General features: G+C 41.1%; 37 protein-coding genes and 2 pseudogenes. 18 read left to right on the forward strand and 21 right to left on the reverse strand.

Annotation, left to right across the window (positions count from 1 at the left end):
• From ACFE93_RS19995 to ACFE93_RS20015, 5 genes and pseudogenes are all read left to right on the forward strand, one after another.
• The coding region (locus ACFE93_RS19995; RefSeq protein WP_375475487.1) for a tetratricopeptide repeat protein at positions 1-418 on the forward strand (418 nt) is incomplete at its 5' end.
• Positions 419-454: 36 nt separating this feature from the next.
• A pseudogene (locus tag ACFE93_RS20000) lies at positions 455-997 on the forward strand (tetratricopeptide repeat protein); the annotation flags it as partial.
• Positions 998-1,054: 57 nt separating this feature from the next.
• Entirely contained in the window at positions 1,055-2,350 is a 1,296-nt protein-coding gene (locus ACFE93_RS20005) for a CHAT domain-containing protein (RefSeq protein WP_375475550.1), read from the forward strand.
• Between the two features lie 158 nt (positions 2,351-2,508).
• A complete protein-coding gene (locus ACFE93_RS20010; protein ID WP_375475489.1) occupies positions 2,509-4,488 on the forward strand; it encodes a protein kinase in 1,980 nt (659 codons plus the stop codon).
• A gap of 52 nt (positions 4,489-4,540) precedes the next feature.
• Complete coding sequence (locus ACFE93_RS20015; RefSeq protein ID WP_375475491.1) at positions 4,541-5,128, forward strand: COP23 domain-containing protein; 588 nt, start codon at positions 4,541-4,543, stop codon at positions 5,126-5,128.
• A gap of 28 nt (positions 5,129-5,156) precedes the next feature.
• On the opposite strand, the gene ACFE93_RS20020 is transcribed toward ACFE93_RS20015, so the two are convergent.
• Positions 5,157-5,300 (reverse strand): hypothetical protein, encoded by a 144-nt coding sequence (locus ACFE93_RS20020; protein WP_375475493.1) that lies wholly within the window; start codon positions 5,298-5,300, stop codon positions 5,157-5,159.
• Positions 5,301-5,324: 24 nt separating this feature from the next.
• Between ACFE93_RS20020 and ACFE93_RS20025 the strand changes: the two genes are divergently transcribed.
• On the forward strand, positions 5,325-6,077 hold the full coding sequence (locus ACFE93_RS20025) for a serine protease (RefSeq protein WP_375475495.1): 753 nt from the start codon (positions 5,325-5,327) through the stop codon (positions 6,075-6,077).
• A gap of 6 nt (positions 6,078-6,083) precedes the next feature.
• Positions 6,084-6,221, forward strand: a complete 138-nt coding sequence (locus tag ACFE93_RS20030) for a hypothetical protein (RefSeq protein ID WP_375475498.1) — start codon at positions 6,084-6,086, stop codon at positions 6,219-6,221.
• Positions 6,222-6,407: 186 nt separating this feature from the next.
• On the opposite strand, the pseudogene ACFE93_RS20035 reads toward ACFE93_RS20030, so the two are convergent.
• The 6 genes and pseudogenes from ACFE93_RS20035 to carA all read right to left on the reverse strand — a co-directional run bounded on the left by ACFE93_RS20035 (position 6,408) and on the right by carA (position 12,005).
• Positions 6,408-7,276 (reverse strand): annotated as a pseudogene (locus tag ACFE93_RS20035) (IS5 family transposase).
• A gap of 342 nt (positions 7,277-7,618) precedes the next feature.
• Positions 7,619-7,921 (reverse strand): DUF1816 domain-containing protein, encoded by a 303-nt coding sequence (locus tag ACFE93_RS20040; RefSeq protein ID WP_375475500.1) that lies wholly within the window; start codon positions 7,919-7,921, stop codon positions 7,619-7,621.
• Positions 7,922-8,001: 80 nt separating this feature from the next.
• Positions 8,002-9,141 carry a 23S rRNA (guanosine(2251)-2'-O)-methyltransferase RlmB gene (rlmB, locus tag ACFE93_RS20045; protein ID WP_375475502.1) on the reverse strand — a complete coding sequence of 380 codons (1,140 nt, stop codon included), beginning with the start codon at positions 9,139-9,141 and terminating at the stop codon, positions 8,002-8,004.
• Positions 9,142-9,233: 92 nt separating this feature from the next.
• Positions 9,234-9,713 (reverse strand): Mini-ribonuclease 3, encoded by a 480-nt coding sequence (locus ACFE93_RS20050; protein WP_104907787.1) that lies wholly within the window; start codon positions 9,711-9,713, stop codon positions 9,234-9,236.
• 579 nt (positions 9,714-10,292) lie between these two features.
• On the reverse strand, positions 10,293-10,658 hold the full coding sequence (locus ACFE93_RS20055; RefSeq protein ID WP_375475553.1) for an STAS domain-containing protein: 366 nt from the start codon (positions 10,656-10,658) through the stop codon (positions 10,293-10,295).
• Positions 10,659-10,841: 183 nt separating this feature from the next.
• A complete protein-coding gene (gene carA / locus ACFE93_RS20060) occupies positions 10,842-12,005 on the reverse strand; it encodes a glutamine-hydrolyzing carbamoyl-phosphate synthase small subunit (RefSeq protein WP_375475504.1) in 1,164 nt (387 codons plus the stop codon).
• A gap of 286 nt (positions 12,006-12,291) precedes the next feature.
• Between carA and ACFE93_RS20065 the strand changes: the two genes are divergently transcribed.
• Positions 12,292-13,332, forward strand: a complete 1,041-nt coding sequence (locus ACFE93_RS20065) for a TIGR02281 family clan AA aspartic protease (protein ID WP_375475506.1) — start codon at positions 12,292-12,294, stop codon at positions 13,330-13,332.
• Here the strand turns inward: ACFE93_RS20065 and trpD are convergent.
• Positions 13,262-14,329 (reverse strand): anthranilate phosphoribosyltransferase, encoded by a 1,068-nt coding sequence (gene trpD, locus ACFE93_RS20070; RefSeq protein ID WP_375475508.1) that lies wholly within the window; start codon positions 14,327-14,329, stop codon positions 13,262-13,264. The genes ACFE93_RS20065 and trpD overlap by 71 nt on opposite strands.
• A gap of 173 nt (positions 14,330-14,502) precedes the next feature.
• On the opposite strand from trpD, the gene ACFE93_RS20075 reads away from it, so the two are divergent.
• From ACFE93_RS20075 to ACFE93_RS20095, 5 genes are all read left to right on the forward strand, one after another.
• Entirely contained in the window at positions 14,503-14,823 is a 321-nt protein-coding gene (locus ACFE93_RS20075; RefSeq protein WP_229492935.1) for a helix-turn-helix transcriptional regulator, read from the forward strand.
• Positions 14,823-15,392 carry an SRPBCC domain-containing protein gene (locus tag ACFE93_RS20080; protein ID WP_375475510.1) on the forward strand — a complete coding sequence of 190 codons (570 nt, stop codon included), beginning with the start codon at positions 14,823-14,825 and terminating at the stop codon, positions 15,390-15,392. Before ACFE93_RS20075 ends, ACFE93_RS20080 begins: the two co-directional genes overlap by 1 nt.
• Before the next feature lie 123 nt (positions 15,393-15,515).
• On the forward strand, positions 15,516-15,854 hold the full coding sequence (locus ACFE93_RS20085; protein ID WP_375475512.1) for a cupin domain-containing protein: 339 nt from the start codon (positions 15,516-15,518) through the stop codon (positions 15,852-15,854).
• An 89-nt stretch (positions 15,855-15,943) separates the two neighbouring features.
• Entirely contained in the window at positions 15,944-16,552 is a 609-nt protein-coding gene (clpP, locus tag ACFE93_RS20090) for an ATP-dependent Clp endopeptidase proteolytic subunit ClpP (RefSeq protein ID WP_375475514.1), read from the forward strand.
• 48 nt (positions 16,553-16,600) lie between these two features.
• On the forward strand, positions 16,601-17,626 hold the full coding sequence (locus ACFE93_RS20095) for an NAD-dependent epimerase/dehydratase family protein (RefSeq protein WP_375475516.1): 1,026 nt from the start codon (positions 16,601-16,603) through the stop codon (positions 17,624-17,626).
• Here the strand turns inward: ACFE93_RS20095 and ACFE93_RS20100 are convergent.
• The 5 genes from ACFE93_RS20100 to ACFE93_RS20120 all read right to left on the reverse strand — a co-directional run bounded on the left by ACFE93_RS20100 (position 17,587) and on the right by ACFE93_RS20120 (position 21,530).
• On the reverse strand, positions 17,587-18,432 hold the full coding sequence (locus ACFE93_RS20100) for a DNA adenine methylase (RefSeq protein ID WP_375475518.1): 846 nt from the start codon (positions 18,430-18,432) through the stop codon (positions 17,587-17,589). The two genes, ACFE93_RS20095 and ACFE93_RS20100, sit on opposite strands and share 40 nt — an antisense overlap.
• Before the next feature lie 12 nt (positions 18,433-18,444).
• The gene (locus tag ACFE93_RS20105) at positions 18,445-18,849 is read right to left on the reverse strand and encodes a type II toxin-antitoxin system VapC family toxin (protein ID WP_375475520.1); all 405 of its coding nucleotides are present in this window, start codon (positions 18,847-18,849) and stop codon (positions 18,445-18,447) included.
• Positions 18,850-19,143 (reverse strand): hypothetical protein, encoded by a 294-nt coding sequence (locus ACFE93_RS20110; RefSeq protein ID WP_375475522.1) that lies wholly within the window; start codon positions 19,141-19,143, stop codon positions 18,850-18,852.
• A gap of 151 nt (positions 19,144-19,294) precedes the next feature.
• A complete protein-coding gene (locus ACFE93_RS20115) occupies positions 19,295-20,308 on the reverse strand; it encodes a hypothetical protein (RefSeq protein ID WP_375475524.1) in 1,014 nt (337 codons plus the stop codon).
• Complete coding sequence (locus ACFE93_RS20120; protein WP_375475526.1) at positions 20,220-21,530, reverse strand: dynamin family protein; 1,311 nt, start codon at positions 21,528-21,530, stop codon at positions 20,220-20,222. Before ACFE93_RS20120 ends, ACFE93_RS20115 begins: the two co-directional genes overlap by 89 nt.
• A 199-nt stretch (positions 21,531-21,729) precedes the next feature.
• Between ACFE93_RS20120 and ACFE93_RS20125 the strand changes: the two genes are divergently transcribed.
• The gene (locus tag ACFE93_RS20125) at positions 21,730-21,909 is read left to right on the forward strand and encodes a high light inducible protein (protein WP_104907792.1); all 180 of its coding nucleotides are present in this window, start codon (positions 21,730-21,732) and stop codon (positions 21,907-21,909) included.
• Between the two features lie 102 nt (positions 21,910-22,011).
• Here the strand turns inward: ACFE93_RS20125 and ACFE93_RS20130 are convergent, their stop codons facing one another.
• The 6 genes from ACFE93_RS20130 to ACFE93_RS20155 all read right to left on the reverse strand — a co-directional run bounded on the left by ACFE93_RS20130 (position 22,012) and on the right by ACFE93_RS20155 (position 30,865).
• The gene (locus tag ACFE93_RS20130) at positions 22,012-23,103 is read right to left on the reverse strand and encodes a hypothetical protein (RefSeq protein ID WP_375475528.1); all 1,092 of its coding nucleotides are present in this window, start codon (positions 23,101-23,103) and stop codon (positions 22,012-22,014) included.
• Positions 23,104-23,232: 129 nt separating this feature from the next.
• Positions 23,233-26,208, reverse strand: coding sequence for a molecular chaperone (locus tag ACFE93_RS20135; protein WP_375475530.1), 2,976 nt, complete (start codon positions 26,206-26,208; stop codon positions 23,233-23,235).
• Between the two features lie 449 nt (positions 26,209-26,657).
• On the reverse strand, positions 26,658-26,834 hold the full coding sequence (locus ACFE93_RS20140; protein WP_375475532.1) for a hypothetical protein: 177 nt from the start codon (positions 26,832-26,834) through the stop codon (positions 26,658-26,660).
• Between the two features lie 55 nt (positions 26,835-26,889).
• Positions 26,890-27,738: an Rpn family recombination-promoting nuclease/putative transposase gene (locus ACFE93_RS20145; protein ID WP_375475534.1), complete on the reverse strand. Its 849-nt coding sequence runs from the start codon at positions 27,736-27,738 to the stop codon at positions 26,890-26,892.
• 31 nt (positions 27,739-27,769) lie between these two features.
• Positions 27,770-30,319: a proteasome protein gene (locus ACFE93_RS20150; protein ID WP_375475536.1), complete on the reverse strand. Its 2,550-nt coding sequence runs from the start codon at positions 30,317-30,319 to the stop codon at positions 27,770-27,772.
• Between the two features lie 414 nt (positions 30,320-30,733).
• On the reverse strand, positions 30,734-30,865 hold the full coding sequence (locus ACFE93_RS20155) for a hypothetical protein (RefSeq protein WP_375475538.1): 132 nt from the start codon (positions 30,863-30,865) through the stop codon (positions 30,734-30,736).
• 64 nt (positions 30,866-30,929) lie between these two features.
• On the opposite strand from ACFE93_RS20155, the gene ACFE93_RS20160 reads away from it, so the two are divergent.
• From ACFE93_RS20160 to ACFE93_RS20175, 4 genes are all read left to right on the forward strand, one after another.
• The gene (locus ACFE93_RS20160) at positions 30,930-31,226 is read left to right on the forward strand and encodes a M10 family metallopeptidase C-terminal domain-containing protein (protein WP_375475555.1); all 297 of its coding nucleotides are present in this window, start codon (positions 30,930-30,932) and stop codon (positions 31,224-31,226) included.
• Between the two features lie 720 nt (positions 31,227-31,946).
• Positions 31,947-35,318: a PAS domain S-box protein gene (locus tag ACFE93_RS20165; protein WP_375475540.1), complete on the forward strand. Its 3,372-nt coding sequence runs from the start codon at positions 31,947-31,949 to the stop codon at positions 35,316-35,318.
• Positions 35,319-35,701: 383 nt separating this feature from the next.
• Complete coding sequence (locus tag ACFE93_RS20170; RefSeq protein ID WP_375475542.1) at positions 35,702-36,424, forward strand: cyclase family protein; 723 nt, start codon at positions 35,702-35,704, stop codon at positions 36,422-36,424.
• Between the two features lie 113 nt (positions 36,425-36,537).
• Entirely contained in the window at positions 36,538-38,034 is a 1,497-nt protein-coding gene (locus tag ACFE93_RS20175) for an aldehyde dehydrogenase family protein (protein WP_375475544.1), read from the forward strand.
• A gap of 150 nt (positions 38,035-38,184) precedes the next feature.
• Here the strand turns inward: ACFE93_RS20175 and ACFE93_RS20180 are convergent, their stop codons facing one another.
• Together ACFE93_RS20180 and ACFE93_RS20185 are read right to left on the reverse strand one after the other, a co-directional pair.
• On the reverse strand, positions 38,185-39,735 hold the full coding sequence (locus ACFE93_RS20180; protein ID WP_375475546.1) for a mercuric reductase: 1,551 nt from the start codon (positions 39,733-39,735) through the stop codon (positions 38,185-38,187).
• 223 nt (positions 39,736-39,958) lie between these two features.
• Complete coding sequence (locus ACFE93_RS20185) at positions 39,959-40,723, reverse strand: TVP38/TMEM64 family protein (protein WP_375475548.1); 765 nt, start codon at positions 40,721-40,723, stop codon at positions 39,959-39,961.
• Between the last annotated feature and the right edge of the window lie 180 nt (positions 40,724-40,903).

Here is a 40,903-nt window from a genome sequence, read left to right on the forward strand (position 1 = left end):
TCAAGAATCTCAGCAAATCACAGCATTTTTCTCTCACCAGAGACATAAAAGAGCGATAAATAGCATGGTAAAAATAAACTATCAGTTGATCCTTAAACTCATTCCTATCTTCTCTAGCGTCTTAATGCCTGTTTTAGCTACAGTACCATTTGTGACTTCACAAGCGATCGCACAATCTCAAGTAACTGCTAAAACCAAAGCGGATGAATTGCTGCAACAAGGACTTAAACAGTATCAACTGAGTCAATTTGTACCCGCCATCCAATCTTGGCAACAAGCACTGATAGTTTATCGAGAGTTCAAAGACCGTCGAGGAGAGGGACAAACGTTAGGAAATCTGGGGCTTGCTTATAGAAATACAGGCGAATATAGCAAAGCTATTAGTTACCAACAGCAAGCTTTGACCATTTTTCAATAACTTAAAGACCGCCAATCTGAGGGGCAGCTTTTAAGCAATTTAGGTAATGCTTATTTAGCAATAGGTGAGTATGATTTAGCGATTAAGTCTCAGCAGCAGAGCTTAACTATTGCGCGAGAAACCAAAGATCGACTTGGAGAAGGTGTTGCTTTAGGCAATTTAGGAATGGTCTATGCTGAATTGGGCAACTTTCCCCAAGCTGTTGAGTTATATCTGCAAAGTTTAGCGATCGCACGAGAAACCAAAGACCGAGAAGGTGAAGCAAGTACGCTGAACAATCTCGGAGCTGCTTACCAATCTCAAAACAACAATAGTAAAGCACTTGAAGCCTACCAACAAAGTTTAACCTTGGCGCGGGAAATCAAAAACCGCAGCATCGAACAGACAGCTTTGAGCAGCCTGGGACTGGCATACGAAAGCTTAAGCGACTATCCCAAAGCAATTGAATACCAACAGCAGAGCTTAAAGATTGCCCAAGAAATAAGCGATCGCCGAGCAGAGGGGTTAGCTTTAAATAATTTCGGACATACTTTATTTGTATCTGGCAATTTGGTTGAGGCGGAAAACAAACTCCGCCTTGCAGTCAAGGTTTTAGACTCACTAAGACAAGAATTAGACGATCGGGGCAAAGTATCAATTTTTGATACACAACTTGCAACATACAACTTACTCCAACAAATTTTAGTAGCGCAGAACAAACCCGAAGCTTCATTAGTAGCTTCTGAGCAAGGACGCGCCCGGGCTTTTGTAGAGTTAATGGAGACTAAACTTAAACCTAATTCAACCTCCCAAATCGCGCCCCTAACAATTGCTCAAATCAAACAAATCGCCAAACAGCAAAAAGCCACACTAGTTGAATATTCGATTGTTCCCGATGATTTCTTACACCAAGGTAAGCTAAAAGCCCCAGAATTAGAACTTTTAATCTGGGTGGTTAAACCTACGGGTGATGTAGCCTTGCGACGAGTTAATCTCAAGTCATTACAACAGCAAAAGACCTCGCTCCAAGAAATAGCAACTAACACTCGTAATGCCATTGATCCAGCAACAAGTAATTCTGCAAATCCGGCAGCAGTTTCTAAAGGCTTAAAGCAACTGCATAAACTCCTGATCCAACCAATTGCTGACGAGCTACCTAAAGACCCTAATGCTCGTATTGTCTTCATTCCTCAAGATTTTCTCTTATTAGTTCCTTTCACAGCATTGCAAGATACCGATGGTAAGTACTTAATTGAACAACACACAATCGTTTCTGTCCCTGCCATCCAAGTGTTGGATCTGACTAATCAGCAAAGACAACGCAGCCAAGGATTAGCAAAAGATATCTTAGTCGTAGGCAATCCTACAATGCCCAAAATAAAAGTAGGAGATCCGCCGCATGAGTTATCACAGCTACCTGGTTCAGAAGAAGAAGCTAACACAATTGCTAGTCTTTTGCAGACCAAAGCGATTACTGGCGATCGCGCCACCAAGCTAGATATTATGAAGCAGATGCCCACAGCCAGGGTGATTCATTTAGCAACCCACGGTCTACTCGATGAAGTGAAGCAATTGGGTGTTCCTGGTGCGATCGCCTTAGCTCCATCTGGTGATGATAACGGCTTTCTTACCCCTGGCGAAATCCTGAATTTGAAACTTAATGCCGAACTAGTAGTATTAAGTGCTTGTCAAACAGGTAGAGGTGAAATTACAGGAGATGGCGTCATCGGGTTATCTCGGTCTTTGCTTTCTGCTGGAGCTGCTAGTGCGATCGTCTCCTTGTGGGAAGTACCAGATGATACTACAAAAACGCTGATGTTAGAGTTTTACCGTAATTTTCCGGGTCAGACTGATAAAGCCCAAGCACTACGCCAAGCAATGCTTAAGACAATGCAACAATCCCCAGATCCTACAGATTGGGCTGGCTTCACTTTGATTGGTGAAGCTGATTAATAATTTATAAGGGTTCTCTAACGAATAAAATACACCTAATAAAATGAAATTAACAGTTAGAATCTTTTTTTTCCTGTCTCTTGAAACTAGAGAATATTGTACCTAAATGATAACCACTATAGATAATGTTAATACTATTTTCTATATAAGTTAAACCTATGTTAAATCAGCTACTAGCCGGGCATTATCAAGTACTAAAAGTCCTGGGTGCGGGGGGATTTGGACAAACTTATGTAGCTCAAGATTTTCACAGACCAGGTAATCCTAGTTGCGTTGTTAAGCATCTGAAGCCAGCTAATACCGACCCTGCCTTTTTAGAAGCAGCTAGACATTTATTTGCAAAAGAAGCAGAAGCGCTAGAACAACTTGGCCATCATCCCCAGATTCCCCGGCTTCTAGCTTATTTTGAGGAAAACCAGGAATTCTATTTAGTCCAAGAACTGATTGATGGCAACTTACTCAGTGCAGAATTGTTACCTGGTTGTCATTGGAGTGAAAGCCAAGTAGTCCAACTACTGCAAGAAATCTTAAACATTCTAGACTTTGTTCACAGCAATGGTGTTATCCATCGCGATGTCAAACCTAACAACATCATTCGCCGCCACCAGGATAATAAACTAGTTCTGGTTGATTTTGGTGTAGTTAAGCAAATAAATATGCAACTGGCTACAGCACAAAGCCAGATGAGTACCTCTGTTGTTGTAGGCACTTTTGGCTATATGCCACCTGAGCAGGTAAGAGGTAAACCTCGTTTCAGCAGTGATATTTATGCTTTAGGAATTATAGCTATCCAAGCATTAACAGGACTAAACCATCAACAATTGCAAGAGGATGCTAGAGGTGAAGTTGACTGGTACAGCTACGCTCAGGTCAGCCCTGAGTTAGCTGGTATTATCAGTAAGATGGTACGCTACCACTTTCAAGAGCGTTATGAGTCTGCTAAAGAGGTACTGGCTGCACTTGAAACCTTAATGATTCAATTTGGATATGCAACAACACAGCCAGGCTTTTACCCTCAATACTCCCATACAGAGTCAGGCAGTTGCCCTCCCACTGTACCATTATCTCAGTTTAGGCAACAATCATTAAACATAGCAGAAAATAATCCCCAGTTATCAACAGCGTCAACTTTAAATCTACCTGTTTCTCCCAACAGTTCTCAATCGGCAGGTTTTGCTAAAGCGTTCGCCCTTAGCGTTGGCGCAGCCATCGCTGTGATTAAATCTCCAATAGGAGTTACATTAGGCATTGCTACTTTTGTCAGTATATTTGGTATTTTTGCTTTTGATTGGCATAAAAATCAAAATTTATTAGCAAACGTGCAAGAGATTAAATCTTTAAAGCAAGCAAAAGAATATGAAAAATGTATAGAAAAAGGCGCTAATCTTAGTCTTGTTAGTAATAATTCATCACCGTATTTACGAGCGAAAACTGAGCTTATAAATAACTTAAATGAATGCCAAATTTTTCAAGCTAAGGCTCTAGCAGCGCAGTCTAACTTTTCTCAAGCAATTAAACAAGCTGATAAAATTCCGGTAAATCAACCTTTTTATGAATATGCTCAAAATCTCATTAATGAATGGTCTCAGAAACTTCTCACGCAAGCGACCCAAAAGTATGAGCAGTTAGGAGATGTGAATAATGCAATTCTTATGGCTAGAGAGATTCCACAAAAAAGCTCTAATTTTAAAATAACTCAAGAGTTGATTGCTAAATGGCAACAGGAATTTAATCTTAATAAAGAACTTTTGAATCTCGCACAAAGTGCATTAACTCAAAATAGATTTAATGACGCCATCACTTCAGCAAGCAAGATTGCTGTTACTCAATATTGGCGAGAAAAAAAAGAAGCAATTATTCAAGAAGCAAAATCTAAGCTCGAAGCAAATAATGCCAAAACATATTATTCTCCTAATACTACAGTTGTAAGAAGTAAACGAATAGCACCTAGAGTTACCACCGCAATCCGCAAACTAAATAACTCAAATTCAAAAACCTCATCTAGTAATTATCAACCAGTAATTAGAAAGAGAAAGTTAAAATCTCAAATTTTACATACTCCAAAACCTGCAACAATTGATAATTGTCAATCTTCCAACTCTGTTTTTGGTCAAGGTTCTAACTGTCAGAACAATTAAATGCAACAAATATAAATAAAATCTATTTCTTTACTTGATTTTTTTTGATGCTATGAAAACTAATTTTTTTATCCCATTTTTGATAACATTTGCTACTACAATCGCTCTACCTATTGGTAGCCTAGCCAAACCCAAACCTTCAAGCAAGGTGCAATACATCTGTGAGATAAAACAAGGTATTCCTATTACTTATGCACGCACTCCAACAGAAACTGTTGAGTTGATCGGCTGGCAATCTCAAGTTTTTAGTAATTCAGGTTATACGCCTGAACGACGCTGCCAAGAAGTAACAGCAAGATTCCAAAAACATTCAGATGCAGGTAATCTCAGGTTCATTACAACTGGCAAAATGAATCATCAAAACGTGATGTGCGTTGCCCAAAGCCAAGGTGGTAATTGTATATCAGATGGTTTGTTACTCACCTTTGAGCCTAAAGACGAGCCTCAGAAAGTTCTTGTAGAACTCTTTAATGTTTCAACTAGAGTCCGCAAGATCAGGCTTACTAGAGGTAAGCCAGTTTACATTGATGTAGATGAATATTTGAGCAACGCCTCCAAAACTAGACAGAGCCAACCCATAGAGGTAGAAAAACCAGTATCTCAGGATAACTGTAATGGATCGTTTTTTTGCTCTAATTGATCCTTTTTATCGAAACAGAATAAAGGCGTCAGTCGTCAGAATTCAGCATGAGTTCTGACCGAAAAAGCGGATAGCGCAGCGTTAGCGAGTCTTCTCCCAAGGGCGACCGAGCGTCTTGATTCTGACTTCTAAATTCTTCTTCAAGAAAAGTATTTAATTCAAAATCAGGCAAGCCAATTAGGAATTATAGCCAGGCATGAATTTACGTTTACTAATTCTCTTTACTTCTATGGCTGGCTTGCTAGCCATAGAAGCAGTTAATTCAAGTGTTTTCGCTCAAATAACTTCCACCAGAAAAGCACATGAAGAGTTAATTGTAAAGCAGCTACAACAGTACGCTAAGTCTATTACAGTCAAAGTGATTTCAAATGACTCTTGGGGTTCAGGAGTTATTATCCAACGGAAAGGAAAAGTTTATCTAGTACTGACTAATGAACATGTCCTATCTCGAGGAAAACAGCATCGTATTCAGGTTGCTGATCGTAGTATTTATTCAACTAGTTTACTGCCTTCAATTAGCTCTAACGATGATTTAGGGTTGATGCAATTCTATAGCCCTTCTATTGTTTATCCAGTGGCAGTTCTAAAGCAAACATCAAGATTAGAAGTAGGTAATAGGATTTTTGCCGCAGGGTTTCCCTTTGACATTAATTTGTCTAATTCGGGTAAATTCGAGTTTACTACTGGTAAAATTTCCGACTTACTCAAACAATCTTTGATTGGGGGTTATCAAATTGGCTATACCAACAATGTTAAACGCGGTATGAGTGGCGGACCATTACTTGATATTCAGGGTGAAGTCGTAGGTATCAACGGTATGCCTAAGTATCCATTATTGGGCAACCCTTATGTTTTTAAGGATGGCTTCACTGTTTCTGAAGTAAGATGGCAAGAAATGAGCCACTTGAGCTGGGCGGTACCAATACCAATGTTTCTCCATCTTTTATAAAATTTTATGTTACCAAAATTGGAAAAACTGAACCAGCGTGTTCAAGAAATTCAAAAACTGGTTGCACCTAAAGTTGATCAAAATGAGATGATGCAAACAGTTTTTCAAGAACTGGAAAATATTGCCAATCGCCTCAAAATATAGAAACCAACCTGACAAATTATTGGTAATAACTTAATTTTTGTTTAGTTATAGATGCTAGTTATCCACTTTCAACTAAGGAAAAGACGTTGATTATGAAAGCTAGTGAGGCTGTGATCGCACTCTTACATAACTAGCAACTTGGGTTAATAGACATCTGGTGTTAAATAGACCTCTTGCAAAAGTCGGTCAGGAAGATTCAGTTTGAGAGAGATGAAGCTCATAATTGTAGAGAGCAGCAATCAGATTAAACCTTAAACTAAATCTTTTTCGACGATTTCTATAGGTAAGGGACAAAATTTTAAACACCTTCAACTTTCGATTTACGTGTTCACCCAAAACTCTGATTCTGGCTAACTCTTGATTACTCTTTTTATCTTCATAACTTAACTTAGCTCCTAGTTAGCTTTTTCTTTGGAATCCGACTCTTGTTATGTAACTTTTGAATACCTTGATAACCTTTATCTCCCAAGCACTCTATGTTTCCTCTTAACCTAACTTTACTATTTTTAAATATACGAAAATCATGCTCTCTACCCTTACCATGAGCGGTACAAATGATTTTTCCATTTGCTTGGTCTACTATTACTTGTGACTTCAATGTATGCTGTTTCTTTTTGCCACTGTCAAACTTTTTTTGTTTTTTTTAGGACGTTCTATTGGACTTTCTGTCAGATCAATTACTACGACCTCTAACTGATAATTAGAAGTAGTAAGTTTTTTCTTCCCTGGCAGCGTGAACGCCCTAGATTTAGCGAGTGTATCTTCTATTTTTCGGATAATTCGGTATGCCGTAGACTCGTTTACTCCCCAAGACTGCCCAATATGAAAGTAAGTTCGGTATTCTCCGGAGGCGGAGCGTCTCCGGCTTTGCTCCAATATTCCAATGTCATCAACAATTGGTCTTCCAAGCAAAGCTTACCTGGTCGTCCTGTTTTTTGTTTTGCTAGGCTGTGCGATCCCACAGCCTCTAACATCTGCTTGAAAGTCTCCGGACGTACACCACACAAGCGTTTAAAGTCTTCTGGCTTCAGGCTCTTTACTTGTTCGTAGGTCATAGATGCTACCTAACTCTAACTTACTTGTCTCACGCATCTAGGACTTTTGCAAGAGGTCTAATATGCGTTATTCAGAATCCTTGCAAAGACCCGTTAGTGCAGCGGGACAAAGTTCAATTTCGCGTCTCTACATCTTTTACACTAGATGTGTAATTACTAATTACAGATTGTCAATAGTCCAAATGGTTAAAAAATTTTGACTATTGACGAAGAAGAAACGGAGAGGGAAGATGTGGTGAGCGAAAAAGATTCAGTAACGCTGTAAAAGAATTATCTGTGTCTCCATGTTTTTACGTCCCCACATCCCCGCATCAGAGTATCTTTTTCATTCTCTGGCCTAACTTAAATTTGACCGCCAAAGGCAGGCTTTACTTTGCGGTCAAATCTTTCCCCCAAGTCGTCAGCAATTGTTAAGGTATTAGGTTTGCAGCGCTTGACATTCACAATAATTCCCTGCGCTCCTTCGAGTTCCAAATCTTCTATGTATCCTTTGCTTGCTAATGTTGCATCAGAAGAACTTAGAAATGGCCCAAAGTAATACGTGCAACGAGGATTCTGTGTCACAATCTCTACCCACCAAGCCAAGCCGATGTAGTCGAATGTGTTAATTAACACTTCCTTGAGGTTATGCCAAATGGTTTTCATGGTTTTCGCTAATTTATAAACGTCTACAGGGTGTTAAACGATATGCTGCCTTATTATCTGTTACATTTCTTTATACTCTGTTACTGATATTTTTTCAAAGAGATTTTTTGTAATTTATCTAAGTGCAGCGTATTTAGCGAGCGCTGGCGATAAATCTCATAAAGCGCCATACCCGCTGCTACAGAAGCATTCAGGCTGGGAGTCTTACCTTGTAGAGGAATCGATACTAAAAAATCACAGGAGCGTTGAGTTAGCATACTCAGACCTTCACCTTCTGAGCCGATTACCAAAACGATTGGGCCGGTAAAATTGACTATATGCAAAGGTTCGCTGCCACTTGCAGCAGTACCGTAAATCCAAAAGCCAGCTTCTTTCAATTCTTCTAAGGAACGGCTGAGGTTGACAACTCTAGCTACAGCAAAATTTTCTAAAGCCCCTGCTGCCACTTTCATAACAGTGGAAGTGATTCCAGATGCCCTTCTTTGAGGAATTACCAATCCTTGAGCGCCTATTGCTTCGGCAGTGCGGATAATTGCTCCTAAGTTGTGGGGATCGGTAATTCCGTCAGCCACAACAATTACAGCATCGGTTACAGATTTACACTGCTCAATTAGATCGGGCAATTCGATGTAAGCGTAGGGAGCAATTTGTGCTGCCACACCTTGGTGATTAGCCCCATTCGTGAGATGGTCTAAACGCTTGGGTTCAACCTCATCAATAACTGTGCCATTTTCCTTTGCTTGCAAGAGAAAATGGTGAAAGCTGGGATCGTATCGCAGACGGGTAGTAATCCAGAGACGATTAAGATTGCGTTGATTTTGCAATGCACTCAATACTGGATGACGACCGTAGATGAGATCGCTATCTTCTTCTTCTATCGCTTGTGTAGATACAGATGCCTCAGAGAAGTTGCTATTTCGTTGTCGGTAATTCCCAGAAATGGGGTTACTATCTATTTTTCTGGGATTGCGATTCTGATTAACAACAGAGATAATGTTGCCATCTACTTTTCTGGGATTGCGAGTCGGATTAGCAGCAGAGATGGGGTTGCTATCTATTTTTCTCGGTTTACTAGTTGGATTAGTAACAGAGAGGGGGTTGCTATCTATTTTTCTCGGTTTACTAGTTGGATTAGTAACAACATGCTTACCTTTAATTTTTACGGGTTGTCCCCGATTTGGTTCGCTAGAAGTCTTGAATTTTTTGGGTTTATCCTGCATTTGAGTTATGGATATAGCGTATGGTTGAGCGTTCCGATTACCTCAATTTTTTGAATTTAATCTAGTGTTGTAGCTACTGCGAAATTGAGTTTTCACTCTTTTTCTAGATGAAGTATTTGCAACAGTTCGGTTAGACGTTGGTAATCGGTGATATATAAGTAACCTATTAAAGTTTCTAGACTAGTTGCCTGCTGATAAATTTCGGGATTAAGTCGCTTAGGGCGTCCTGTTGCGGCGTTTCTACCCCGTCGGACAATTTCTAATTCGGTATCCCTGAGATGAGGAATTAGCGATCGCAAATGTAGCGCTTGTGTTTCTGCTCTTACCTGCTCCACTACCAGACGATGGTAAATTCCTGACCGCTGCAATGGCAGCAGATAGAACATTCTAACATACAACTCATAAATTGCATCCCCCAAATATGCTAAAGCACTAGGAGAAATTTGTTGCACTTGTGAGAGGGAAATCTGTTGGAATGGCCCTGTGGTTGCCAAGAGTGCTTGAGTCCAAGATAAACTCTGTTTGGGAGTTTCATCTTGTCCATCTAATAGCTCTTCCTCCTGTGACTTCACAAATAAATCATTCCTTGACGGGCTACATTTGGCAAGCATTCTTCGCAAAGACTGATTTTTCTGAAGTATGCCATGATAGTCTACTTAGCATAATCAATACTATCAAAATTACTTTCTAATTTCATCTTTCTGATTGAGAGTTGGCATTTTAAATCACCCTGATGTCAACACCTATAAACCAAATTTCGCCTATTTATTGTGGTCTGTGCCTAAGAACGGGTGTAATTTTAGCATCAAATTCACCCTTTTACTTGCTAGCATTGCCATGCTTACTGACTGAACGACAACTTTTAACTATACAGTATCGAGTCAAGTCTATTTATAAACAAATCTGCTGGCTTTGTATTTCTTACAAATATCTCAGACTTGATTATTTATCCAATATTCTAGCCAACGATTACATACCCAAAAATTGGGTGTCTATATCTTTAGTTATTACTCAACTTTAAACATAATAGCTTAACTGGCTTTATGCCTCTCCCACAAGGAGAGAGGTTTTCTACCAGAAGTTTTAAAAATTAAGCTATCCGATATTGAATCTGGATAGCTAAATTTAACTCTCAGATCGAGCAATCAAGACTACTTGACGTTTTCTAGAGCGTCTTCAACTGATTTTTGCAGGGAGAGAAACTTCTCTAGGCGAACAAGCTTGACCGTTTGAGTTACGCGGGCATTTGTAACAATTTGCAAAGTGCCATCGGCTGTTTGAGCCTGCTTGGCTAGCTGCACCAGAGCACCCAAGCCAGAGCTATCAACAAAGTCAATTTGTGAGAGATCCAAAATAATATGCTTAGGACCCTCGTCTATCTTGCTGCCAAGTATCTTGCGAAATGTCGGCTCAGAAAAAGCATCTAACAAACCTGTGAGGCGGAATAGCTGACAGTTATCCCGGACTTCACGAGTGCCCCTCAGGCTAACGGTTAGATTCAGTGATTCAGCAATAATTCCCTCCTCATAAGTTAAAGTGAACGCTCAAGTATAGATGGTTTTTGAGCAAATTGTCTACAATCTGTTGGAATAGGGGATTGGGGATTGGGGATTGGAAAACTTTTTCCTAGTCCCTAACTAGTCCCCATTTCTCATACCCCATGTCTCATGCTCCATGCTCCATGCCCTATTACCCTATTTTTACTTCACCTCTGCCACGAGTTGACGTGCTGTTCGCATGGCTTGAACAAATTGCTCAAACAAGTAATCAGCATCGTGAGGGCCAGGACTAGCTTCTGGGTGATACTGTACGGAGAACACAGGTAGAGATTTGTGACGTACCCCGGCAATGGTGCGATCATTTAAGTTTAGGTGGCTGATTTCTACAACTGCTGTATGTAAAGAATCTGGGTCAATAGCAAAACTATGATTTTGGCTGGTAATTTCTACCCGTTGTTGTAAGCCGGCAGGCTGATTCAAACCACGATGACCAAATTTGAGTTTATAGGTTTCTGCCCCTAGTGCATGACCTAAAATCTGGTGTCCCATACAAATACCAAAGATGGGTTTTTCACTTAACAGGAGTGCTTTGGCAGTTGCAATCCCTTCAGTGACGGCAGCAGGGTCGCCAGGCCCATTAGAAAGAAACACACCATCTGGATTGTATTTGAGAATTTCCTCTGGTGGTGTATCAGCGGGTACAACAATTACCCGGCAACCATAACTTACTAAGCGACGTAAGATATTACGTTTAACGCCAAAGTCAAGGGCAACAACGGTAAAGGCTTTCTCAAGATTTTCTCTAGCCTCAGAGTTAAATTCCCAAGCTGGAATTGTGGGATCAGACCATTCATAAGCCGTTGAAGTGGTGACTTCACGAACCAGATTCAATCCTGCCATGTTCGGGGCTGCCTGTACCTGTTCTAACAATTCCGCTTCATCGAGAATGGTTGTAGAAATACCACCGTTCATCGCTCCAAACATCCGAATTTTGCGGGTGAGGGCGCGGGTATCAATGCCGTAGATCCCTGGTATTTGGTTTTGTTTGAAGTAGTCAGGTAAAGATTGTGTCGATCGCCAGTTACTTGGATGGTGACAAATATTGCGGGCGATCGCACCCCGCACTTGGGGCCCATCTGATTCTTCATCTTCTAGATTGACGCCAGTATTCCCCAATTCAGGATAGGTAAAAATCACAATCTGACCGCGGTAACTAGGGTCAGTCAAAACTTCTTGATAGCCGGTCATGCCAGTGTTGAACACCACTTCTCCGATCGCGGTTCCCGTCGCACCAAAAGACCAACCGCGATAAGTGGTTCCATCTGCTAGGACAAGTAAAGCTGGTATTGAGTCAGTCAAGGGCATAGGTGATAGAATTGGGGATTGGGCATGGGGCATTGGGGAGCCAGTGCATTGGGCGGGCAATGCCCGACTTGTTCGCTTTTAGCGTTCCCGAAGGGTAGCAAGTGGCGTCATTGGGAAAACTCTTATCGCCTATTCCCTATTCCCCACTCCCCATTGCTTAATACTGCGATTGTTAATTATCTCATGAGTTGAGCAATTGGGAGTTTTTAAGATAGTTAATTAAAATTAAAAGGGAATTAAAGTAGCGGGAGTGGATTTGACAAAGCTTGGGCAGTTAAAATTAATTATGCTTCAGTCTTTTTTATCCCGTGCAACCCTAATTTTTGTATCAAGCACTCTAGCGGTTTTGTGTGTTGCCTGTAGTGAAGACAAACTGAACACCGCTACTGGTGGCGATGAGCAACCTACGCCAATTGGGGATCTAGCACCAGTCAAGCCTAGCGTTGAACCAGTAAGACCAGCAGCTACCCCAGAAGCGCAGCCGCTAGATCCGTTTGAAAGTGAACCAAGTCTTTTTGAGATGGGACGAGACAAAGCTGTTGGCGCTTGGAGTATCAGCCAATCGGCTCAATCTCCAGATGATTGGAAATTGGTGGCGAGTCAGTACCAAGATGCGATCGCGCTGATGCAAAAAGTACGGCGACAAAGCCCAGAATTTGCGATCGCTCAAACCAAAATCACGGAATATCGCCGCCAAGTTAAATATGCCCAACAGCAAGCTAATCCTCGCCCTGTTGCAGTTAAAGTACCTCATAAAGTAGTAGTTGTTGTTCCCCACGGAGAAACTATACCAAAGTTCACCTTACCTCCACGAGAAACAAAACCGTTATCACCAGAGCCAAGTTTGCCCTCATCAGCAGTGGTGATTCCCGATGAAGCAGTATTTGCAGCCCCGATAAAAAGGCGAATTGGTGGTACGCCGATTGTGGAAGTCACCTTCAATGGCCAGCAACAATTTGAGATGATTGTGGATACGGGAGCGAGTGGTACTGTCATCACCCAAGAGATGGCCGATGCTTTGGGAATCGTCACAGTCGGAAAAGCTAAGGCAAACACCGCAAGTTCCAGAGCTGTAGAATTTCCTGTGGGCTATGTTAATTCGATGGCAGTTGGTGGGGTAATAGTGAAAAAAATACCAGTAGCGATCGCAGGTGCGGAATTAGAAACTGGACTTCTAGGACATGACTTTTTTGGCAACTACGATGTCACCATTAAGCGTAATGTCATAGAATTTCGCCCGCAATTGCGATCGCAAATCAATTCCCCAGAAACTCAACTAGCTGCTCCAACTTCGTCCAAGCTGCCCCGCTTTGTAGGATATCCTTAGCGATTTTAATTCCCTCGGCGTGATCCAGGAAAGCGATCGTACCCGCTACTTGCAGTGCCAACGACGCATTTAAGGCAACTGCATCTTGTTGTGCCTGAGTTCCTTTACCTTGGAGTACAGCCTTGAGAATTTGTGCATTCTCTTGGACATCTCCACCCCGAAGCATACCTATGGAAGCAGGCGTTAAATCCAAATCTAGGGGATTAATCGTAGTTAACTGCACTTCTCCCTCCGATAATACTGCCAAGTCGGTTAAATCTCCCAACCCCGCCTCATCAAGTTTTTCTCGCCCGTGCAGCACAATCGCCTTTTCCTTACCCAAATTTTGTAAAGCTTCGGCAACAGTTGCTAAAAGTTTAGGAGTAAATAAGCCCACTACCTGCCCAGTTGGACGCAAGGGATTTACTAACGGCCCGAGCAAATTAAAAATTGTTCGCACTTTCAAAGCCCGCCGTAATGACGCAACCGCCTTGAGTGCTGGATGCCAACCAGGGGCAAACAAGAAGGTGATCCCGACTTCTTGTAGTGCAGCTTGCACCTTTTCACTAGAGGCACTTAAGTTTACACCCAAGGCTTCCAATACGTCTGCACTTCCGGTGAGACTTGACGCGGAACGATTGCCGTGTTTGGCAACGGGTACACCAGATGCAGCAGCAACAAATGCAACTGCTGTAGAAATATTAAAGGTTGATGACCCATCTCCACCAGTGCCACAGGTATCTATTACAGTGCTAAGTGCTGAGGGCTGAGTGCTGAGTGGCGAACATTGAGATTGTAATACTTCAGCCATGCCGGTCAACTCGTCGGCAGAAATGCCTCTAAAGTTCAGCGCTGTTAATATAGCCCCTGATAATTCTGGGGGAACCGCTTCACTGAGCCAACCTTGCATCAATTCAGCAGCTTGAGTACGGGATAAAGATTGGCCATCTATTAATTGTTGCAACAGAATATACCAATTAACAGAAGATTCTTGAGCAGGGATTGGGGAAGTTGCCATAGCTAAGGTTTTTGTAGGTATGGGAGCCATCCTACCGAAAAATGAGAAAGTAGCAGCCAAGCTTGGGAAACTAAAAGCCCAACTTTTTGCTGTTCTTAGGAGTTGACATTTAAGCAATTACTTATGTATTCTATAAATAGTTAAGCGTTTGCTTAAATATATGGTTAATAGGAATGAGTAGACCTGCTGCCAGTGCAGATGTTTTTGTGGCGATCGCAGATCCCACACGCAGGGCGCTACTGGATCTGTTACGTAGTGGTGAGCAACCAGTCAAAGAACTAGCCCAACCATTTGCCATGAGTTTGCCAGCGATTTCTCAGCACTTACAGATTCTTTGCGAAGCAGGCTTAGTGCAAATGCGAAAAGCAGGGCGACAGCGTTTCTATCGGCTAAACCCGGAGCCATTGAAACAGATATCTGAATGGATTGCTCATTACGAGCAGTTTTGGCAAGAAAAACTCGATGCCCTTGGCAATTATTTGGAGGAAAATTGATGCTCCGATTGAATATGGAAGTGTTCTATCCTTATCCTCCCCAACGGGTTTGGCAGGTACTCACTAACCGCAAGGCATTAGCAGCATGGTTAATGGAAAACGACTTTGAGCCGCGTTTGGGACACAAATTCCGATTTGTGCATTCGACACTGCCAGGGCTGAAGGGAGAAATAGACTGTCAGGTAATTGAACTTGATGAGCCAAGACGGCTGGCGTTCACTTGGCAAGACAGTATGATGTGCCAGCCTTCAGTTGTTACCTGGACAATCCAACCCGTAGTTGGGGGTACGAAACTTCTACTCGAACATAAAGATTTGATTCAAAAAGCCATCAAGCTGAATGAACCAATGGAACTTTCCCAACCGTGGCAAGGCAAATTTATGCATGAGTCCAAGGCAGGGATGCAGACAGTAATACCAAATAATCGCAGCACCGTATTCTCATTAATACCAGTTGGTAGATATGAGGCATTAGATAGTATCGTTCTTAGTTATTTTCTTAATGGTGCATGGAACTACAGTTTACATGAAAAACTACCGCAAATATTAGCCACACTCTGCACAAATTAAAATGGAAATCCACATATTGCACGTCAATATCTACATTGGAATTCAAAGCTTGGCAACATGATCATTTATGGTTTGACAAATATTAGCCAAGCCAAATTAAATTGAGCTTTTGGAAAATTAAATATGAATAAACAGACTTTTGTTGACACAGAAACTGAAACATGGTTTGAGTTTCAGCCTGTTCCAGGTACAAAATTATTGCCATTAGCTGAACCAGTACCAAAAGGTTCAATTCATAAACTACAAATGATTGCTGGCACAGTGATTCCAGTTCATTACCATCCTTGCGATGAATATGTTTATGTCCTGAAGGGAACGATTGAAACTACTGGATGTGAATGCAAAGCAGGAACATTTTGGTTTACGCCTGCTCATACCCAGAATGGCCCTCACAAAGCAATTACGTCCGTTGAGCTTATTACAATTCGTCTTGGTGAGATGGGAATCTTTGAGGAGTTATAAAAATCCTAATTTCTTCCAAAAATAGTCTAAGCATTTTATTAAAAAAATAGTTTTTAATGAAAATTTTATCTTACTTGGAGATATCAAATATGAATTCTCAAATTCAACTCAGCATCCCAATGATTATTCAACAATCAGAAAGAGGGGAACGAGCATTAGACATTTATTCCCGCTTACTTGCAGAGCGAATTATATTTTTGCGAAATGAAGTTACAGACGAGACAGCAAACCTCATAGTTGCACAAATGCTATTTCTTGATGCTGAAGATCCAGAGCAAGATATCACATTGTATATTAACAGTCCTGGAGGTTCGGTGACAGCAGGAATGGCTATTTACGATGCTATGAATCAAATTCGTTCAGAAGTATGTACTGTATGCATCGGTATTGCTGCTTCAATGGGATCATTCTTGCTTGCTGCTGGAAGTAAGGATAAAAGATATGCTCTACCAAATGCTCGAATTATGATTCATCAACCATTAGGAGGCGCTCAGGGAAAAGCATCTGATATTGAAATTGCAGCCAAAGAAATTTTGTATTTCCGTCAATTAATGAACAAAATACTCGCTGCCAATACTGGGAAATCGCTAGAGCAAATTCAACTAGATTCTGAACGGGACTTTTTCATGAGTACCGAAGAAGCAAAAGCTTACGGTTTAATTGACAGTATCATTTTGAAAACATCTGCATCTATTTAATCTGCAAAAAACCTGATATCAATAAACAGTAATGGATGGAAACCAAAAATGAAAATACTCATCATTGGTGGCACAAATTTTATTGGCCCTCCTGTAGTCTGTCAACTGATTGCAATGGGTCATGAAGTGAGCATATTTCATCGGGGAAAAACTACAACTAACTTACCACCAGGTGTACAGGAAATTTTGGGCGATCGCTTCCATCTTTTGGAGATGAAAAGCAAGTTTAAGCAGCTTTCGCCTCAAGTCGTGGTAGATATGATTGCTTATAACGAACAAGATGCACTAACTCTAACGAACACATTTGAGGGTATTGCCCAGCGTGTTGTTGTAATCAGCAGTATGGATGTGTATCGTGCATACGATGTGCTTTGGGGTAAGGAATTTGATGTTGTGCCTGTACCACTTACGGAAGATTCGCCCCTCCGCCAGCAACTCTATCCATACCGGAAAATGCCCTCTAGACCGATCGCTGTGCCAATTGATTATGAAAAGATTCTAGTAGAGCGAGTAGTGATGGCATCCACCTTACCCGCAACGATTATACGCCTGCCAATGGTATATGGTTCCAGAGATGTCCTGCATCGCCTGTATTCCTATCTTCAACGGATGGATGATAAGCGTCCTGCAATTGTTTTGGAAGATAATATCGCTCGATGGCGTGGCTCTTACGGCTATGTAGAAAATGTAGCGTATGCGATCGCACTAGCAGCAATAAACGAACGCGCAACTGGTCGCATTTATCATGTCGCTGATGTCGAAGCACTTACCGAAGCTCAACGCATCACCAGAGTCGGGAAAATAGCAGGATGGCAGGGTAAAGTGGTTATCGTACCCAAAAGCCAGTTATCGACAGAGTGGAAATTGCCTGGTAATACTGAGCAAGATTGGTTTGTAGACTCAACTCGTATCCGTCAAGAGTTGGGATATAAGGAAATTGTGCCGTTAGATGAAGCATTGCAACGAACTATTGATTGGCAGTGGACTCATTCACCTCAAGAACCGCAGCAGTTTGCAGTACCGTGGTTGCTGGACTATGCAATAGAAGATGCGATTTTGTCTAAATTCCGTTGAACTTCATAGTTAGTAATGAATAGCTCTTTTCCTTTAGCTGCACCACTTTGTTTGTAGTTATTCATACCGTACTGTAATTCCCACTCTGAAATATTAGCCCATTTAAAATTTTCTATAATTTGCGTTGAGTTGTCATAGGTAATTAGCCAGCGATGATGACATTGTTGTAAAATTTCAGCAAATCTCTGATGTTCAAAAGAAGTGTGTAAGTGACCATCTTTACCATATAGTTTTGATTTTGTAGCACTAAAATATGGTGGATCTAAAAATAAAAATACATCTTTACCCTCTGATTTCAATAGATGGCTATAATCTAAATTCGTAATCTTGACGTTTTTTGATAAGATATTTTCTAACTTTTCAAGTCGTTCTATTGAAGAATCAGTAAAGCGCTTATGAAAAGCTTCTTGCGAAAAACCACCTGATTCTACAGTTCCAGAAAAAGTAATTCTGTTAAGGACGAAAAAGCGAACGGCTCTTTGTAAATCAGATAAATTATTGATATTTACCTTCGTCAATTCTGCAAAGAGTAATTTGCCATCTGTATATTTCACTTTAATATAGCGAATTTCTTTAACTAACTGAGCTAGATTGGATTGAGCAACTTTCCAAAATAAGAATAGTTCGCGGTTTAAATCGTTAATCCAAATTTTGAGATCGGGAAACTTTTGTCTTAAATAAATGAATACAGAACCACCACCCACAAAAGGTTCTCGAAATTCTGAAAAGCCCTCTGGTAAATATTCAACTATTTGATTTATTGCTTTCGACTTACCACCAGGATATCGGAGAGGACTTTTGAGCATAATTAGAAATCGTCACACTTGGGGTAATAACAAACGTCGAAAGCCCTCCTGCTCAAAATGGCGATCGGTGGTTAATGCCTCGGTGACACCACGCTGACGCATCAACACAAAGCTAACAGCATTGCATAAAGAGTAGGTCTTATCTTGCCGAGCCATTAGAAGTTTAACAGCTTCTCGATGTAAAAACTCATTGATCCATACCGTCTCGATATCTGGATTTTCTAACAAATCAATAATAAAATTTAGTGCTGTTATACGTGGAAAGCGACGAACTTGAGCTAGAGCAATAAACTCTGCTAAAACATAGCTATGAGTTAAACTTTCACTAACATTATCCAGAAACTCAACTGCTTTTTGATGTTCTGGTTCACCACTGTGGACATAGCAAAGTAGCCCAGATGTATCAAGTAGAAGCACTCAATTTGTTTCCTCAGAAGTATCACTGTATGCTCTGGCTAAATCAGCATCAATGCTTTCATTGTCTGCTCCTGTAGCGTAACCGAGGTTAATGCTTCCAGCATGACTTCGGAAACGTTGACGAGCGACTTCTTTCTCTGTTTCAGCTTGCAACTTTTCACGTCTTGGAGAACCATACTGCTGTTCTATGGAAGTAGCTACCAATTCTGCAAGAGATACGCCTGCAACCTCGGCTTGCTGCTGCAATGCTGCGTAGACTTCATCACTTAATTCTAAGCTTAAAACCCAACTCACCGCACTACACCTCAGCTACTATATGTAACCATGAATGTCATTAATAATAAAAGTCCTCTTGAGAGGACTTTACAGTGTATATGACTATAGGGTATATCTTACCAAAAAACAATAGTGTCTCGGAGTTAGAACATACTATTATTTAACATTGCTAATTAATATTTTTCCAAGGAATTTCGGCAAAAAAATTCTGACCAGCCTCCAATATTTTGATAATCTCTTCAATGCGATATTTTGATGCTATCGTAGGTGAAGTTATCTCACGTAAGTGTTCAATATATTTCTTCCAGTCTGCCTCTACTGCATTAGCACCTTTTTCAAAGCTCTTAGTTGTATCTTGCCAAAACTGATCAATTCCATCTGTAAACTTATTACTCACACGCTGTTCTTCAAAATATTTAACAGTTTCCTTGGCTAAACGCTTCTGCCAAGATTCTCCAAATAAGTTCCACACACTGAAAGCTAATGCAGCAGCTAGACCTAAACCAAGTACTATAGGGCCACCAATAGCCGCTACAAAGGAAATTACCGCAGCAGTTCCACCACCAATACTAATGCCAAGTGCAGACAAAAGACTAACTAACTTAGCTACTAAAATATAACCGCCAAGATTTCCGAGTGCTGCCGCCCAAGCAGATAAAGCACCAATGCTAGTTAGTCCTGTAAGTCCGCCTATAAAAGCTCCTTTAGCATCGAAGGGTATCTCCATAGATATATCTAAATTTGGCAGTTTAAGTAAAGCCTCTTGATATGAACCAAGAAAAGTTTCTACCTCAGATGTTAATTTCTCAGACTTTATTTTGATAATCTGTTTCATCTCGTATTGAAGTTTTTCCACCAGATAACCAAAAATAGATTCTTTTGCCTCTTTTTTATCGTCGTATTGATTGCGAATAATATCTTCTACAGCATCGACAGTTAGTAGTTGCTCTCTATACCTTTGAAAGGAAGTTATACTGTCTTTTTGAAATTCACGGATACATTGATATACTTTATTGCGTTTCTGCTGAGTTTCTTTTTTACGAGTTTCTTCATTCTCTTCTAGTACTTGTAGTTGTTTGCGCCGTAAATCTATATCAGCAAGAGTTCTTTGATAAAGCTTCAATTTGTTTAGCGTACTTTTCTGTGTTATCATTCCTAATTGAATTGATTTCCCGCTCAACACGGCAGAGATGCGCTTGAGGAAGATATTCACTTAGTAATTTAGTAAAATCATCAAATAGCTGTTGACATCTATCAGGTCTTTCTGACCAAAACGTGAAAAATCTTGTTTGCAAATCTTCTTGAGTAATAGCGCGATTTGTCAGATTTCTACGTTCTTCAAATATTCCTTCATTGAGTTGCTTATAGAGCCTTTGTGCAGCTTTGTATAGGATTTCTTTAAGTTGATGATCAGATATACTCGGATCAGCATGAGTAGCTATAATAAATAGATTACCCAGTGTTGGAAAATTACTGCATTCATTCTCTCGTGCAGGAAGTGAATCGAGTAAATTGCTAATGCGTCTCATATCTTGAGCATTAATATGTCCTTTGGCTGGCGAAGCATACAGCACTACATCGGCTATCTTTGCTGCACTATTAGCCTTCTCTACATCCTTGGATGCTTCATCTGGCTGATCTGAGAAGCCGGGAAGGTCTATCAAGTTGCAGGCTTGTAGCAGAGGTGAGTTAATATAGACCACAGCTGCATGAGCCGCTATATCCTCATATTCTCCATGTACTCCATATTTTTGCAAGGTATCGAAGCTGCCTGCGTGTACACAATATTTCTCACAACGTTCTTGATCATCTAAAAGTAGTAAATCAATGATTTGCTTACCTTTATCATCTTTTAGCCAAAAATCCTCATTAACAATCAATACATCTTCTTTGCACCATTTGGGACGGTCTTCTATATGACGAACAAATGTAATTACTCTTGTTGCTGGCTGATAACCAACTGGCAAATTTTTACTTCCCAACAAAGCGTTTGCCATGTGTGATTTACCAGCATCAAAGCCTCCAGTCAAAACAACATTAGGCTTTTGTTTATAAAGCTTAAGCTGCTGCTGGAAATCATGTGGTGTAGCTGGTGATGTTGGTATATCTAGTTTGTCTACAGGAAGAGTAGCATCAATGTACTGATTTAGTAAATTTAGTTTGCGATAAAGTTCAGTGTATGGAGTTCCTGGATCAATTCCTTTGAGTGATGGTGTTGGTGGTGACATGGCTGTAGCAAAGTCAACCCCCAATATTTGCAGCCATTTTATTAAAAGTCCCATTGGAACTGTTTCAGGCTTCTGCTCATAAAGACAAACTTCTTCATGGGAAATGCCCAGTGTATTAGCGACCTGTACTTGACCCATGCCTACTTTCTGACGATATCCCAGTAAGTCAATATTCATTGCTGTATCTCAACTGCACTATTAATATTACTTATTTGGTTATGGTATAGATATTAATCTGCCAGCCAGTAGGGATTACCCACCCTTATTTATGGGAAAGAATTTTGCTTTGAGTTTATGTTGCAATTTCGTAAAAGTCTGTTACATTACTTTACAGGCAGTTATAACTGTTACAACATAAAAGCTCGGAGTATTTTTTATGGCAAACGTTAAGAAGACTACGCCTTCGGTTTCAGAAGATCCTAATGCTTTGCGCTGGGGCTTCACTCCTCAGAGCGAAAACTGGAACGGTCGTTTTGCAATGATCGGTTTTTTATCTGCTGTTGCGCTTGAAGTGTTTTCTGGTCAAGGGATTTTACACTTCTGGGGCATCCTTTAGGTTTAAACGTTTTTACCTTCATTAGATTATGAGGCAAGGCGAGGATTAGTAAAATTGTCTGCCTTGCCTCGTAATCTCAAGAATTAAAAAACTCGCCAGCAACTACCGTGATGAGCGAAATATTACACGACCTGGAGATTCTTCTTGATTAATTCGCGCATAAACTCGAAGACAAGTTAAGACTTCGCCAGGAATACCACCACAGTCTAGTTGTAAGTCATCCTTGGATAAAGCACAGATATCTGCATAAAGTCCCGATAATTGCCGAATTCGCACTTCATTACCTGCATTAATCGCTTCATCAGCAACTTTCTTCAAAATGCGCCGTGATTCATGTTGTAGCTTTCCCCACCAAGAATAGCGTTCAGCCGGTGGTACGAATACTAGTGAATGTATTGCCTCGTCCATGTCAATCCAGGCACGCAGAATTGACAGAGCATCAGTGTTTTTCTCAGCTTTTTGGGTGCGTTGGAAGCGATCGCTTAAAGCATCAATATATTGATCGCGTTGTTCTGGTTTGGAGTGTAAGGAAATGACATCGAAGCTAAAAACGCTCTTTAAAGCATGATGTAAATCTGGGTCTATTTCGATAAAATTCATATATAAAAATAGGAATGCTGCTGGTAAATCAGATGCATTACCCTGAGTAACTAGATGATTTGAAAGTGGTTGTTGATACAAGCTTAATCCCTGAGTTTGAACAGTACCACTAAGACCAGGGTAGATAATTTCATCACGGATAAAGGGAAGTTGATAAAGGTTAGAATTATCTGCGATCGCACCAACTTCTTGAGCTAAATCTAAAGTGCGCTGTTGCCAAGTTGCAGCTAAATCCTCTGGTAGTCGTAGCAGTTTACGTTGAATTTCATTCCACAAATCAGAATCTGTTTGGCTTTGCAGTTGGGAATTACCCAGATAATAACTAAGTTCTGAGTCAGAATCGAAAGCTTCTCGGAGGTGACTTAGTTTTAACTCATCTGGCGCATCTTCCCAACCAGTATTTTGCTGTGGGGGTGAAGGTTCCAATAGGCTATGAAGTTCTTGCAGCACCTCATCACATATTTTAGATCCTGGATCTAGTGGTAACTCTGTGCGAGCCTGATTCAGATTAGCCTCTAGTCCATACAGACTAAACCGCAGTAACCGAGCTAACTCCGAGTTTTCTATTTCTAATAATTGACGCAAGTGCTGCATGAATATCACCTCCAAATATTACCTGTATGTGATTCGTAGCAAATTAAGCTTGGCAAACCTCTGCGCCCCTTTTTGTTTAAAAATATTAATTTTTTCAACACAGAGGAACGCAAAGGTTTAATGCAAGAGTTAATGTATGCCGCAAAAGGGATCGCGTTCTTTATCAACTTCATTAGGTTGCAACTCTAATTCAGCACGATAAACGCATCCTTCTTCCATCAAGCATTCTTGATTTTGTGATGTCCAGTAAGGCACTTCGCCAGCGTGCATCCTTAGAATACCTCGATCGTCGAGAGTTACACGATATTGGCAAGGGTAATCTGTGGTTACATCTGGTTTACTGAGTGCGCCAATTCGTATCCATTTTTTGCTGTTGGTTTCAGCATCTGTTTGATAAACATAGAAAGTGTGCTGTCCAGTTTGCGGAAAGGGAGGTAAAGGATTACTAATTAACCCAATTCCTGGTTGCGTCACCCCATCGCGCAAATAGTGAAATTTATGAAACGTTTTACTACCATCATTTCCGACTTCAAATACAAGATGATAGGCATCTGGTTGATCGACAGTTGCTGACTCAATAACATTGACGGCAATATCACCATCATTTAAGTCTTTATTGAAGCGTTCTACAGCAATATTCCAGTTTAATTTACCATCAGCAAATAAGGCTGAAGTTTCTGAAACTACCGATTCTAAATCAATACCAGAAATGTCAATTAAATAATGGGGATTTCCTTGACAAAGCAATACGTTAAATTCTAGGGTTTGGTCAATCTCAAACTGGACTTTGATTTTTTTCAGAAATTCTACTTCTGGCATTTCCAGTTGATTCATCAGGTTTTTGCCATCAAAGCTTCCCCAAAGTCGTAAATCTCCTTCTTCGTAATCCTGACGGTAGATAATATTAGTTAATTGTATGCCTTGCCAATGAGTACGAACTTTAGCAACAGTTTCCCAAGGTGCGAGTTGATAGAGTTCTTGTCCAGCTTTGAATATAGTTAGTAAATCGTTGCTTTGGGTTTTGCGTTTGAAGTTGCAGGGTAAATAATAAAACAGGTTTTTGACATCAATTTCTAGCTGGTTGGCTCCCTTACGTAGCAAGCTTTTAGACTCTTCTGGATCGAATCTCAATCTTCGTAGTTTTTCGGCATAGCAAGCACCGGCGGAGGTGGCTAACTTGGTAAATTCCAACACAAAGGTAATCCGTTCAGGATTCCAGACAAAATATGGAGACTTACTAAATTCTTGATAAATTTGGCGCTGCACTACGTCTAAATTACAAGTTTTACCAGACAAAATTAACCAATCAACTTTTTGGGAATTCCAAGAATCTTTGGTGAGATCATCGCGACGCAAACGACTTTCCATTAATCCTTGGGCAATCCCGATCGCTTCTTTAATTCCCGAAGCGGCGGCTCGTTCAAATTGATGGTTGTCTAGGGTGACGCAGATGTTATTTGGATCTTTGACTTGCAATTTAATGGCGCTTTGGGTGAGCAATTCGGAAATTTGCTGCTCAGAAAGTGTGAAGGTTAATAGAGAATTATCTGCTGTTGGCTTTTGCCCAAGTTTAAGTTTAGCTGTTTCTGCATATTCCCAGAGAATATAAAAAGATTGCAGACGTTGAGGTGCTTGTTGCCAACGAGTCGGCAATACTTTCTCGGCAGTATCTAGGGCATCTTTGTAAGCAATATCGCCTTCTGGATTCTCTCTATCCAGACATTTTAAAAGACTGCCAGTTTTAAATTTGCCTTGTTCTAAAAAGCGCTCGTTTAACTCTGAATTAATTAAATCTTCTAGTTTTTCGTTTTCTAGTTCGCCTATTGTTACTGCTGTCAACAAAAAGTCTGCGATCGCAACTTTTAATAATCTCAAGATTCGCAATGTAATTAACTCACCGCCTAGCTGTAAATGACCAGATGAACCTAATAGTTTGGGGGTAAGTTTATAATAACGTCCTCCTAAACCACGTTCTTCGTAATCAGCAAAAGCTGGGGTTTTGTCTTCCAAAGTCAGTTCAATTAGAGCTAAGTCTGTGGTTCCGCCGCCAATATCCAAGACGAGGACATTTTGTGACCATTTGTTTCCTACTTGGCGACAACGGGTTTTGAATGATTCAATCCCAATGTTGAGATTACCGCCAAATTCTCGCCATAAAAAGAATATTGCCACAGAAACGGCTTCATCATAAGCAGTTTGCACATCATCGATTCCTAACTGCTCAACCAGTTCTCTAACTTCCTTACGAACAACTGGTGGGGCGACTGTTGGGTAGGTGACAACTGCTGTTAAAAAATCTCCTTCAGAAAATCTGCGTTGTGCGTGTTGGCGGTAGTCTTCAGTTAACTCGATTAAATGCGCCCAAGCAGATTGGATTAGTTGGTTGGCGGTAATTGTTTCTTCTTCGCCATCTAAAATAACTGAAAACGATCGCTGCTGACCAAAATAGCGTTTGGGTGAATGGTGAAACCTGCTGATAATTTCCTTTAAAGAACCGCTTGTACCTTGAGCGATCGCTTTTTTTCTGTTATCTCTAGCTTCCCTTCCCATCCGCAGTTTTAAATCCCCTAAGTGGGAAATTTCCGACTCGCTAGGAATTTCCGTATCGCGGCGATCAATATCCAACACAACTGGGATCAGATTTTGCGACTCTAGGGTAGGGACGCGGAACACCTCATGATAAATTTGGTAAAGTTTTTTGCTGACAGCCCGGCGGAATCTCTCACTGTTTCCTAAAGAAAGTTCAATTTGGCGAATTGCTTCCAAAAATCGCTCTTTATTATCACTTTCAAATACTTCACTTAATCTTCTTGGTTCTATCTCCAGGTTTTTGCTAATTTCTACGATAAACTTTTCCCAATCATCAGCGCTGACATCTGGTAAAGCGACTGAGGCGGGAGAACTTAGCCATTGTGATAAGCGATCGCGCAACCGCATTTCTTGTTCTTTAGGTAAAATTTCTGCGATCGGTACTTCAATTGGATCGAAAAGTGTCACTGTCGAATTCGACGTACCAAAATCTAAAGCAAACCATCCCGGAAATCTTTTTTGTTGTTTCTCGCTTGGTTCGCGATTGCTATATTTATTGAGTTGAAAAGGGTTCATTATAGTATCACTTTCTATTGTTTGTCTTATAGCTGGCTAAAAACTGTAATGTTGTATCATAAAATTACAAATTTAGAGAATCCTTGTGGTAAAGACTTTTCATCTTTGGTTTTGTACCACTGATTCTCTTTAGCACTAGCTTTTTTATTTGGTGCGATATCTACGGCTAGCTATGCCTACGCTTTTATAGCGGTTCTCGCTTGGGTGCAGTACACAGTTTTGACCTCTCTCCTAAAAGGAGAGAGGCTTTGAATCTTACTCCCCAACGTTAGAAGGAAAGGGCCTGTTCTTGTTAGGTCTGTATTCCATGCAATTGGGAATCGCTATATATAGAAAGGACGTAGGTATAGCTTAAACTAGGCATCGCTATGAAAATTACGGCAGTTACTGAGTTGATGTTAAAGATTCTTGCTCAGTTGCAAGTCTTACTTGTTCGACTTGTTTGATAGTTAAATCAAGTAACTGGGCAACCTGTTATATAGAAATACATAAGCTAAGAACCGAGGTATAAGTTTAAGTTTTGCTTGTTCTCGTCCTTTTTCTCGTATTTCTTCTAGTGCTTGTTTTAGTCCTTCTTCTTTAGCTTCTTGATAAGCCCTAGTTTCTTGTAACTTAATTTCAAACATCGCTCTACCTCTTCACTATTTAAGTTTGCAAATTTATAATCAGTAATTGTTGTGATTACTCAGCTGCAAGCCTTACTTGTTCGATGGTTAAATTAAGTAATTGGGCAACATCTCCCATCGACATACCAGTAGCTAATAATTGAGGTACAAGTTCAAGTTTTGCTAGTTCTCGTCCTTGTTGTAGTCCTTGTTGTAGCCCTTGTTGTAGCCCTTGTTGTAGCCCTTGTTGTAGTCCTAGTTCTAATCCCTCTTGTTTAGCTTCTTTATAAACCCTAGTTTCTTCTAACTTAACTCCTAACATTTCTTCTACCTCTTCACGACTTAAGTTTGCAAATTTATAAACTGCGATTGTTGTGATTACATCTATTATCTCCTTCTTAGCCAAGACAGTTATCTGTTCTTGTTGCACCCGCTCAATTAAACGTTTCGCTTCTTGAACCATTTGAGTCTCTGAGGCAATAGTCAACTGCATCAAACTGATACCTACTTTTTGCTCATCAGGACTACCTAACTCATCTAAATAAATCCGTTGTACTTGGGAACTGTTCAGTAACGATCTATGAATAGTGGTGTTTTCTGGTTCCAAGCTGCGAGATTGTAAAATAATTACCCCGTACCAGTCATCGTAAAGCGACGGATTACGATACATATACAGCATGGATTCGGAGAAAAAGCGATGGTACAGTAACTCATCTCTTTGGAATTGTACCTCAGCAAAAAAGATCGTCTGAGATGTTGCATCCGGTGGAGGTAAAAATACCCCATCAATCCGAAATGTTGGTTCTTTAACCTCAACTGATTCAAAGCGATAGCTAGCAGCTTCTGTTGGTGGCTGTTCTACTAACTCAAAAAACAATCCTGGGACACGCTTGAAAATTGTATAAAAAATCGCATCACGTCTCACAAATACATCCTCATATCTCTACGCGATCGCGTCATCTCAAATCCAAATCATCTGAGTGAGAAACTGCGGCGATTTCTGAAATAATTTGCAACCAAGTAGGAATTTGGATCTCAGATGGCAATTCTCCAGCTGCCAAATATCTTAGCAAAGTTTCTTTTTTTGAAAGGTTTTGCAGACTCGGAATAATTTGATCCAAAATGCCTTCTAGTTCAGAATTAATTTGCTGATTAACTTCGCTAACATACTGCACAAGATGCAGGCTGGCACTAGCAGTAATTTCATCTCGCAGTCGCAGTACTAAAAGTTGGTGATTGCTCGATCTGGGTAAGCCTTGGCTTTTCTCTGGTGCCCAATCAAAGATTTGACCAACGTTGTGTTTATCGTCTTGGCGTGCTAAAGGAAAAATAATCTCAGGTGCAACGGTTTTGTCTTTACTACTGATTTCAGCGATAATTGCTTCTTTCCATTCGTTAGGTTCGCATCCTAGTAATAATTTGTAAAAGAGATCCGCATCTTCAAAACCAAATTTTTCTTCGATTTCTCGCTCCATTTCTGGGTGGAAAAATGCCTGCAATTGTTCGCGTTCTGGGGCGATATAATTCGATAATTGATTTAATAAATCTACCACGGCTTGATGAATGCGATCGCGGGCAAAATCTTCTACTTCTTTAACGGTTTTTTCAAATACTGGATAAAAATCATCACTTTTAGTCGGAATTGAAGTATTTACGCGGTTTCCCCGATCGAATAATTTACCGGCTGCACCTTTAGATTCTGCCAGAGCGATCGCTCCATTATTGGCTTTGTTGAAAAGTAAAGTCCACTGGTTCCAATTGAGGATTCTAAAGGTAAGTTCGTCTTTTACTACATCGCTGACAACAACACCGCGCCGATCTTTGAGTAGTTCTTTGCCGATATCTTTTTGGAAATTTCTGTAGATTTTATCTAAGCTTTCGACCAAAAAACGCAATTCGATAAAAGCGGGACTATCGCCTGTGGGGATGCCTTGCTCGTGAATTTCATCTATGATGTCTTTCAAGTAATCTTGTTGCTGACTCACCACATCAGCAGCTCTTTTAGTATCTTCATGCAGTTGCTTCAAACCATGAGTAGCTACATGAGTTTGAATCAATTCCCGCAGCTTACTAAGTCCGCCATCTTGAACAAAGTAACCCAACTGTCTGCCCAAATAGCTACGGGTATCAGATTCTAGCAAATGTTTACTTAATAGCTCCCATTTCTCTTGTAGCCGTTTAGACCGATCTAGGTAATCAGGATAGTCTAAGTTAGCCAAAAACTCTGGTGAGCCGGCTTTCACGCTACTAGAACGTTTTGCTAATTCAGCCAATCCCAATAGTGGCGATAGTAAAACGATGCGGTCTTTTTGGGTTGTAAACGCTTGTGCGCCATCAATGGTAGTTTGCAGAACTTTGAGTTTTTGGAAAACCGTTTCTTCCTGCAAATATGAGCTATCTTCAATCAATTGGTCAAGTTCTCTTTCACCACCCTCGCTATCTAGAGGTAGTTGATCGAAACGACCCACACCGACGAGAATTAAATCTTTCAGGTCTTGTCCCGGTCGCTGCTGCTGCATCATGGTGAAGATTTTATTGGCGCGATCGCTTCCAGGAGATTTACCATTTAGCAATACTAAAATTGTCTGTACTTCTGCCAATTCTCGCAGTGACAAAAAGGTATCTCTAGCTCCCGAATTAGCAGCCCCCAATCCCGGAAAGTCGATGAGAATAAATTTAGCTGCATCTGCAAAATCCCAAATTTCCCGTGAGATTTTCACATCGATATCTACGCGGCGGATCAGTGGGAAACTGTTTTGCAATAACTTTGTTGGTAGCCTCTGGGGTGGACTCGGTAATCGGATATGCGCTGGAGGTAGATCCTCAAATTTCAGAGTTTGGATTGCCATTGGCTGCTCGACCAGCTGTAGCCCCTGACGAGCAGTGATAGCATCAATTTGATAGTGCCCACCACACATAACTTCCCCATAAGCTTGATAAGCCCGTAGGAATAGTACCAACTCCCGGAGTAAATAACGTAGCTCTAAATTGTTACTGCTATTCCATGCTTCTTCACACCAGCTAATAATATCGTTGCCAGAGTTGAGTTTCGATACTGGTATCGGAGGAAGCCCTGCTGCTGTTGTTCGTTTATTGGCTTCCCCTAGCATGAAGCGTAAACACTCATGTACTCCTTCATGAGAAAGATACTCTACTGTAAAGTTACTTAATTGTGTTGTTGCAAAATCGTCTTGCGGGATAATGTGTATGGCGGTAACATTACCGGTAGTGGGGTTTTCACTGACTGGCAAAGCATCTGCATATCCAATTAGACTGCCTAAAAGTAAGGTTTTTCCACTACTAAATTCCCCCATTACCCCAATTTTGACAGGCGAAGTTGCCAGGTCTACAGTTTTCTGGGCAGCTGATCGCAAACGAAGAAGACAGTCATCAAGACTAGCTGGAATCCAATCTTCTTGTTTAGAAGGGTACTGGGGCACAGAATCTATCTTTCGGACGATGAATTCGCCGTACTCCTTAAAACGGCCCAGTTGATCTGGTTCCATAAAATAGTTTCCGCCTAACATTAATTTCTGTGAGCTTTATAACATATAAAACGCGATCGCCAGGAATTCGGGTAACATAAAGGGACTGGGCATTGAGCATTGAGCATTAGTCCTTGTGTCTCCTTAATATCCCCAGTCCTTTTTAACCCACCAAGACAATTTTGAAAAATCTGGCTTTGCTAAAAAAAATAAAAAATAAATAGGACTCACGCACTCTACAAATTAATCATGGTATGGATTTACCAAAATAGCTCGTTTCAGGCTTTTATTAATTATTGATGGTAAATAGACCTGCACCCTATGGGCACAGCATTGCTTATGCCCCTACGACAGATGTGGTTTTCAAATGCTCCATATTTGGTCTTTCCTGTCAATGCGTAAGTCCTAATAAATATTGATTTGGGATGAAAATCTTTAAGATTGTGAATTTTCTATGAAGACATCACCGCCATACTCTAGGGAACTCAGCAGTTGCAGGTGGTGTACCAGCGAACCGACCTGACTACCCCTACCCTTGAGGCGTTGCTTTTGAAGTTGAATTGGCAACTCGAAAAGCCTCTTGGGGAACTGCTAGCGACAAGCTCCGCTCAAAAGGTCGAAACCTGGCGAACTGCGCTCAAAGTCTGGCAATGATACTCTCAGAGGAGGTCTGGGTAACGATCAACTAATCGGTGGGAGTGGTGCTGATGTCTTTGTTCTTGCTAGTGGCGAAGGTAGCGACACGATTACCGATTTTCAAGATGGGACTGATTTAGTGGGTTTGTCGAGTTTAAGCTTTGGACAACTCACAGTGGTTGCTTCTGGTAGTAATACGCTAATTTATTTGACGAGTAACAATGAGTTGTTGGCAACCCTCAATGGCGTTAATTATAGTCTGCTGACTTCAGCCGATTTTATCTTGATTTAATCTATTTTGGGGGAAATTTACTGTCACATTAGGAATGCCACTCATATCAGCTAGGCTATATCTACCCCTGCTACTGGAATACCCTGATTAAGTTCGGTACTGAAACTCTGGCATCCTTAACGGGTGCCAATTCAAGTTTGATTACTGCAATAGATTTTATTACCATTTAAGTTATATTTGTAGCGATTTTCATTTGAGTAAGGTACACAGGTAGGATATAGCATAGCTGTGCTAACCTACCTGTGTTCATCTGTGGTTAATTAATTTCTCTCTGTAGCTTACCTATGCGGGAACCGTTATATAGCAGTCGTAAATCATTCGTGAAAAGTTAGATCCCCGATTTCTTAAAGAAGTCGGGGATCTAGACACCTCAAATCTTCACAAATCAAGTAGTTTCCGTAAAGCTAAATTAGGTTTTTGAGCAATGCAATCACATAGTTAAGATGAATTTATAGGTGATTTTAAGAAGAAGCAAAGTTAAACAACTTCCCTAATACTTGGAAAGCTTAATTTTCCCCAAAAATGCTGAAGTTAATCTTAATGATAACTTCAGCATTTTTTCAATTTATTTACAAGAAAAGAGGAATTTCTGCATATATAAAAATAAATAAAGTATTAAGATCGTTAGCAGGTTTGCATAAACAAGATTATATCCATGTATTAAGAAATTGTATTTTCAGCATATTACCTTAATAATTTAGGCAGAGCAGGCAGGCAAAAATGTTTTCTAAAAAGGTGCAGAGCTACGTTAAACAAATCATAGTTGAAGAGGAAAAAATACAACAGGATGAAAAAGTATTTTGCCAGCAGGCGGATATTGCTCCTCTGATGATTTGGATGTCTGGATACAATGCGCTTTACTGTTACTTCAATTCTAATTGGCTGAAATTTACTGGAACACACTTAACAACAGCCGCATCTGCATCTGCACAAGAAGAGGAAATAGGCAATATTTGGACTAGCAGCGTCCATCCAGAAGATAGACAGCGAGGCGAAGATATATACCTAAGAGCATTTGCGACGCATGATTCCTTCCAGAGGCAATATCGCCTGCGTCGAGCTGATGGTGAATATCGCTGGATTTTAGATACAGCCGCGCCACGATTTGCAGCAGATGGTAGCTTTGTCGGTTACATCAGTTATTGTATTGATCTAACAGAAGTGCCGATAGGGATAAGTCAACCTTCCCTAACAGATATCTGCTCACTATCTACAAATTTTTCTCGTGACTTACGTAAAATTACAGATAGAGAACGGGCAACAGAATTAGCAAAAGCATTAGAGCAACTGCAAGCTGAAATTACCAAACACCAAGCAGTTGAAGCACAGTTACGCCAAAAAACATCAGAATTTGCAGCGATTTTGCAAGTACTTCCTGATTCATACTTCCGCCTTAATGCTGATGGAAGTATTCTGGATTACATGCCAGGGAAGATGGAGAGTTTATATATTTCATTACCAGAAGATTATCAGGGCAAGAGTTTGCGAGAATGCTTCCCGACTGCTGTAGGCGATCGCTTCCATCAAGCAATAAATCAAGTACTTGAAACTCAATATGAAGTCAGTTGTGAATATACCTTACCTTTACCAGAAGAAAATAAGAATTTTGCAGCTAGGTTATTACCATTAACAGACCAGCAAATCATAGTTCTGATCCGTGACACCAGCGACAACATCCAAGCAGCCTTAATGGAAAGCGATGCCAAGTTCCGCAGCATTGTGGAAAACGCCAACAACGTTATTTTTGCGCTGACACTTGAAGGGATATTTTCCTACGTTTCTCCTAACTGGACTGAGATTTTTGGGCATGAGATTGCAGAGGTTGAAGGCAAATCTTTTATTCCGTTTATACATCCTGACGATGTGCATATCTGTGCCAATTATTTCCAAAGAATTTTGACAACAGGCAAGAAACAAGAGGCAATTGAATATCGAGTCAAACACAAAAATGGTAGTTGGCGATGGCATACAAGCAACTCATCTGCGATTAAAGACGCTAATGGCAATGTTTTGTACTTCGTTGGTATTTGCTATGACACTACCGATCGTAAAGAAGCAGAGGTAGCTCTAGCAGAACGAGCGCGTTTAGCAAATTTTCGTGCCGATGTAGATGCGGCTTTGACTCAGAGTGACAGCTTACAGAATATGATGCATCGCTGCACTGACGCCTTAGTTGAACATCTTGATGCAGCCTTTGCTCGCATCTGGACGCTGAACAAACAAGACAACGTATTGGAGTTGCAAGTCAGTTCTGGGATGTACACCCATATTAATGGGCCCCATAAATGTGTGCCAGTCGGTCAATTCAAAATTGGTTTGATTGCCGAAGAGAGCAAACCCCACTTAACTAATTCTGTGCAGACAGATCCCCGCGTTGGTAACAAAGAGTGGGCACAGCGAGAGGGTATGGTCGCCTTCGCTGGCTATCCCTTAATTGTTGAAGATGAAATTGTAGGGGTGATAGCCATGTTTGCCCGCCAAACAGTGACAGAATCAACTTTCACAGCATTGGAATTTGCTGCCCAAGAGATTGCCATTGGCATCAAGCGCAAACAGGCAGAAATTTCACTTAGAGAAAGCGTCCAGCGAGAAGCACTACTCAATCGTCTTTCTAATCAGATTCGAGCTTCTTTGGATCTCAATCACATTATGGAAACGGCAGTCCAGGAGATTCATAACTTATTCCAAATCGATCGCTGCGCCTTCTTTTGGTATCGGCAAGATACTGATGTACCATACTGGGAAAGAGTATATGAGGCGAAAAGTTCTTTTTTACCCTGTCTGCTTAACGACCAAGCAACTAATGCCGAAATCGAATTAATCGCAGACAAAACTTTGAATGGAGAAATCATCCGCATTAATGATGTCGAGACTGTGGGCGATTCCATAGCACGACAGTTTTTGCAGAATTTTGGTTTCACTGCCTTTATGTCGCTGCCTGTACACACTCAATCTGGAGAAATTGGTGCATTTAGCTGTGGTTATTGTAGTGGCTTGCGGCCTTGGCTGGACAACGAAGTAGAATTATTACAAGCAGTTACAGTTCAATTAGCAATCGCCATTGACCAAGCCAAACTTTACACCCAAAGTCGTATCACTGCCCAAACTGCTCAAGACAAAGCCCAACAACTAGAAGCAGCCCTTCTAGAACTTCAACAAACTCAAGCGCAACTGATTCAAACTGAAAAAATGTCCAGTTTAGGACAATTGGTTGCAGGTATTGCTCACGAAATCAATAATCCCGTCAATTTTATCTACGGCAATATTAGCCACGCCCGTGAATATACTAAGGATTTGCTGCACTTAGTAGAACTTTATCAACAGAGCTACTGCCCACCAACACCAGAGATTAACCAACAAATCGATACCATTGATTTAGACTTTCTCAAGCAAGATTTACCGAAAATCCTGGAGTCTATGAAGATGGGAGCCGAGCGCATTCGGCAGATTGTCCTATCTTTACGCAATTTTTCTCGCCTTGATGAAGACGGTACAAAGGCAGTGAATATTCATGAAGGTATGGATAGCACTTTGCTGCTGTTGCAAAATCGCCTGAAAGCCAAACCAGGACATCCCGAAATCCAAGTAATTCGAGACTACGGCAATCTACCACCAGTAGTCTGTCACGCCGGACAGATGAATCAGGTGTTTATAAATCTGTTGACAAATGCGATCGATGTTTTAGAAAAGGAGGCGGGGACTGGGGAAAAGTTTTCCAAATACCTAATATCCAATACCCAATGCCCAATGCCCAATACTTCGACTCCCTTCGACTACCAAGAGGGCAAGTCGCTCAGTACAAGTGCCCAATGCTTCATACCCACAATTCGCATTCGCAGCCTCATTCAAGAAGACCATGTAATCATTAGAATTGCTGACAATGGCCCAGGCATGACTAAGGAAGTACGCAAACGCATATTTGACCCCTTTTTCACGACAAAACCTGTGGGTAAGGGCACGGGTATGGGATTATCAATTAGCTACCAAATTATAGTCCAAAAACACGGTGGAAAGATCCAGTGTATTTCAGCACCAGGAGAAGGCGCCGAGTTTGTTGTAATGATTCCCCTAAAGCAAGAACCCTCAACGTAGATATCACACAATAGAGATATAGATATGAGTAAAAAAATGTAGAAACGTAGTACTGCTACATTTCTACAAGAATTCTGGATAACGCATATTTAATTTCTGGAGATATTTAATTTTAATCTAAACTTAACCAAAAATTAACCTAATAGTTGTTAACTAAGATCAACTCATTTTTTGCTGCAACATTTGAACCCCCTTGATAACCTAAAACTTACAGGAATTGGGGGGATTATTTCTTCTAGTATAGGGTATTAGGTTTAGAAAACGTTGTAATGGTGGTACTAGCTTTGCGTAGGCGTAGCCCAACCCAGAGGATGTACACAACGAGCTACGCCTACGCACCTTATAAAAAAATCCTTGAGTATAAATAAATATAGAAGGCTGGGATGATACAACCGCAAAGTCAAAATAGTATCACCTACACACGCGTTATCCACCTAAGTCATGTAATTGACATAAATATTCCCCAATGGTCTGGCGATCCCACAGTAGAATTTGAAACTGTGGCTGAACTAAATAATGATGGCTATTACCTGCGGCGTTTCTCCTTGGGGGAACATAGCGCTACCCATATCAACGCTCCTAACAGTTTTCATAGTTCTGGTGTGGGAATTGACCAATACCCAGCCCAGTCTTTGGTTGTACCTGCGGTGGTTATAAATGTTTGTCAAGTTACAGCAGTTAATTCTGATTATGCCCTGACTATTGCTGATGTTTTGGCTTGGGAAGCAGAATACGGTGAAATTTCTGGTGGCTGCGTAGTTATACTGAATACTGGTTGGCAAAAAAAGTGGTTGGATAAAAGTGCATTCCTCAATCATGATGCTCAAGGGATTCCCCACTTTCCCGGATTTGGCAGCGATGCAACTCAATTTTTACTCGATGAACGGCAAATCGCTGGGGTAGGAATTGATACTCATGGTGTAGACCCCGGACAGGATAACAGTTTTGCGATTAATCGTCTAGTTTTAGAACAACCGCGCATTGTGTTAGAAAATCTGACAAATTTGGATCAACTGCCACCTAAAGGTACTACTCTAGCGATCGCAGTTCTGAGGTTACGTGGTGGTTCTGGTTCTCCTGTGGGGGTATTGGCGTTTGTGCCTTAATTTTTATATCGATATTTGGTTATCGCGTCAATTTCCTAAACTTGAGGATAACCTAGAAAGCAAGCAAACTTAATACACAAGTTTCAGTGGATCATCAGCCGGAGATTTTCAAAATGACAACTCCGCTATCTTGCCGCAATTATATAGATGGCCAATGGTTGAGTGCTGTTGGGGAAACAACCCTAGAGCGTCGCAACCCTGCCGATAAAACCGAAGTGGTGGCCACATTTCCCCGTTCTCAAGTTAAAGATGTAGATACAGCGGTAGCTGCCGCCCGTAAAGCCTACCACAGTTGGCGCAAAGTCCCGGCCCCAGCGAGGGCAGAATACATCTTTCGCGTTGGGGAAATATTACTTCAGCATAAAGAAGAACTTGCCCAGTTAATCAGTCGAGAAATGGGTAAATCCTTGACGGAAGCTAGAGGAGATGTCCAAGAAGGTATTGACTGCGCCTTTTACAGTGCTGGCGAAGGAAGGCGATTATTTGGGCAAACCACACCCTCGGAAATGTCCAATAAATTCGCCATGACTGTGCGGATGCCCATCGGAGTCTGTGCCTTAATCACTCCCTGGAATTTTCCGGTGGCAATTCCTTGCTGGAAAGCTATGCCAGCCTTGGTGTGTGGCAATACAGTCATCCTCAAACCTGCCGAAGATACTTCCGCCTGTGCAACTAAATTGATTGAAATTTTTCAACAAGCAGGTTTACCACCAGGAGTAATTAACTTGGTGCATGGTGTGGGAGAAGAGGCGGGGAAAGCTTTAGTTGAGCATCCCAATGTTGATTTAGTATCGTTTACCGGTTCTTCAGAAACGGGTGCTTTTGTCGGCGCTACTTGCGGCCGCACTCACAAACGTGTCTGTTTGGAAATGGGTGGTAAAAATGCTCAAGTGGTGATGGAAGATGCCGATTTAGAACTTGCCCTCGATGGTGCAGTGTGGGGAGCGTTTGGCACAACTGGGCAACGTTGTACGGCTACTAGTCGGCTGATTTTGCATCGTGATATCAAGGAAAAATTTACCGCTATGCTCTATGAGCGTACCAGTAAGTTGCGCTTGGGTGCTGGCACTGACCCAAATACAGATATTGGCCCGATTGTCAATGAAAAGCAACTCCAGCAGGTGAAGAAGTATTTGGATATCGCCCATGAGGAAGGAGCAAAGGTTTTAATTGGTGGAGAAATTGCTAGTGAAGGCTCATTGAAAAACGGTTACTTTTTTCAACCAACTATTTTGGATGATGTAACTTCTGATATGCGCGTTGCCCGTGAAGAGATATTTGGGCCAGTGGTGGCATTAATTGAGGTTAGCTCCTTTGAGAATGCGATCGCAATTCTCAACGATTGCAATTATGGTCTTTCTTCTTCAGTTTACACCCGCGATATCAATCGGGCTTTTACTGCTATGCGCGACATCGAAGCAGGTATCACCTATATTAACGGCCCCACTATTGGGGCAGAGGTACACTTGCCCTTTGGTGGTGTGAAACAAACCGGTAACGGACACCGCGAAGCTGGAACTACTGCAATGGATGTTTTCACAGAATGGAAAAGTGTCTATGTTGACTTCTCTGGAAGTTTGCAACGCGCTCAGATAGATAACCGCAGTTAGTTTTATGTATAGCAGGAGGCAGGAGGCAGGAGGCAGGAGGCAGGAGGTAAAACTATTACTATTCCTAGCTTTCACGCTTGTCATTATGTCCTAACCTGTGTGACTACGGCTATATCAGCGAACAGTTATCCGACTGTTCGCTGATTTTGCTTAAGATAACTTTGTCAGAAATCCCAACAATTTTTTGGTATTTGATGTTAGGAGTGTTCGACGATAAGCATCAGCTGCTTTTTTAATCGCTTCGGCTTGAGTGGGATAAGGATGAATTACACTGCTTAACTTGCTCAAACCAATCTTATTCACTATTGCCGTAGTCACTTCTGAAATCATCTCACCCGCATGACTGGCGACAATAGTTGCACCGATAATTTCATCAGACCCCTTTTTATGGTGGATTTTGAGAAATCCTAATTCTTCACCATCTGTGATCGCTCGGTCTACACTATTAAAAGGGATCTCAATTGTTGTCATCTCAATACCCAATTTCTGCGCCTCGTGTTCGGATAACCCTACGTGAGCAATTTCTGGGTCAGTATAAGTTACCCAAGGCATCACCAAACTATTGAGTTTCGAGCGTCCCAAGCCAAAGGGAGAAAACAGGGTATTCTTTATTACAATCCGCGCTGCTGCATCAGCAGCATGGGTAAACTTCCAATTCATGCAGATATCGCCAGCTGCATAAATTTTGGGATTAGTCGTTTGGAGGTAATCATTTACCTTCACGCCTTTGTGCTTGTCATATTCTACACCCACAGCTTCTAAATTTAGATTTTCTACATTTGGCGATCGCCCCGCACCGACTAAAATTTCATTGACTGTCACCGAATCTCGATGACCATTAGAGGAAAAGTAAAGCCGTTTACCCTGAGTGACAGTTACCACTTCTTCCAACTTGGAATTGAGTACTACGCGAATTCCTTCATTAATCAAAACCTTTTGGAGAATTTGAGCGGCTTCAACGTCTTCTTTATTCAAAAGATGAGAACCGCTATGGAAAAGCACCACCTCACAACCTAAACGCCGGAAAGCCTGCGCCAATTCGCAACCAATGGGGCCACCACCAATCACCGCCAAACGTTCTGGTCGTTGAATTAAGGAAAAAACCGTCTCATTGGTTAGATAACCCGCCTGTTCAATTCCCGGAATAGACAATTGTGTAGCTCTTGTGCCAGTTGCAATGACAGCTTTTTTAAACTTGAGGGTTTTGTCGCCAACTTCCACGGTATTTTTACTTGCAAATCGACCGCTACCCAAAAAGACATCGACACCCAAGTTTTGAAAGCGTTCCGCCGAGTCATTATGGCTGATATCAGCCCTGATTCGCCGCATCCTGGCCATAACTTTGGGAAAATCAACATCAATATTATGTTGGGGAATATTAACTCCCAAATCTTTAGCATCCCAGATTTCGCCAACGACGCGGGCAGACCGAATAATAGTTTTAGATGGTACGCAACCAACATTTAAGCAATCTCCACCCATGAGATGCTTTTCAATCAACGCCACCTTTAAACCCAAATCCAGACCCGCAGCACCCGCCGCCACCACTAATCCCGCCGTACCAGCACCAATTACTACCAAATCGTAAACATCGGCGGGTTGAGGATTAACCCAATTTGGCGGATGGACGTAAGACATCAACTTTTGGTTATACTCGTCAATTGGGCGAACTGTGACTATCTCTAAATCTGAATTGGTCATTGGCAAAACCTCTTTTAAAATTAAGAATCCCGATAAATTTAGGCGGCTCAGTCTTTTATTTTTTATGCTTGATTTAATAAGGAATACAGCCTTTAAATTGTTTTGTCCGTTTGGGAATTGACAGATACGATTGAAGCTTTCCTGTATAAACGTTTCAGTAATCGATAATTTACAGCAATTTGCAGTTTAATAGACCACAGTAAGGCTATATATCTGTCCCCCCTTACAATTCCTCTTCTAAAGCTTTGCGTGCAATCCGGGTTACATAAACTGTAACGGCGACTGTCGCAAACAAACCCAAGATACGAATTGCCCATTGTAAAGTCGGGTTGTTAGGTTGAGCCTCAGTACCGATCGCGGCCAGATTACCTGCAAGAGAACCAATATAAACATACATGATAGTTCCGGGAATCATGCCCACGGAGCCGATAAAGTAATCTTTGAGCGAAACTCCGGTGATGCCGAAAGCATAGTTTAATAAATTGAAAGGAAATATCGGCGACAGTCGCGTTAGCAGGACGATTTTTAATCCTTCTTTGCCAACGGCTTGGTCAATGGCGGCAAATTTTTTATTATCTGCAATTTTTTGAGCAACCCAGTCCCTTGCTAAATAACGTCCGACTAGGAAAGCAGTTGTAGCGCCAAGGGTTGCACCAACGAACACGTACAAAGAACCCCAAATTACGCCAAAGATAACGCCAGCACCTAAGGTAAGAATAGAACCTGGAAAGAAAGCGATGGTGGCAATAATGTAAAGTGCAATAAAAGCGATCGCTCCTACAGTACCAAGGCGATCGATCCACTGCAATGCATCTCGTAAAATTGCTTGGGGATTAAAAAAATTGGTATTCACAGATTCTTGTGCTAGAGCAAACTCTGTATTTAACAAAAAAACAAAAGCAAATACTAGTAATATTAATCCAATCAATCTCAAAGACTTGTGCAAGTTTTCAAGATTAAATAGATTTTCTGTAAATTGCTTTTTCATAAATTTGCGTTTAAGAGGGTGTTTGAAAAGTCTGTAGTAGTGTATTAAATATTTGTTTACCCCCCCCCAACCCACCCCATGTAAAGCAGGGGTGTTTCATTCGATCTCATAGGGATTTTGTAAAGAGTAACAGTCAGAAATTTGCTTGAGTGGGTAAAACAAAAACTACCACCATAATAG

The organism is uncultured Nostoc sp., from assembly GCF_964247315.1.
GTDB lineage: Bacteria > Cyanobacteriota > Cyanobacteriia > Cyanobacteriales > Nostocaceae > Nostoc.

Excerpts from the sequence above, each read along its gene's own strand:
- ACFE93_RS20010 (WP_375475489.1), top strand. The coding sequence starts at position 2,509 with ATGTTAAATCAGCTACTAGCCGGGCATTATCAAGTACTAAAAGTCCTG.
- ACFE93_RS20015 (WP_375475491.1), top strand. The coding sequence starts at position 4,541 with ATGAAAACTAATTTTTTTATCCCATTTTTGATAACATTTGCTACTACA.
- ACFE93_RS20025 (WP_375475495.1), top strand. The coding sequence starts at position 5,325 with ATGAATTTACGTTTACTAATTCTCTTTACTTCTATGGCTGGCTTGCTA.
- ACFE93_RS20030 (WP_375475498.1), top strand. The coding sequence starts at position 6,084 with ATGTTACCAAAATTGGAAAAACTGAACCAGCGTGTTCAAGAAATTCAA.
- ACFE93_RS20040 (WP_375475500.1), bottom strand. The coding sequence starts at position 7,921 with ATGAAAACCATTTGGCATAACCTCAAGGAAGTGTTAATTAACACATTC.
- rlmB (WP_375475502.1), bottom strand. The coding sequence starts at position 9,141 with ATGCAGGATAAACCCAAAAAATTCAAGACTTCTAGCGAACCAAATCGG.
- carA (WP_375475504.1), bottom strand. The coding sequence starts at position 12,005 with ATGCCCTTGACTGACTCAATACCAGCTTTACTTGTCCTAGCAGATGGA.
- ACFE93_RS20065 (WP_375475506.1), top strand. The coding sequence starts at position 12,292 with ATGCTTCAGTCTTTTTTATCCCGTGCAACCCTAATTTTTGTATCAAGC.
- trpD (WP_375475508.1), bottom strand. The coding sequence starts at position 14,329 with ATGGCAACTTCCCCAATCCCTGCTCAAGAATCTTCTGTTAATTGGTAT.
- ACFE93_RS20075 (WP_229492935.1), top strand. The coding sequence starts at position 14,503 with ATGAGTAGACCTGCTGCCAGTGCAGATGTTTTTGTGGCGATCGCAGAT.
- ACFE93_RS20080 (WP_375475510.1), top strand. The coding sequence starts at position 14,823 with ATGCTCCGATTGAATATGGAAGTGTTCTATCCTTATCCTCCCCAACGG.
- ACFE93_RS20085 (WP_375475512.1), top strand. The coding sequence starts at position 15,516 with ATGAATAAACAGACTTTTGTTGACACAGAAACTGAAACATGGTTTGAG.
- clpP (WP_375475514.1), top strand. The coding sequence starts at position 15,944 with ATGAATTCTCAAATTCAACTCAGCATCCCAATGATTATTCAACAATCA.
- ACFE93_RS20095 (WP_375475516.1), top strand. The coding sequence starts at position 16,601 with ATGAAAATACTCATCATTGGTGGCACAAATTTTATTGGCCCTCCTGTA.
- ACFE93_RS20100 (WP_375475518.1), bottom strand. The coding sequence starts at position 18,432 with ATGCTCAAAAGTCCTCTCCGATATCCTGGTGGTAAGTCGAAAGCAATA.
- ACFE93_RS20120 (WP_375475526.1), bottom strand. The coding sequence starts at position 21,530 with ATGAATATTGACTTACTGGGATATCGTCAGAAAGTAGGCATGGGTCAA.
- ACFE93_RS20125 (WP_104907792.1), top strand. The coding sequence starts at position 21,730 with ATGGCAAACGTTAAGAAGACTACGCCTTCGGTTTCAGAAGATCCTAAT.
- ACFE93_RS20130 (WP_375475528.1), bottom strand. The coding sequence starts at position 23,103 with ATGCAGCACTTGCGTCAATTATTAGAAATAGAAAACTCGGAGTTAGCT.
- ACFE93_RS20135 (WP_375475530.1), bottom strand. The coding sequence starts at position 26,208 with ATGAACCCTTTTCAACTCAATAAATATAGCAATCGCGAACCAAGCGAG.
- ACFE93_RS20140 (WP_375475532.1), bottom strand. The coding sequence starts at position 26,834 with ATGTTTGAAATTAAGTTACAAGAAACTAGGGCTTATCAAGAAGCTAAA.
- ACFE93_RS20150 (WP_375475536.1), bottom strand. The coding sequence starts at position 30,319 with ATGGAACCAGATCAACTGGGCCGTTTTAAGGAGTACGGCGAATTCATC.
- ACFE93_RS20165 (WP_375475540.1), top strand. The coding sequence starts at position 31,947 with ATGTTTTCTAAAAAGGTGCAGAGCTACGTTAAACAAATCATAGTTGAA.
- ACFE93_RS20170 (WP_375475542.1), top strand. The coding sequence starts at position 35,702 with ATGATACAACCGCAAAGTCAAAATAGTATCACCTACACACGCGTTATC.
- ACFE93_RS20175 (WP_375475544.1), top strand. The coding sequence starts at position 36,538 with ATGACAACTCCGCTATCTTGCCGCAATTATATAGATGGCCAATGGTTG.
- ACFE93_RS20180 (WP_375475546.1), bottom strand. The coding sequence starts at position 39,735 with ATGACCAATTCAGATTTAGAGATAGTCACAGTTCGCCCAATTGACGAG.
- ACFE93_RS20185 (WP_375475548.1), bottom strand. The coding sequence starts at position 40,723 with ATGAAAAAGCAATTTACAGAAAATCTATTTAATCTTGAAAACTTGCAC.